Source organism: Cupriavidus sp. 207A1, from assembly GCF_057798955.1.
In genome coordinates this window covers 1-55700 of sequence record NZ_JBYOJO010000021.1, presented here as the reverse complement: position 1 = coordinate 55700, position 55700 = coordinate 1, and the positions used below count along the sequence as shown (strand labels likewise).

The window sequence follows — 55700 nt, the reverse complement described above, 5'->3', positions numbered from 1 at the left end:
GGCTGGCCGCGGCGGGGATCGAGCACGGCCCGCTGTTTCGCCGCATCCGGCGCGGTGGACATGTGGGAGAAGGCTTGTCGGATGCGGCGGTCAGCCGCATCGTCAAGGCCCGTTGCGCGCTGGCTGGGCTGGACGGCGATTATTCCGCGCATTCGCTGCGCTCGGGCTTTGTCACGGAAGCGGCGGCGCAGCAAGTGCCGCTGGCTGAAACCATGGCCATGACCGGCCATGCCAGCGTATCGACGGTGGTCCGCTATTTCCGCGCGGCCGATGCACGTCGCTCGCGCGCGGCCGATCTGCTGGCACCCGATGACAGCGACAGCCCCTGAGCGACTCGCCATGTCCGCCAACCATGCGCCGGGGCCGGCGCAAATACGGGTATTTCGCTAGCCGGCGCCTCTGGCTCGCCCCGCGGGGCCTGCCTATACTGGCAGGCGCGCGGGACAGTGCCGGCACAGGCCGGACGCCGCGCACGGAACATCCGGCAGACAGTCACCGCCGCGCAAGCGCTGGCGGTACAGGCGCGCGACGACGCGCCGCTGCCCGGACCCGATCAAGTGGAAACGCGGAGATGGGCATGCCCAACGAACAATTCCTCGCCACGCAGGAAACGCGCCGCTCGGGGCTGAAGGCCCTGCGCGCGGCCCTGCTGCAGGTTCACAAGGAAGTCATCGGCTATGACCGGGCCCAGTACGAACGCCTGAACGGTCCGATTCCGGCCGGCCTGTTTGTCCAGCTGGTGACTGAAGACAACTACTTCCGCTGGCTCGACCCGCTGTCGCGCCTGATCATCGAGATCGACGAAGAGCTCGAGGCCAAGGAACACCACGACGACACCTGCCGTGCCGTCGGTCGCGCCGCCGAAAAACTCTTCAGCGACGGTGCCGACCCCTCATTCCGCAAACGCTACCAGGAAGCGCTGCAGGATGAGTCAGGCGTCATCGTCGCGCACGGGCGGCTGATGTCCGTCATCGGGCAACTGCGCCAGCTGCCCTAGCGCGCCCGTGCGTCCGGACGCATTGGTCCGGATGCCTTGTTTCTCCGCACTTTACTTGCCTGGCTTCGACTTGCCGGGCCGGTGCGGCACGTCGGTGTCGACCGCGACCGGGTCGCTGGCGGGGAAGGTATCCTTCAGCGCCTCATCGAGTTCGCGATCGATCAGTTCGTCACTGGATGGCTGCTGCGCTGGCTTCGTCGGTTGGGGCTGGTGCTTCTGTGCGGGCTTGCTCATGGCGATATGGCTCCGTTGGCGACCGTGAACCGATGGTAACCCTGGCGGCCCGGCATTGCCATGCGGACGCCCACCGCTCAGTGGCCTCTGCCGCCACCTCCTCTGCCACCCCCGCGCCCGCCGCCATGCCAGCCACCCCGCCCGTGGTGGCCATGGCCATGCCAGTGATGGCCGCGTCCGCCGCCGCCATAGATGAAGGCGAAGCTGCCATAGACCGGCCATGGACGGTAATACGGATAGCCGTATGCCGGATAGGCGGGATAGGCCGGGTAGGTCTGGTAGTACGGCGTCGACACCGAGTAGGCGGGATAGGCCGGATACGGGTCGCCGGCATACGGGTACGCCACGCACCCGGCCAGCGCGGTCGCGACGAGGATCACTCCGATTCCGTATTGCATGATGCTCCTCCCACGGTCGGCGCTCAGCCTGCCAGAGCTGGCAGGCACGCAAGTTAGACCGCGCGGCCGGCCCTGCATTCCGGTGAACCGAACCTGCCCGACGCCCCCCGGCCAAGCCATGGCCGTGCGGGTGCCTATATCGGGACAAAACAAAGACATATTTAAGAAGTGTCCGATATTCAGATGAGAATCAACGGAATACATTGTTCCTGCACCCGACCCTGGGTGCCCGACAGAGCCAGGTTGCCCCCCTTCCTGGCTCCTTACGTTGCCACGATGGTCCCCGCCATCGTGGCATTTTTTTGTGCAGCGATTTATGCCGCAATTTCGGGCTACAGGCCCTTCTCGACCATCTCGAGCACGCGCTGCCCCAGGATCTCCGCCTGCTCGCTGGCGCGGCTGCGCAGCGGGCCGTCGATCAGCAGGATCGCCAGCCCGTGCACGGCCGACCACGCCAGGTATTCGGCGCCCGGGCGGCGCTCGGCGGGCAGCACCCCCGCCTCCACCAGCTGGTCCAGCGCCGCGCCCAGCAGCTGGAAAGGGTTCAGGCCGCTGTTGCCGGCCTTGGCCGGGTCGGCGTCGTCTTCCACTTCATCCGGCACCGAGAACGCCGTGCGGAACAGGCCGGTTTCCGTGAGGGCAAAACGGAGGTAGCCCGTGCCGACCGCGCGCAGGCAGGCGCGCGCATGCGCGGCGGCGCCACGGCCCGGGCGCAGCCCGCCGATTTCGGCTTCCATGGCGATCGCCAGCGCAGACAAGGCCGACGCGCGCACCGCCTGCAGCAGGTCTTGCCGGCTGGCGAAATGGCGGTACGCGGCATTGGGCACCACGCCGGCGCGGCGCGTCGCTTCGCGCAGCACGATGGCGTCGGGGCCGCCCTCGCGTGCCAGGTCGATGCCGGCGTCGAGCAGCGCGCGGCGCAGGTCGCCATGGCGATAGGTCGCCCGTGCGGGCGGTGCGGAGGCTTCCCGGTTCATGCCGGCCTCCCGGAAAACGAATGACAGTTCATGATGTGCAGAGTCTTATAGTGAACAGTGTACACAATCAAACTGTCACAAGCTTGTTGCATCGACGTTGGCAGGGGCCGCGGCTCAGAGAATCGGCGCGAACAGGGAGGCGACGTGCATCGCCACCCGCAGTGGCGCCGGTGCGGCGAGGAACTCGTCCAGCCCGACCCGGCGGGCCTGCGCGAAGTCGGCCTCGAGCATTGCCGCCACCTGCGCCGCAAAGCCCTGGTCGGCCGTCATCACCATCAGTTCGAAATTGAGCCGGAACGAGCGGTTGTCAAGGTTCGCGGTGCCGACGGCGGCGGCCTCGTCGTCGATCAGGATCACCTTCTGGTGCAGGAAGCCAGGCTGGTAGCGATAGATCTTGATGCCAGCGGCAATGGCCTTGTGGGCGTACAGCGTGGAGGCGGCATAGACCACCAGGTGGTCCGGCCGCGCCGGGATCAGGATGCGCACATCCACGCCGCGCAGCACCGCCAGCCGCAGCACTGCGAACACGGCCTCGTCCGGAACGAAATACGGCGACGTGATCCACAGCCGGTGGCGCGCCGACTGGATCGCCTCGACAAAGAACAGCGAGCAGGTTTCCTGCGCATCGGCCGGCCCCGACGGCACCACCTGGCAGGTCATGCTCCCGCCCGCCTCGGGCGGTGGCATCAGCAGATGCGGCACCTCGCGCGCGGCCCAGTACCAGTCTTCGGCAAACGCCATCTGCAAGTCCAGCACGGCGCTGCCGCGCAGCGCGATATGGGTGTCGCGCCAGGGCGCCAGCGGCGGACGCTGGCCCAGGTATTCGACCCCGACATTGTGGCCACCGATGAATGCTTCGCAGCCGTCCACGACCACCAGCTTGCGGTGGTTGCGGAAATTGAGCTGGAACCGGTTGACGAAACCGCGATGCGTGGAGAACGCCCTCGCCTCGACCCCGGCATCGAGCAGCGTGCGCACGTAGCGGCGCGACATGGCGTGGCAGCCGATGCGGTCGAACAGGAAGTACACCTTGACGCCAGCCTGCGCGCGCTCGCACATCAGCGCCTGCAGGCGCCGGCCGAGCGCATCGTCGTGGACGATGAAGAACTGCACGATCAGCACCTGCCGGGCGCGCTCCATCGCCGCGAAGATCGCCTCGAAGGTCTGCTCGCCGTCGATGAGCAGGCGCACATCGTTGTTGGCCAGGCAAGGCATGCCGGTCAGGCGCGGCAGCGCGCGCATGCAGGCCTGCACCGGCGCGTGGACCACGCAGGCGCTGCGCGCCTCGCGCTCGCGCGGGGTCATGCCGTGGCGGATTTCACGCAGCCGGTCGTCGTTGAAGCGGCGCGCGTCGACATAGCCGGCGAAGGTGCTGCGCCCGAAGATCAGGTAAGGCACCAGGGTGAAATACGGCATCATCAGCAGCGAGCCGGCCCAGGCAATCGCCCCCGGCGCGGTGCGCACCGTCATGACGGCATGCAGCGCGGCCACCACGCCTACGACGTGAAAGGCCAGCACGATGATGGCGATGACACTCGGGCTCTGCAGCATCGGTGGCTTGTGTCCGCTGACCGGGTCGCGATGCGCGCTATTTTGGCACAGCACGGTCCCGGATGTAGGCGCCCGGCTGTGCGCCGCCGGCCGGCGCTGCCTTCTTTTTTGGCACGCCGATGGCATCACGGTGCCAGGCCGCCGTCGGGGCAGCATGCCCCTGTTTGTCCACAGGAACTGTGGACAACTTTCCATAGCGCCGTCAGCTGCCGCAGCTCCACCATCGACTGCGCTTCTATCACGGCGAATCACGAATATCGGCAGGTATTTCAGCAATGTCTGATTGTTTTTCAGACCGCACTTTCAATACGCTTTCTGGCTAGGCAACGCGATGCCATCGAGGTGTCGTGGCCAGGGCTGTCCGACCGCGGCCCGGGCGCTCCTTGCCGGCTTTCGCCTGACGGTTCGTATCCTGCCCTGTGGTCCGCCTCCGATGAACATTGCGCTGCTCATGGGCTTTTCGCCCCAACTCCGTACCGTGGCCGAACTGCTGGAGGGCGCCGGCTTTCGTTGCCGCGTGTTCGAGACCGGCCGCGAGCTGATCCACCGCGTCAGCCAGGAGCTGTACGACATGCTGCTGATCGACGATGCCCTGCCCGACCTGCCGGCGCTGGAAGTGGTGCGCGCGGTGCGCAGCGCGCGCTCGCGCGATGTGCCGATCATCCTGCTGGCTGCCGACAACAGCGAAGACAAGCTGGTCGATGCGCTCGACGCGGGCGCCGACGACTACGTTTGCCGCCCGCTCAATGCGCGCGTGCTGATGGCGCGCATCACGGCATTGCGCCGGCGCGTGACCGGCGAGCGCGTGCGCCAGGGCCTGGTGGTGCAGGCCGGCCCCTACCAGCTCAACAGCATGGGGCGCTTCGCCACGCTGCACGGCGAGCGCATCGCCATGACGCCGAAGGAATTCGACCTGGCCATGATGCTGTTCTCGAACGTCGGCCGCGTGCTGGCTGCCGAGCGCATCCAGCAGGCAATCTGGCGGCATGAACTGCCGCCGCTGTCGCGGGCGCTGGCGGGCCTGATCTCGCGGCTGCGCAAGACCCTGCGCATCGGCGTGGCCAACGGCATCGTGATCACGGTGGTCTACGCGCATGGCTACCGGCTTGACGTGCTCGAAGAGAGCATCGCGCCCAGGCTGCCGAAGGCCGGAACCCGGACCACCGTGCCCGGACGCACGGGCAACTGAGCCGCGCTACGCCGGCAGCGTCGCTGACAGCGCCAGGAAGTCGAGCACGGCCATGCCGTCGGCGGAGCGCTTGGCCTCGCGCTTGGCCGCTGCCGCCGCGGCGCCGATCTGCTGGCTGCCCAGGCGCTGCAGGCCGGCGACGCCCTCGCCGCTGACGCATACCACCCCCACCGCCATCGATACCGGAGGAAAGAACACCGGCCGCCCGTGCCGGTCTTCGCCATGCATGCCGCCGGCGGCGCGGTCGGGCGGCGCATACATGGCGCGCGCGGCATCGTTGAAGCGCAGGATCGCGGCCCGCATGCGCTCGGCCCAGTCGGCGCTCTGGTATAGCACCAGGAAATCGTCGCCGCCCACGTGGCCCAGGAAGTCGCGGGCCGGGTCGCAAGCCTCGGCCAGGATCGCGGCCGCGCCCTTGAGCATCTCGTCGCCTTTCCAGTAGCCGTATTTGTCGTTGAACGGCTTGAAGTGGTTCAGGTCGACATAGCAGGCATGGAACTCGCTGGCGGCCTCGATCAGGCGCTCGATATGCTGGTTCAGCGGGATATTGCCCGGCAGGAAGGTCAGCGGATTGGCGTAGCGCGCCGCTTCCATGCGCACCTCGGTGATGGCCCGGATCAGGTCGGCGCCGGTGCCCAGCCCGATATAGCGGCCCTGGTCGGTGATCACGAAACCGTCGGCGAGCGAGCGCGTGTTCTCGCCCGACAGGATCTGCGCCATGTCCTCCAGGCTGGCGCGCTGGTCGAAGCAGGCCGGATCGCGGTTGGCCATGGCGATGCAGGCCTTCTTGCCATAGAGTTCGCGGTGGAACGGCGCCGCGTAGCGGTCGATAAAGGCCTGGCGGCCGATGATGGCCAGCGGCCGCCCCTCGTCATTGACCACCGCCACCGCCTGCAGCTCGGGCTGGTCCTGGAAGGCACGCAGTACCGCATCGTTGCTGGCCGATGGCGATACCGTCGGCGCCGGCCGCAGCAGCCGTCCGGCGGTGATGCCGGACCAGCCCGAGCGCACCATCTGCGGAAACACGGCAATGCGGCGCGACGCCAGCGCCTGCCGTACATGCAGCGCTGCCTGCGCCGCCGGTTGCGCCACCGGCCGTCCCACGTAATAGCCCTGGGCGCCGGTTACGCCCAGGTCGCGCACCACGGCCAGTTCATCTTCGTCTTCAATGCCTTCGGCGATCACGCGCCCGCCAAAGGCACTCATCATGCGCAGCAGCGCGCGCAAAATCTCCAGCCGGCGCGAGCACGACGCGATGCCGCGCACCAGCGACTTGTCGATCTTGACGAAGTGCGGCGACAGGTGGGCAAGCAAGTCCAGGTTGGCGTGCCCGGTGCCGAAATCGTCGAGCGCGTACTGCATGCCGAGTTCGCGCAGCACCGACATGGCCACGCCAAAGCTGGCGGCGTCGCCGATCGGGGTCTGTTCGGTGACCTCGATCACCAGCCGCGACGGTGCGATGCCGGCTTCCAGCAGGGCCGCCATCAGCCGCCCCCGGTCCGCCAGCAGGTGGCGCAAGGTCTGCGGGCTGAAATTGAGGAAGAGCTTGCCGGGCAGCTCGAAGCCGCGCCAGGCGACCAGCGCGGTGCGCGCCGCTTCGACCTCCAGCGCGATGGTGGCGGGAACGCCCTGCGCCAGCCGGAACAGCGCGTCCGGTGCCGCCCACGGCGAGCCCACGGGCCCGCGGATCAGCGCTTCATAGCCGAGGATGGCGCCGCTGTCCGCCTGCACGATGGGCTGGAACACGGCGTGCAGCGGCGGCAGACGCGCCGGCGCAAGCGCGGACCCGCCCGGGACAACGCTGACAGCGTCGGGCGTGGGATCGTGCAGGGACGTGGCGACAGTCAGGCCATTCATAAGAAGCAAGCGGGGGATGGTGCGGCAGCGGTCAGGGCGCAGCGCGGCCCACATTGCATGACATCCACATGACAGCACGATGACAGTCCAAATTGGAAGAATGTCACGTTGACGTCACGTTGATCGACGACGATCCGTGCGCCGCGGCGACTGTCCCGTACAGAGGACGGCACCAGCGGCGAATCGGGTCAAGCCCGGGCTGCGCAGGCTGGTCACGCCGGCGCGCCCGTCTGGAGTCATCTCCGTGTTGCAAGTTTCCAAGACTTCCCTGCCCGGCCAGCGTCGGGCAGTTGCCCACGCGCGCTGGCTGGCGCGACTGGGCCGCCTGCCTCTGGTGGCGCGCCTGTGCGCCGCCTTTGCCCTGGTCTACCTGTTCGGCGCCGCGGTCGGCCTGACCGGCATCGCCAACCTGGTCTCGATCAAGGCGCGCACCGATACCCTGTACCAGCACGACATGCACGGCGCGATCTCGGCGGAGCGCGCGCAATCGGCACTGGCCGGGCTCGGGCGCGCCCAGCTGGCGCTGACCATGGCCACCAGCAGCACCGAGCGCGACGGCGCCGCCGACGAGATCGCGGCGGCGCTGTCGCAGCTCGATGCGGCACTGGCCGGCGTGCAGCGGGCTGCCCCCGCCCAGGCGGCGCCACTGCTGCGCGAACGCCAGCGCGCCAGCGAGCTGGCCCAGGCGTACGTGGCGTTGCTGCGCAAGCAGCCGCTGGATCCGCTGCAGTTCGACAGCGCGGTCTCGGTCGACGGCCATTTCGTCACCGGGCAGCTGCAGCGGCTCAGCAGCCAGGTCGAGGCCGTACGCCGCCAGCAAGAGCAGCAGGCCGCCGCCACCGTTGCCAGCGTCGCCGCCAGCCAGCTGCGCGCGCAGGCCTGGATGGCGACCCTGCTCGGCGCCAGCCTGCTCGCGGCCGTCGCGCTGGCGTGGATTGCCGCGCGCAGCCTGCGCGCCGAACTGGGCGGCGAGCCGCGCGATGCCGCCGACATCGCCCGCCGCATTGCCGCCGGCGACCTGACCGCCCCGATCGCGCTGCGCCCGGCGGACCACAGCAGCATGCTGCACCATGTGGCCAGCATGCGCGACCAGCTGGCCGGCGTGCTGGCGCGGATCCAGGCCAGCGCCCACGAGATCACCGCGGCCAGCCAGCAGATCGCGGCTGGCAACCAGGCCCTGTCGGCACGCACCGAGCAGCAGGCCAGCGCGCTCGACGCCACTACCGACAGCATGCAGGCGCTGGCGGCACACGTCGCCGCCGCGCATGCGCAGGCCACCGAATCGAGCGAGATGGCCAGCGCCGCCCGCGCCGCCACCGACGACGGCGCGGCCGTGGTGCAGCGCATGCGCGGCGCCATGGACGCCCTGCACGGCCATTCGCGCCATATTGCCGAGATTGTCGGCGTGATCGAAAGCATCGCGTTCCAGACCAATATCCTGGCGCTGAACGCCGCCGTGGAAGCGGCGCGTGCGGGCCCGGCGGGCCGCGGCTTTGCGGTGGTGGCGCAGGAAGTGCGCGCGCTGGCACAGCGCAGCGCCGAGGCCGCGCGCGAGATCGGCGGCATTGTCGGCAATGCCACGCACGAGATCCAGCAAGGCGCCAGCCTGAGCGGCAGCGTGGTGGCGGCGATGGAACGCATTGCCGCCACGGTGGGCCACAGCCATGCGCTGGCCGAGGGCTTGCGCGCGCTCGCGGACGAGCAGGCCGACAGCGTGCAGGGCGCCGGGCAGGCGGCGGCGCAACTGCGCCAGACGGCCCGGCAGAATGCTGCGCTGGTCGATGAACTCGCGGGCCAGGCGGCGCGGCTCGACCAGCAGGCCGCGGCGCTGGCCAGCGACGTGGCGCGCTTTCGGTTCCAGCAGCCGTGACCGGGCAATCGCGGCAAAGATGTGTCGGGTCGAAACATTTGTCATGACGACGTAACCGGCATTTACGTCTTCCGCGACGAAGTTACAGATATGTTGCATCTGAACCAGCCCCGGTAACGTGACAGCCCGGTTGCGGCGAGTAACCTTGCTTCACACCAACTGAACTGGCACCCGCACAGGAAACCATGGCTGAACGACTCATCATGCTGGACGTACCCGGCGTCCTGTACTCCGACCGCTCCCGCGCCCGCCTCGGCGGCATTCCGGATTCGGGCACGCCGCGCGACGTCAGGTTCTTCGACCCGGTCGCGCTCGGCTTCGTGCGCAGGCTGTTCGGCGTGGCGGGCGCCCGTGTGGTGGTCTCCGATGCATGGCGCCGGGGCACCCCCGCCGCCATCCTGCAGCAGCTGGACCTGCAGGTCGAAGCCATGACGCCGCCGGTCGCGGGCGGCCACGGTGCCGAGATCGAAGCGTTTTTCGCCCAGGGCGCTCGCCCGGTCCATTACGTGATCCTGTCCTGTGCCCCGGCCGAGTCGATGCCCGAGGCGCTACGCGAGCAGCTGGTCACGGTCGACCCCGCCGTGGGCCTGACCCTGGAAAATTTCCGGCAGGCGCTGGATATCCTGGGCGTCGCCTGTCCGTCGACGGTCATGCCGACGCCCAAGCTCGATGCCGGTCTCAAGGCCAAGCTGGCGCAACTGCAGCAGCTGGCACGGGACAACCCTGCCCGCTTCGGCAGCGCGCTGGCACCGGCGCGCGAAGTGACGGCCGTCCACGCCTGAGCCGACGCTGCCATGCAGTCCCCGCCGGGGCGCCCACGGGCGCCCCGTTTTGCGTCCGGCGATCCGGAATGGACCAAATCAACGGCCCGGCTTCGGCGCTCTGGCGCATACCTGTCGCAGTGATCCCGTATCATGCTCGCTGTCGCCGGCCCCATGCCGGAGCTTTGTGCCAGGACCCGCCATGCCTCACCTCGTCATCGAACTGACCGAAAACACCCGCCTGAACTGCTCGCAGGAAGAACTGCTGGATGAGGCCAATGCCGCCCTGCTGGCTTCCGGCCAGTTCCAGGAGGCGGATATCAAGTCGCGCTGCATCACGCTGTCGACCTACCGCCAGGGCATCGATGCCGTCGAGCGGGCCTTTGTCCATGCGCGCCTGTCGATCCTGGACGGGCGCGATACCGCCGTGCGCCAGGCCCTGGCGCAGGCCGTCTGCGATGTGATTGCCGAAGCCGTGCGCTCGGGCGGCGGCACCGGCCAGAACGTGCAGGTGTCAGTGGAAGTCTGCGAGATGGCGCGCGCCACCTACGCCAAGCAATTGGTGGCCTGATCCGCCGCGCCGTCGGGCAGCCGCCCAATAAAAAACCCGCGGCCATTGCGGCCGCGGGCGGAAGCTTCAGGAAGACTCCGGAAGCTCTGTCATGGGGAGCGCCCCCGCACCCATGACGTAGTGGATTCTAGGTGGCGGACATGGCCACCGATTTGACCTGGATTAAACGCTGCCGGATTGGTGCCGGCACCCATAAAAAAAGGAGCCGGCAAGCGGCTCCTTTTCTTTCTGGACAACTGGCGCAGATCAGGCTGCGGCGTCCTTCAGCTTCTTCAGCGGACGGACCTTGACCTTGACGCTGGCCGGCTTGGCCGGGAACCAGCGCTCTTCACCGGTGAACGGGTCCTTGCCGAAGCGCTTCTTCTTGGCCGGCACTTGCTGCGCCGTGACCTTCAGCAGGCCGGGCAGCGTGAACTCGCCAGCGCCCTTCTTGTTCAGCGCGCCGACGATGGTGTTTTCCAGGTGGGCAAGCACCGTCTTCACGGTCTTGGCTTCCAGTTCCGTCTGGGCTACCAGGTGAGCGACCAGGCTCGACTTGTTGAAGGTGTCCTTCAGCGGGCGCGCAACGGGCGCAGCGGCGGGAGCGGCCTTCTTGGCCGGCGTGGCCTTCTTGGCGGCAGCCTTCACGGGTGCCTTGGTTGCCGCAGCCTTCTTGGCGGCGGGCTTGGTTGCAGTCTTCGCGGTCGGTTTCGCTTTGGTCGCCATATCGATATTCGTAAGTTGAACAGATGGATGCCGGCAGGTGTTATGCATTGCTACTGAGCGTTGCGCAATCGCCTGATCGACGCCCACTGAATCATAGCGGAAAGTGCCGTAAGTCAAGGGGTTTTCATGCATGCGACACGCAAAACCCGCCGAAAACCCCGGGTTTTGTCGCGGCTTTGCCTCAGTGCAAGCGCGAAAGCGGCCTACGTCCCCCCGTTTTGGCGTGCGCGGCCGCGGCGCGTAGCCTCGCACGCAATGCCGCGCGCGCGTCTGCACGCTACCGTTCGCGTTCGCGTGGAGCGTTCCGTTCAGCAGCAGTCCGGCGAAATCCTGCCGTTGTCGCGCACCCTCGAGACCGTCTCGCGCCAGTACACCGGCGACGTCATCGGGGTCGGCATGCCCGCGCCGGAACTGCAGTGCGGCCCGGTGCGGATGAATCCCCGCGCTGGCACGATCGTCTGCGGCTGCCGGCGGGGCAAGCCTGATCAGTGCGAGCGGGCGGCCATGGCATCGCGCGTATCGCGCGCCAGGCCCAGCGCAAAGGCCGTCTCGGCAACCAGGAACAGCGGGCCGATCAGCAGCCCGACCAGGTCGTCGACGAAGGCCGGCTTGCGCCCTTCGTAATAGTGGCCGATGAACTGGATCACCCAACCCACCACGAACAGGCCGACGCCGAGCGCGAGCCACCAGCTCGTCGGCATCGCGGCGATATGCGCGCCAGCGTAGAGGAACACCGCGAGGATCAGCGCCATGGCCACGCCGAAGGCCAGCGACAGGCGCAGGTAAAACAGGCACGACAGGATATACAGCAGCATGGCCGGCGTCAGCACGGCGCTGCCATCGCCCAGTGCCAGCGCCGGCCGCGCCAGCAGCGTGGTCACGGCCAGCACGATCATCGGGATGCCGATGAAATGCGTGAAGACGTTGCGCGGATCGCGATGGTAGGCGGCGTAGTTGGCGAGATGTTCGATCAGGGTTTTCACGGGGCGTCTCCTGGACTGCGCTGTGGTGCGCGCGCGGCGGGCGCGAGGTGGATTTATAGTAATGGGCGCGCACCGGCCGGTCTGTCAGGTTTTTGACATTCCGCCAGGTGCCCGGACATGGAGACCGGCATGCGGCTGGCGCGCCCGCCACACCCCGCTCTGCTCGCCCCAAACGACTTCAAGATGCAGCCTCCAGACACAATGTCGAGTCCGATGTTGCCATGCAGCGACCCGCTCGCCGCGGTGCGCGCGGGCGCGTGGTTCAGCCAGTTGCCGCCGGCGCTGCGGCAGGCGCTGCTGGACGACGGCAGCCTGCGCCGGCTGGTCGCCGGCGAGACCCTGTTTGCGCGCGGCGACCGCTTCGATGGCCTGTATTGTGTCGCCAGCGGCACCATGCAGATCCATGCCAGCGGGGAATCGGGCAAGGCCGCGGTGCTGGGCCTGCTCGAACCCGGCACCTGGTTCGGCGAGATCTGCCTGTTCGATGGCCTGCCGCGCACCCACGACGCGCGCGCGGCCTCCGTCGCCACGCTGTGGCATGTGCCGCGCGCCGCCCTGGCGCAGCGTCTGGCGCAGCAGCCGGCATGGTGGCAGGCATTCGGGCAACTGCTGGCGGCCAAGACCCGCGAGGCCTTCCACTACGTCGAGGAAGCGCAGCTGCTGCCGCCGCCGGCACGCGTCGCGCGCCGGCTGGCGGCAATCGCGCATGGCTACGGCAACCTGCCGGACGGCAGTGCCACGCGGCGCGTGCGCATTGCGCAAGAACAGCTGGCGCAGATGCTGGGCCTGTCGCGCCAGACCGTGAACCACGCGCTGCGCGAACTGGAGGCGCACGGCCTGCTGCGCCTTCAATATGGCGGCATCGAACTGCTCGACCTGCCCGCGCTGGAAACGCTCAACTGACCGCACCGTACCGGAGCCCCATACACCATGACTATCCTGGACGCCGCCCAACTGGACGCCTGGCTGGCGCGCCTCGGCATCGCCGCGCCACCCTCGCCGACGCTGCAAGCGCTGGACGCGGTGCTGGCCGCGCACCTGGCCAGCATTCCGTTCGAGAACGTCGACCCGCTGCTGCGCCGCCCGGTGCGCATCGACCTCGACGCCGTATTCGACAAGCTGGTCACGCGCCGGCGCGGCGGCTACTGCTTTGAACTCAATACGCTGCTCAGCGCCGGGCTGGGTGCGCTGGGCTACGAGGTCACGCCGCTGGCCGCGCGCGTGCGCTGGGGCGTGCCGGACGACGTGCCGACCATGACCTCGCACATGCTGCTGCGGGTGGAGGTAGCCCATCGCAGCTATCTGGTCGATGTGGGCTTCGGCGGCCCCACGCCGTTCCGTGCGATGCCGCTGTCCGAACCGGCCGACGATGGCTTTCCCTACCGGCTTGCGCCCTCGCCGGCGCAAGCCGGCACCAGCGCATTCCACAGCTACGACCTGCAGGCACGCGGCGATGCGGGCTGGATCCCGGTCTACCGGTTCGACCTGACGCCGCAGGCGCCGATCGATTTCGAGGCACGCAACTGGTATGTCTCGACGCACCCGGACAGCGTCTTCCTGCAGCGCCTGATGGCCGCGCGCACCGATGGCGGCACGCGCGTGACGCTGGCCAACGGCGAACTGGCCGAGCGCGCCCCGGACGGCAGCGTGCGCCGCGTTCACCTGCAGCATGCCGACGCCGTGGTGCAAACCCTGTCCGAGCGCTTCGGCATCGTGCTGGACGACGCGCTGCGCCAGGGCCTGATGGCGGCGCTGCCTGGCTTGCTGGCGCCTGCGACGGCATCCGCCGGGGGCTGAATCGCGGCGGCTGCGCACTGCAGCATCGGGCTCCATGCACCGCGCGCATTGCCGGCAGAAAGAATGCTGATAAGGCCTGTAACCGCCACCCGGCGCTGTGGACGCGGCCATGGCCGCGCCACATAATGTCCCGGCGATGCTGCCTGCGGGCGCGTCCGCAGGACCACAGCGCGGCACCCCGCCGCCAGCACAAGCCGGCCAGCATTGCTGACGCCGGCGCAGCCATACAGGAGACTCCATGTCATTGTTCGATCTGACGGGCAAGGTTGCCATCGTCACGGGCTCTTCGCGCGGCATCGGCCGCGCCATCGCCGAGCAGATGGCCGTACAGGGCGCCAAGGTCGTGATTTCCTCGCGCAAGGCCGAGGCCTGCCAGGAAGTGGTGGATGCCATCAACGCCCGCCATGGCGCCGGCACCGCGATCGCAGTCCCGGCCAACATCTCTTCGAAGGACGACCTGCAGCGCCTGGTCGACGAGACCAACCGCGCCTTCGGCAAGATCGACGTGCTGGTCTGCAATGCCGCCTCCAACCCGTACTACGGGCCGATGAGCGGCGTCTCCGACGACCAGTTCCGCAAGGTGCTGGACAACAACGTCATCTCCAACCACTGGCTGATCCAGATGGTGGCGCCGCAGATGATCGACCGCAAGGATGGCTCGATCATCATCGTGTCGTCGATCGGTGGCCTGCGCGGCTCGCCCACCATCGGGGTCTACAACATTTCCAAGGCCGCCGACTTCCAGCTGGCGCGTAACCTCGCGGTCGAGTTCGGGCCGCACAACGTGCGCGTGAACTGCATCGCGCCGGGGCTGATCAAGACCGACTTCGCGCGCGCGCTGTGGGAAGATCCCGAGCGCTACAAGCAGTCCACCCAGGGCGCCCCGCTGCGCCGCATCGGCGAGCCCATCGAGATCGCCGGCGCGGCCGTGTTCCTGGCCTCCGCGGCCAGCACCTTCATGACCGGCCAGGCCATGGTGGTGGACGGCGGCGTGACCATCTGAGCCTCAGACACGAGCGTTGCCAGGCGGCCGGCGCTGATTGCGCTGGCCGCTTTCCTGCATTTCCCCCAACCTGCAGTGCAGTTCCGGGAGGCAGTCCATGTCGAGCAATCCGCAGTCGGCCGGCACCTGGCCGGTCATGTCGCTGGCCGAGGCTCACGCCCGCCTGACCGCGCCGGGCGCGCCATTCGAAACCGAAACCCGCGTGATCCGCGGCATCCCCACCACGGTCTGGAAGAACGCGCCGCCCACGCTGCGCGAGCTGCTGCTGGCCACGCGCGCGTTTGCCGAACGCACCTTCGTGGTGTACGAGGACGAGCGCGTCTCCTACGATGCGTTCCTGCGCGCCGCCATCGCCATGGCCCACACGCTGGTGCGCGACGGCGTGCGCAAGGGCGACCGCGTGGCGCTGGCCATGCGCAACCTGCCCGAATGGCCGGTGGCGTTCTACGGCGCGCTGCTGACCGGCGCCATCGTGACCCCGCTCAATGCGTGGTGGACCGGCCAGGAGCTGGAATATGGCCTGGCCGATTCCGGCAGCCGCGTTGCCATCGTCGATGCCGAGCGGCTCGACCGTATCCTCGAACACCTGCCGGGCTGCCCGGCGCTGGAACGCATCTACGTCTCGCGCGCGGGGGCTGCGCCGGCCGAGCCGCGCGTGACGGCGCTGGAAAGCGTGATCGGCCCTTCGGCGAACTGGGCGACTCTGCCGGAGCAGACGCCGCCCGCGGTCGACATCGACCCCGACGACGACGCCACCATCTTCTACACCTCGGGCACCACCGGCAAGCCGAAGGGCGCGCTCGGCACGCATCGCAATTCCACCTCGGTGGCGGTGGCCGGCGGCTTCAGTCCGCTGCGCAACCTGCTGCGCCGCGGCGAGCCGATCCCGGCGCCGGATCCGGCCGCGCCGCAAAAGTCGATGCTGCTGGCGGTGCCGTTCTTCCACGTCACCGGCTGCATGGCGGTGCTCAACGGCGCCATCGCCACCGGCGGCAAGATCGTGCTGCTGCACCGCTGGGACGCGCTGCGCGGCATGGAACTGATCGAGCGCGAGCGCTGCACCGCGGCCGGCGGCGTCCCCACTATCGCCTGGCAGATCCTCGAGCATCCCGAGCGCGGCCGCTTCGACCTGTCGTCGCTGGAGAACATCAACTACGGCGGCGCGCCCGCTTCGCCCGAGCTGGTCCGGCGTATCCGCGAGGTCTTCCCCATGGCCGCGCCGGGCATAGGCTGGGGCATGACAGAAACCTCGTCGACCTTCACCAGCCACAGTGCCGAAGAGTACGTGATGCGCCCGGACAGCAGCGGCCCGGCGTTGCCGATCGGCGAGATGAAGGTGGTGGACGGCCGCGGCCAGGCGCTGCCGCCCGGCGAAACCGGCGAGCTGATGGCGCGCGGTGCCAATGTCGTGCGAGGCTACTGGAACAAGCCCGAGGCCACCGCCCAGACCTTTGTCGATGGCTGGCTGCGCACCGGCGACATTGCCCGGCTGGATGATGAGGGCTACGTCTACATCGTCGACCGGATGAAGGACATGCTGATCCGCGGCGGCGAGAACATCTACTGCATCGAAGTGGAAAGCGCGCTGTACGAGCATCCCGCGGTGATGGATGCGTCGGTGGTCGGGCTGCCGCACCGGACCCTGGGCGAGGAGCCGGCCGCCGTGGTCAGCCTGAAACCGGGCATGCAGGCGAGCGAAGCCGAGCTGCAGGATTTCGTGCGCGCGCGGCTGGCAGCGTTCAAAGTGCCGGTGCGTATCCTGATTTACCACGAGATGCTGCCACGCAATGCCAATGGCAAGATCATGAAATCGAACCTGCGCAAGCTGTTCGACGCCGCCGCTTAAGCCAGGGCAGCGCGACCGCATCGATCCGATTCCTCACCAGGAAAAACAAATTGACGGACCAAGCCAAGCCGGATTCCTCCCTCTTCCACCCCATGCGGATGCTGGGCGCGGCAGCGCTCGCCGCGCTGCTGGCCGGCTGCGCCGCCGGTGGCACCAACCTGGCCGCCGTGCCGGAGCTGCGGCCCGGCGTTCCGGCCGGCTACCTCGCCGCCGATGCGCGTCCCGACAGCCTGAAGCTGCTGCCCGCGCCGCCGGCGCAGGGTTCGGCCGCGCTGGCGCTGGACGAGGACGCCGCGCGCCAGGCCGGTCCGCTGCGCGGTTCGCCACGCTGGCAACTGGCGTCCGACGATGCCGTGCTGACGTTCCCGCAGGCCGCCAGCACCTTTTCATGCGCGCTGGGCGTGCCCGTCGGCGAGAAGGACACGCCTTACCTGAACATGCTGCTGCGCCGCAGCCTGGTCGATGCCGGCCTGTCCACGTACAAGGCCAAGGATCATTACAAGCGCACCCGCCCGTTCGTGGCCACCAAGACCCCGATGTGCACGCAGGCCGAAGCCGCCAAGCTGGAGAAGGATGGTTCCTACCCGTCCGGCCACAGCGCCATCGGCTGGGCCTGGGCGCTGATCCTGACCGAGATCGAGCCGGCGCGCGCCAATGAGCTGCTGGCGCGCGGCCAGGCCTTCGGGCAAAGCCGCGTGGTCTGCAACGTGCACTGGCAGAGCGATGTCAACGCTGGCCGCACCATGGCGGCGGCCACGGTGGCACGGCTGCATGCCGATCCCACCTTCCGTGCCGACCTCGAACGGGCACGCAGTGAGGTGGCTGCCGCACGCGCCGCGGGTGCGCGGCCATCGCGCGATTGCCAGGCGGAGACCGCGGCGCTGGCCCGTTGATGACGGGCCAGCGCCGGTGCGCTTATTTCACCGGAATCACCGTGCCGGCCGGAACCGGCACGGCGGTCACGCTGTTCTGCGGGCTGCCGCTGACGATGCGGTCCGAATACGTCAGGTAGACCAGCGTATTGCGCTTGCGGTCGACCGCGCGCACCACGTGCAGCGCCTTGAACAGGATCGACATGCGCTCGGAGAACACATTGTCCTGCTGCTTGATCGGCGCCTTGAAGCCGATCGGCCCCACCTGCCGGCAGGCGATCGAGGCCTCGGGCGGGTCTTCGGCCATGCCGAGCTGGCCCTTGATGCCGCCGGTGCGGGCGCGCGACACGTAGCAGGTGACGCCGTCCACCTGCGGGTCGTCATAGGCTTCGATCACGACCTTGTCGGAGCCGGTCATGCGGAAATTGGTGCTGACGCTGCCGATCTCCTCGGCACTGGCCCCCGTGGCGGCGCTGGCGCAGGCGGCGACAAGCAGGAGGCGAACGAGTGGATGTTGGGACTTCATGGCTGTATCGCGCATCGGCACTCAGTTCACCGACGACTTGATGTCGCCGTGGCGCTTTTCCATTTCCTGGCGCAGCGCGCGACGCTGCTGCGCGGCGGCAAAGCGCTGGCGCTCGACCTCGTCGCGCGGCTCCAGCGGCGGCACCTCGGCGGGGGTGCCGTTGTCGTCCACTGCCACCATGGTGAAATAGCAGCTGTTGGTATGGCGCACCAGCTTGCTGCGGATGTTCTCGGTCACCACCTTGATGCCGATCTCCATCGAGCTGCGGCCGGTGTAGTTGACCGATGCCAGGAAGGTCACCAGCTCGCCCACGTGGATGGGCTGGCGGAACACCACCTGGTCCACCGACAGCGTGACCACGTAGCGGCCGGCGTAGCGGCTGGCGCAGGCATACGCCACCATGTCCAGGTACTTGAGGATGGTGCCGCCGTGGACGTTGCCGGAGAAGTTGGCCATGTCCGGCGTCATCAGCACGGTCATGGAAAGCTGGTGGGACAGGTCATTCATGATGCGGGTTACGAAGATTGCGGGGGCGGGATTGCCGGCTGCGGGCGCCGGCAGTTTAACCCGGATCGCCGCGCCGTTGCCCGCGGCATGGTGCCGAGTGCCGGCCGCTGCCCCGCCAGGCCCGGCGCACAAAAAAAGCGGCCTGCCAGGCCGCTTCTTTCGCTATGGACGCAAACTGCTTACTTTTTCTTGTTCACGGCGTCCTTGAAACCCTGGCCTGCCGAGAACTTGACCGTCTTGGCGGCCGGAATCTTGATGGTTTCGCCGGTGCGCGGATTGCGGCCGGTACGGGCAGCGCGCTTGCCGGCGCTGAAGCTGCCAAAACCCACCAGCGTTACAGAATCGCCCTTTGCCACTGCCTTCTTGATACTGTCCAGCGCTGCGTTGAGCGCACGCTCGGCGGCGGCATTGCTCAATTCTGCTTCCGCGGCGATGGCCGATACCAGTTCACCTTTATTCATGGCTGATTTCCCTTGTTGGTCGTCGTCACCGATGTGCATGCCTCGCGGCAGGCCATCGATCGGCGCAGTCTAATCTGCCCTTCGCGCGTTGAGCAATCCCCAGTGGCACCAATGCGACAAAAAAACCCGCAAATCCTTGCTTGAGGCCGGTTAGCGGGCAATTTCCACTGCTGTTCGCGCTTGCCCGGCACCGGTTTTTGCCGGGCCCGGGCGGCCGCCTGGAATTGCACCCCCAAAACTACCCAGCATAGGACAGATTCCCCCAAATGGGGCGACGCACCACAACGGGTCGCGCGTTGCCCCCTTGGCCGCTCCATTCTGGCGCAGCCCGGTCCAGCCACTGGCAACAGGCCGGCGCCGCCTTGCCCACGGGATGGACCGCGTGCGGCATGCCGGTGCGGTTTCTTACCCTGCACGGTGCAAGCGGCACCAGGATGCAGCCATCTCTGGAACGCTTTTTGCGTACTGGTGCGCCCATTTTGAGCATGAGGTCACTATGGACAACTGGAAGACCGGCACCGACGCGCTCTTCATCCTGCTTGGCGCCATCATGGTGCTGGCCATGCACGCCGGCTTTGCGTTCCTCGAACTGGGCACGGTACGCAAGAAAAACCAGGTCAATGCGCTGGTGAAGATCCTGGTGGATTTCGCGGTTTCCACCATCGCCTATTTCTTTATCGGCTACACCATTGCCTACGGGGTGCAGTTCTTTTCCGGCGCCGAAACCCTGGCCCAGAAAAATGGCTACGAACTGGTCAAGTTCTTTTTCCTGGCGACCTTTGCCGCCGCGATTCCGGCGATTATCTCCGGCGGCATTGCCGAACGCTCGCGTTTCAATCCGCAGCTGGTCGCCACTTTCGTACTGGTGGGTTTTGTCTACCCGTTTTTCGAGGGCATGGTGTGGAACCAGCGCTACGGCGTGCAGGACTGGATCGCGCGCGTGGCCGGCGCGCCCTTCCACGACTTTGCCGGTTCGGTGGTGGTGCATGCGCTGGGCGGCTGGATTGCGCTGCCGGCGGTGCTGCTGCTTGGCGCGCGTCGCGGCCGCTACCAGAAGGATGGCCGCATCAGCGCACATCCGCCCTCGAACATCCCGTTCCTGGCGCTGGGCGCCTGGATTCTTGCGGTGGGCTGGTTCGGCTTCAACGTGATGAGCGCGCAGACTGTCGACAAGGTCAGCGGCCTGGTTGCGATCAACTCGCTGATGGCCATGGCCGGTGGCACGCTGGCCGCCTGGCTGGCCGGACGCAACGATCCGGGCTTCGTCTACAACGGGCCGCTGGCCGGCCTGGTGGCGGTCTGCGCGGGCTCGGACCTGATGCATCCGCTGGGCGCGCTGGTCACCGGTGCCGTGGCAGGCGCGCTGTTCGTCTATATGTTCACGCTGGCGCAAAACAGATGGCATATCGACGATGTGCTGGGCGTGTGGCCGCTGCACGGGCTGTGCGGCGCCTGGGGCGGCATCGCCGCGGGCATCTTCGGCGCGAAGGCGCTGGGCGGCCTTGGCGGGGTGGCGCTCGGCGCGCAGTTGCTCGGCACCTTGCTTGGCATCGTGGTGGCGCTGGCCGGCGGCACGCTGGTCTATGGCACGCTGAAGCGGCTGGTGGGCATCCGTCTCGACGCCGAGGGCGAGTTCAACGGCGCCGACCTGACGCTGCACCGGATTTCCGCCACCCCCGAGCGCGAAACCAACTGGTAATACCCGCCAGCGCCTTTCCGATATAAACAGACGAGCCGCGCAACGCGCCTTGTCTTAACAATTATTTGCTTGCACTTCCGCGCACGGCCTCTCAATAATTGCCGTGCCCGGGAATTGCGCGCAACGCGCAGGGGCTCGCACGCCGCAGCCGGCTGGTTTGGGGGATGTTGGGCCGGCGGCTGGCCGGTTACACCAACACCAAAGGAATACGCCGATGGACGCCTCTACCTTCGACAACCTCAAGACCCTGGTGGTCTCCTACGCCACCGAATTCGGCGTCAAGATCCTGGCGGCCCTCGCCTTCTGGGTCATTGGCCGCTGGCTGATCCACTTTGTCGTGCGCCTGGTGCAGAACGCGCTCGGCAAGCAGAAGGTCGATCCGACGCTGCTGCGCTATGTCGGTTCCATCGTCACCGTGACGCTGAACGTGGTGCTGGTGATCGGCATCCTCGGCTACTTCGGCATCCAGACCACCACCTTTGCCGCGCTGATCGCGGCCGCCGGCGTGGCCATCGGCATGGCCTGGTCGGGGCTGATGGCAAACTTCGCCGCCGGCGCCTTCCTGGTGGTACTGAGGCCGTTCAAGGTGGGCGACTTCGTCACCATTGGCGGCGTGACCGGAACCGTGCGCGAAATCGGCCTGTTCGCCACCACGCTGGACACGCCGGACAATGTCCAGACCGTGATCGGCAACAACAAGATCTTCAGCGACACCATCCAGAACTTCACCGCCAATGCGTTCCGGCGCGTGGAGCTGAAAGCGCAGCTGGCAGGCAGCACCGACGTGGCCGAGGCGGTGGCGCTGCTGAAGACCCGCATCGCCGAGATCCCCAACGTGCTGGCCGAACCGCCGGTCGACGTCGAAATTCTCGAGTTCACGCTGGTCGGCCCGGTGCTGGCGGTGCGGCCCTATTGCCATAACGACCATTACTGGCAAGTCTATTTCGACACCAACCGCGTCATCCGCGAATGCTTCGGCCAGGCCGGCTACGCCGCGCCGATGCCGGCGCACATGGTGGTGGTGCAACAGGCCGGGGTGCCGCACGCCGCCGCGGAGCAAGCCGCGGCACAGCAAGCGGCCTGAACCGACACGGCCGCGGATTCAGCGGGTGCCCGGGCGCGCGCGTGCGCCCGAGCGCCCGTAATGGCGCATCAGCACCGCACCGGCGCCGCAGGCCGCCATCACCACGCCCAGCGGCAGCGCGCTGCCGTCGCGCCACACGCTGACCGCGGCGCCGCCGAGCGTGCCGAGCGAAAACTGCAGCGTGCCCATCAGCGCCGAAGCCGTGCCGGCGCGGTGCCCCTGGTGCGCCAGCGCCAGCGCCGAAGCGTTGGGCGAGACGCAGCCCAGCGCACCGATAAACACGAAGAACCCGCCCAGCAGCACCGGCAGCACCGCCATCCCCGCCAGCGCGGCCAGCGCCAGCACCAGCCCCGCAGCCAGCGCCGCCAGCAGCGTGGCCCCCAGCACCTGGTCGAGCGAACGCCCGCGCACCAGCCGGGCATTGAGCTGCGACATCGTGATCAGCCCGAGCGCATTGGCGCCGAACACAAAGCCGTAGTGCGATGGCGCGATGCCGTGCAGTTCGATCAGCACGAAGGGCGAGCCCGAGATATACGCAAACATGCCCGCCGAGCCGAAGCCGGCCGACAGCGAATAACCCAGGAATTCCCGATCGCGCAGCAGTTCCGCGTAGCTGCGGGAGACGGTGCCGAGCCGCAGCGGCGCTACATGGCCGCGGTCCAGCGATTCCTCCATGCGCAGGTGGACCAGCAGCAGGATCAGCAGGCCGGCCCCCGCCAGCACCCAGAAGATGGCGCGCCAGCCCGATACGGTCAGCACCGCGCCGCCGACGATTGGCGCCAGGATCGGCGCCACCCCCATCACCAGCATCAGCGAGGAAAACGCCCGCGCCGATTCATGCGCCTCGAGCCGGTCGCGGATCACCGCACGGGCCATGACCATGCCGGCGCAGCCCCCAAGCGCCTGCAGGAAGCGCCATAGCATCAGCGCTTCCACGTTGCGCGCCAGCGCGCAGCCCACCGCGGCGATGATGTAAAGACATAGCCCGACATAGAGCGGCGGCTTGCGCCCGAAGCGGTCGCTGAAGGGACCATAGAAGGCCTGTCCGAGCGCCAGCCCGACCAGGAAGGTGCCGAGCGTCAGCTGGACCTGCCCGATGTCGACGCCCAGGTCGCCCGCCAGTGTCGGGAAACTCGGCAGGTACATGTCGATCGACAGCGGCGCGATCGCCATCAGCGAGCCGCAGATCAGCAGCCAGGCAGGGAAACGCGGCGTCGGCGCGGCGCTTTGGGAAGGAGGCATGGAGGACAGTATCCGAGGGCGATGGCGCTGCCGTGCGCGGCCGTGCGGCACGGGCAGCCCCGTGGAAAGACGCAATTGTTGCACAACATAACCAATGCAGCCGCCCAGGCGGCGACGTTGGCATGCGTCCGGTTGGCGCAGAAAAACCGCCCTGCCAGATCGCATCGCCGGAGTCGGGTTCGGCAAAGCTGGCAAACCTGGCAGGATTGGTGAATAGTGGTGACAGGCCCTGGTGTTCATGGGCATTGCATGGCGGCATCGCTACGACGCTGGCGGGGCGCGACTTTCATGCGCGCCGGGGTGGAGGGTACAATGCCAGCCTGTCGGCGTAAGACTCGCCGTCGGCCTCGCAGAGAGGGACGACAGTACAGGTCCCCGCAACATTAGCCTGCATGAGAATACGACAAACGCCGCTTTCCGCTTCGCTAGGCACCGCCGCTTTCGTGGTCGTGCTGCTGCTGCCGCTGCCCCAGACGGCCCAGGCGGCGCCGGCGCAGTTGCGCAATGCCAGCGTCCCGCTGCTGGTGCCCGCGGCCGACGAAGCCGATCCCGTGGCGCGCATGCTCAAGGGCGCGGCCACCGGGCAGAACACCGGCGCCGCCGGCGTGCCCGAACTGCTGCGCAACGCCACCCGCCCCGACAACGTGCTGGCGCGCGCCTGCCGCCAGCTCAACGATGCCCTGCCGATCGAGATCGACGGCGAGACCCGCCTGCGCCGTTGCCAGTCGGTTCCGGGCAAACACGTATTGTTCCAGCTGGAACTGACCAACTACCGTGGGCCGATGCTGGACCTGGCCAGCTTCGAGGTCAACTACGCCGCGCCGCTGCAGCGCAATATCTGCGCCAACCGCGATGTCGAGATCCTGACCAAGCTGGGCGTCAGCATGTTGTTCCGCTACATGACCCGCAAGGACCGCGGCGAGCGCCGCATCGGCGACGTCTATATCAACGGCCCGATCTGCAGCGCAGCGCTGCGCTGACAGCAACCTGCCGCAAGCAAAAAAAAACGGCCCGCATCAGCGGGCCGTTTTTTTTCAGGCAACTCGCTTCATGCCGCGCGCGGGCGCAGCGGCACCACGTTGGCGGCGCGCCGCACCAGCATGCGCGTGTCCTTCCAGCCGGCGTCGGCCAGCGGCGAGCCCCACACCAGTTCATGCAGGCGCGCCAGCGCGAACGGGTTGCCCAGCAGCACGTGCTTCTGCGCCGGCGTGAGCGCGCGCGGCCCGTGCGTCAGCGCATGCTCGACCAGGCTCTCGTGGCGCTTGCGGGCCGATTCCGGCTGCACCACGCGCGGCGTCGCGGTGGCGCACATCAGCGCGTTGGTGACCGGATCCACCACGGCGTCGACGAAGTTGGGCGTTTCGGCGGCATTTTCGACATGCTGCTGGGTTTCGACGATCTCGCGCGGCACCAGCGTTTCCTCCGGGATCATGAACAGCCCCGCGTTGCGCGAAGCGCGGCCCAGCGAGACCCGCGACAGCATTACCGACAGCGGGATCGACAGCGCCAGCGAGCCGACGATCGGCAACAGCCACAGCACATAAGACGGGTTCAGCCAGTACACCAGCCCGCCCCACGCCAGTCCCAGCGCGGTATGCCAGCCGTGGCGGCGGAACGCTTCGCCCCAGGTAGTCTCGGCGTCCTCGCGCGGCGGCGATTTCCACGAGATGCCCCAGCCGCTGTACGCCGCGACCACGAACTTGGTGTGGAACAGCATGCGCGTAGGCGCCAGCAGCGCGGACAGCAGCACCTCGATCAGCATGCTGGCAAACAGCTGCACTGCGCCGCCGTAGCGCCGCGCCTGCTTCATCAGCAGCGCCACGCTGGCGAGCTTGGGCAGGAACAGCAGCGTGGCCGTGGCCGAGAACAGCGCCAGCGCCTTTTCCGGATGCCACTCGGGCCAGGTCGGGAACAGCTGGTACTGCTGCGTGAAGTATTCCGGCGGCACCAGCGCGTGCTTGGCCAGCATCGCCGTCGACAGCAGCAGGAACAGCAGCCACAGCGGCGCCGACAGGTACGCCATGATCCCGGTCAGGAACACCGCGCGGTGCACCACGTGGAAGCCCTGCTTGAGCCACAGCCGGAAGTTCATCAGGTTGCCCTGGCACCAGCGGCGGTCGCGCTTGACCTCGTCGAGCAGGTTGGGCGGCAGCTCTTCGTACGAGCCCTCGAGGTCGTAGGCAATCCACACGCCCCAGCCGGCACGGCGCATCAGCGCGGCCTCGACAAAGTCGTGCGACAGGATCTCGCCCGACAGCGGGCCGCGGCCCGGCAACGGCGCCAGCGCGCAGTGTTCGATGAACGGCTTGACGCGGATGATGGCGTTGTGGCCCCAGTAGTGCGATTCGCCCAGCTGCCAGTAGTGCAGACCGGCGGTGAACAGCGGCCCGTACACACGGGTGGCGAACTGCTGCACGCGCGCATACAGCGTCTCGCGGCCCACCGCCAGCGGCGCGGTCTGGATGATGCCGGCACCCGGGTTGGCTTCCATCAGCCGCACCAGCGTGGCCAGGCAGTCGCCGCTCATCACGCTGTCGGCGTCGAGCACCACCATGTAGCGGTACTTGCTGCCCCAGCGGCGGCAGAAATCGGCCACGTTGCCGGTCTTGCGTTTCACGCGGTGGCGGCGCCAGCGATAGAAGATGCGGCCGAAGCCGCCGACCGCGCGGCACAGTTCCATCCAGGCATCGTGCTCGGCGGTGCGCAGGTCCGGATTGCCGCTGTCCGACAGCACGATGAAATCGAAGTTGGCCAGGTGCGGCGTGCGCGACAGCGATTCATAGGTGGCGCGCAAGCCCGCGAAGACGCGCGTCACGTCTTCATTGCAGATCGGCATGATGATCGCGGTGCGGGCCTCGGGCGCGATCGGCGCGTCGGGCCGGTCCGGCACCGCCGAGCGCGAGATCAGATGCTTGTCGCCGCCCTTGGCCAGCACCAGGAAGCCCATCATCGCGGTCCAGAAACCGGCGGACACCCATGAGAACAGGATGGCGAACAGCACCAGGATGGCAATCTCGAGCGGATCGGCACCGTGGTACGGCAGCACGTTGGTCATGAAGTACGTGGCCAGCACGGTCTGGAGCGCGACCAGTGCCAGCAGCACCCAGCGCCGGTGCGAGCCGGCGGGGTGCCATTTGCCTTCGGCGTCGGGCCCGTCGTGCAGGGTGTCCCAGGTTTCGGGCACCGGCGGGCGGCCCAGCATGCGGCGCCACGTGTTGCGCAGCCAGCCGGTGACGATATGCGGCGGCCACTGGCGCGGCACCATCGAGCTGCGCTCGGGCGCGGGGCCGGTGTCGGCCTTCACGGTGCCGTCTTCGCGCCGGCGCAGCAGCGGCGCGCCGCCGACCTGCGGATTGCCGTAGGCCATGGCGAAACGCCGCTGCACCGAGGCGTAGGCGCTGCTGCCGTGCGCCGGCGGCGCTTCCTTGCCGGCCAGGCGCGACTGCAGGCGCGTGATCGCTTCCTGCGCGTCGCGGCCATCGGCCGTGACCGGGATCACCGGCGTCACCGAAGCCAGCGGCGTGGCGGGTGCCGCCGCGGCGGCCATGCCGGCGCTGTCGGCCAGCAGTTCGCTGCGCACTTCAGGCGATACGGGCAGGCGGTCGAGATAGCGCTCGCATGCCGCCGCCTGGGCCGGTCGCTGCTTTAGGCGGGGGGTAAGATGTAGCTCCACGTCTCGGACAGGGTTGTATTGCCGTTGCGAAGATAGCCGCGCAACTCTACCGGCTTGGTTTCGTCCTTGCGGCGCATCAGCATGGTCATGCGCCAGCCGCCGGTCGCGTCATTGCGCTGCACCGACGTCTTCAACAGCTCGCCGTTGGCATCGGCCGAAACCACCGGGTCGATGCGAACGTCCGCCGGCAGCCTGCGGAAGGCCGGGCCTTCGAAGTCCACCACCAGCGAAAAGCTCGTGTCCTCCTTGCTGCGGGTCTGGCCCTGGCCCAGGCGGGTCTGGGTCACCCACGACAGCGGCGGCTCTTGCTCGCCGTCCTTCTGCCACAGCAGGCGGTATTCATAGTCGAAAGCCTGCTTCGGCTTGGGCGGGTTGTCGGGCACCCAGTACGCGACGATGTTGTCGTTGGTTTCGTCCGGCGTCGGAATCTGCACCAGCTCGACCCGGCCCGAGCCCCAGTTGCCGCGCGGCTGCACCCAGCCGCTGGGCCGGCGCTCATACCACGCGCCGATCTCCTGGTAGCTGTTGAAGCTGCGGTCGCGCTGCATCAGCCCGAATCCCTGCGGATTGGTCGCCGCGAACGACGTTACCAGCAGCCGCTTGGGATTGACCAGCGGACGCCAGACCCATTCGCCGGTGCCGAGGTGAATCGACAGGCCGTCCGAGTCATGCACCTCCGGGCGGAAATCCTGCGCCGGCGCCGGCTGGTTCTCGCCGAACAGGTACATGCTGGTCAGCGGCGCCAGGCCAAGCTTGGTCACGTTCTCGCGCAGGTAGAGGCGCGACTTGACCTCCATCGCGGTCTCCGCGCCGGGCTTGATGGTGAAGCGGTACGCCCCGCTCATGCGGCGCGAATCCATCAGCGCATAGATGGTGATTTCCTTGGCATTGGCGCCCGGGCGCTCGATCCAGTATTCGACGAAGCGCGGGAACTCCTCGCCCGAGTTGAGCGCGGTATCCACCGCCAGGCCGCGCGCCGAGAGCCCGTACCACTGATCCTTGCCGAGCGCGCGGAAGTAGCTGGCGCCGAGGAACGACGCCAGCTCGTCCTTGCGCTTGCCCTGGTTCAGCGGATACAGGATGCGGAAACCGGCATAGCCCAGCCCTTTCAGCTTGGCGGCATCGACCTTGTGCGGGCCGTAGTTGAACGCGGAGGGGTCGAAGCGGAATTCGCGCACGCTGTTGCCCACCACTTCATGGATGCGCACGGGCTGGTCGAACACCATGCCCTCGTGGAAGAACGACAGCTCGAACGGCGAACGCGAGCCGCGCCAGGCGAAGCGCTCGGGCTTGTACTCGATCTCGCGGTAGCGCTCGTAGGTCAGCTCGCGCAACTCGCGCGGCAGGTTCTGGGCCGGCGCCTTGTAAGGCGACGCCGCCAGCTGGCGCGCGCGCGAGGCGACGGTGTCGAAGTCGAACGCATGGGCCGCCATCGCACACAGTGCCAGCGCACCGCCGCCGAGCCAGGCCGCGATCCGCGCTCCAGCGCGCGCGGCGCGGCGGCGCGCCCCCGGCCCGGCAGCGGGCAAGGTAAACGGTACGGCTATTCGTGGCGTGGCGATCTGTGACATGTATGCCAGGGTGAGCGGTTGAATCGGAGTGGCCGGCATCGGCGGCCCGAACGATGAAGGACACGGCAAGAGATGAGCCCGGCGCCGAGTGGCGAGGCCCTGACGCGGGGCAGGTTGCCCGCGGGGCACCGTGTCCGGGTTGTTGCGATGCGCAATAAACCATAGCAATTCGAGACGCGAAAGTCACGTTTCGATCACGCAAGGTTTGAAACAAAATGTTGGCCACGTAGCCCGAAAGCCGCTCCACGCATGGCTTTGCGGGCGATCAGGTCACATCGCCGCGAGCCTCGGCACGGTCAGCCTCGATCGGCCGCCCCGGTCGCGCACCGATGCGGGCCGGAACGCGCCCGGCCCGTTTAATACACTGTTACTTTTTGGCGCCTTCGCTGTAGGGATCGAACTTGCCGCTCTTGGCGCCTTCGGAATAGGGATCGAACTTGCCGCTGTTCATGCCGCCCTGGCTGAACGAGTCGAACGATTTCTGCGCGCCACCCTGGATCGGCTCCATCTGGTCGGGCCTGGCGCCTGGGTTCAGCGCGGTCACGTTGTCGCTTTTTGCGCCGTCGGTGTACGGGCTGAACTTGTCCTGCTTCGCCCCGTCGGTGTAGGGATTGAACTTGTCCTGCTTGGCACCGTCGGTGTACGGACTGAACTGGTCGGCCTTGCCCGCGGTCTGGGCGTGCACCGTGCCGAAGGCGCAGGCGACGGCCAGGCCGATTGTGAGATAGCGCAGCGTCATGGGATCTCCTTTCGCAGGAATGGACGTCCGTCGTGCAGCGGCACGATGGGACAGAAATCAACGCTAGGTCAGGGGCACGCAGGTGTCAACCGCGGCCCGGTGGCCGCAGTGGCCAGACACGTCGGCAACCGTCGTCCCCCGCACCGCATTGCGCTTACAATGCCACTCGAACGCCACCATGTAGCTACAAGGAACCGTCATGCTGACTCGGCAAACCTCACCCTCCGGCAGCCTCGCCCGCCCCGCCCTGCGTGCCGCAATCGCAGGCGCGCTGGGGGCCGTGCTGCTCTGCGCCGCGCCCGCGCAGGCGTACTTCGACAACTACCTGAGCGGCACCATCATCGGCACGCTCAACGACAAGGAAGGCGCGTCGCTGGCCAAGTCGGTGCGTACCGCGCTGAACGATACGGCCGATGGCCAGTCGGTGGCATGGACCTATCCGGCAGCGGGACGGCGCCAGCAGATCGACGGCACCATCAGCCCGGTCGAGAGCAAGACCGACAAGGGCCAGCCCTGCCGGCGCCTGAAGTCAGAGCTCAAGCGCGGCAGTGCCGAAGAGCACTGGAGCGGCTGGTTCTGCAAGCAATCCAACGGGCAATGGAAGTCGCGCCACGTGGGCGATTAAGCTGGCGGGCAGCAGGCAGTGCCGCGCGGCCGCGGTTTAGCGGCACAGCTTGCGCAGCAACTCCCCGGCGATGGTGCCGGGGCCGGCCACCTGTAAGGTGCCGGACTGCGGCGCGCGGATGGTATAGAGCGATTCGCCGCGCGCAAAGCGCTTGCTGTAAAGGGTCTGCTCGACCACGGCAAACATCGACGTGGCACAGTTCAGCACCATGCGCTTGAGCGAGGAACGGATCGGTTCGCCGCTCGCGGTGCGGATCACGCCTGACGGCGAATTGCGCATCACCACCACGCCCACCTGCGTACCCTGGCGGCGCACCGCCGACTGATCGAAATAAGAAATCACGCCATTGGCGCCCATCAGCGGCAGCCAGCGCTGCGGGTCCGGCGCGCCGGGATCGGGCGCGGCCACCAGGCGGCAGCCTTCCCTTGGTGTGGAGCGGAACACGGTGCCGGAGCCAGGAACCTGGCACTCGTAAAGGCCGGCGGCAGCCGGCCGGGATGCAGAGGCCGGCGCCACGTCGATGGCCGGCACAGCGCCGTCATCGGCGTGCGCCTGCGGCAGGGCCAGGCCGAACACGCAGCCGGCCAGCGCGGCTGCGTGTCGAAACATGCGGAACATCATGGAATTACCCTCATGTAGACGGGAAAAAGCGATCCGCATTGTCGCACACGATGCATGCATTGCGGCGCGCGGGCACGCCCCGATCCATGCATCGCGACGGCCTTCAGCCGTGCAGGCGTCGCCAGGCGACCAGGTCCTCGATGGTCAGCACCGGCAAGCGGTACATCCCGGCAAAGGCCAGCGCTTGCGCGCGCCGCGCCATGGTGCCATCCGGATTCATCAGCTCGCACAGCACCGCCGCGGGAGACAGCCCCGCCATGCGCGCCAGGTCGACTGAACCTTCGGTATGGCCGCGGCGCTCGAGTACGCCGCCGTCGCGCGCCACCAGCGGGAACACATGGCCGGGGCTGACCACGGCATCGGCGCCGGCGTCCTCGGCAATCGCCGCGCGGATGGTAGTGATCCGGTCAGCCGCGCTGACCCCGGTGCTGACGCCCTCGCGGGCCTCGATCGAGACGGTGAAGGCGGTGCCGTACTGGCTGCGGTTGTGCTCGACCATCGGCCGCAGGCCCAGGCTGCGCACCTTGTCCGTCGGCAGGCACAGGCACACGATGCCGCTGCATTCGCGAATCATCATGGCCATGTTGGCCTGGGTCAGGCGCTCGGCGGCAAGGATCAGGTCGGCCTCGTTCTCGCGGTCGTCGTCATCGAGCAGCACTACGGGCCGGCCCTCGCGCATGGCCTCGAGGGCCTGTTCGATGCGCAACTCCAGCGCGCGCGGGTGGGCGCCAGCCATCGTATCGACAGTGGCACTGGGGTTGGCATCCGCGGACACCGCGGGGGCAATGGCTTCGGTGGAAAAGCTAGACATGAAACGCTCCTGGCTCAGCATCAATGGGCGTTCCAGGGGAAGGTTCAACGGAACTGCAAGGCCCGCGCGCCATGCCGAGTGCACGCGCACGAACCGCCGCGCCCTGCGCGCGCAAGGCTCGGCAAACCACGGGCCAGGCAAGCGCCAGGCCACGCGGGCAAGCTCCGTCCATCTTCTTTCATCCGGACTATGACCGTCGGCCCTGGCTTCTCACCAGGTCTGCTGACCTCGCACGGGAATGCGAGCGCTCGCGGGCTCGCCGGACACGCGCTGCGCGTCGCGGCATACCGCCGGTGGGGACTTTCACCCCGCCCTGAAGACGTAACGTAAACCGGGCCGGCCAGACGGCCGGCACCGGCCCGCGCATGTTAGCACGATTGTTCTTTGTCACTGCGCGCCGCGCGCCAAGACCGTATCCTGCTGCGGTCCGCGTCGTGGCACCGGTCACGTTCGGCCTCGGCAACGTGCCTTCTCATGTACTACAAATAGGGTAAGGAGGCAGTGCCTGAGGGCTGCAAGCGCCGGTTTTTCCATGGCTTGCCTGACAACAACGCAGCATCTTTTCAGCGTGCTTCCCATGCGCCGACCCGACCAAGAAGCCAGACAAGACAGCCATGCGAGTTGCATCCCCCTCCTTCCAACTTTCTCCGCGCGGCAGTGGCGGCGGCCGCGCCGCGCCGCCATGGCGGCGCTGCTTGCGCTGGCCGGGTGCCTGAGCACAGCCGCGCGCGCGGCGCCTGCTATCCAGCTTGGCTACGGCTTCGACGACAGCCATCACGTGCAAAAGGCGGAGATCGCCATGCTGTGGGATTCGGGCCTGGCGTGGGGCAACCCGCAGGGCTGGCAGGTCGACCTGCAATGGGAGGTCAATGTTGCGCGCTGGCTCAGCGACAGCAACAACAATCCTAACGATCTGTGGGAGTTCGGCGCGTCGCCGGTGGTGCGGATCGCATGGTGGCGCCACAGCTGGGTGCCGTTCATGGAGCTGTCGGTGGGCGCGCGGCTGCTGAGCGGCACCCGCACCTCCGACGATCACGTCATCTCCAGCGCGTTCCAGTTCTCGGAATACGCCGGCCTTGGCGTGATGCTCGGCAAGGACCGCAACTTTGCCGCGGGCTACCGCATCCAGCATCTGTCCAATGGCGGCATCAAGGAGCCCAACCCTGGCACCACCTTCCACGTCATCTACCTGCGCTACCGCTTCTGACAGGCCCATCGTGCGCCGCGCCCTGCGTCTCAAACAGGACCCGCGTGGCGTCGTCGGCCGGGAAGAAGCATTCGATGCGCAGTTCCTGCAGCGTGACGTCCTGCGGAATGCCGAGCGTGGTCAGCGTCGAGAACAGCGACGCGCGGAACGCCCCCGCGTGCAGCACCACCGGCAACAACGGCGGCGGCGGGCCGTCGCTGCCGTCATCCTCGGGCAGCAGCACGCCGCCCGGGCCGACCATGTCCGGATGCCAGTCGGCGATGCGCGCGAACAGCGCGCGCGCGGTCTGGTCGTGCGCCTGCACCTGCAGCTCCTGCCAGACGCGCCGCAAGAGGTAACGGCCCACCTGCCGCGCATTCTCTATGACCGGCCACAGGCCGTCCGGATCGAACACCGTCAGCATCAGGTTGATCCGGTGCGGATCGTCGGCCAGCGATGCCGGCGGGCGGCCGCCGAGCAAGGTGTCGAACATGCGGCGGTAGGCGGGATTGGCATCGACCAGGTTCCAGAAGCGGTCCAGCACCACGGCCGGGTACGGCTCCTGCTTGGCCAGGATCAGGGCGATGGCCTGCTGCACCATTTGCAACGGCGGCGCGGTCAGCGCGTGTTCGCTGTAAGCCGGGGCGAAGCCGCTGGCGAGCAGCAGCCGGTTGCGCTGGCGCAGCGGCACGCCGAGGCGCTCGGCCAGCGCCAGCACCATCTCGCGGCTGGGTCGGGCGCGCCCGGACTCGAGGAAGGAGATGTGGCGCTGCGAGACCCCGGCGGCCAGCGACAATGCCAGCTGGCTGTAGCCGCGCTTGCCGCGCCAGTAACGCAACAGTCCGGGGAAGTCGAGAGTGGCCTCGGAGGCAGGGGTGAGCGTTTCCATGCGGGCTATTACAGCATGGCGGCGGCCTCGGCGCGAATACCTGGCAGGTAATCGCAGCCATCCATTGAGGTAGCCGATGGCCGGAAACGCGCCACCGTTTGCGGCGGGCGCATCACAGTGGCGATGTCGTGTAACAGGCGAATGGTATGCTTGATCTTTTCAGACACCCGGCGCGCAGAGGGCGCGCACCCTGATGGAAATTGCCATATTACTGGCGCTGATTCTGCTGAACGGCCTGTTTGCGATGTCCGAGATTGCACTCGTTACAGCCCGCAAGGCACGCCTGCAACGCCAGATCGAGAACGGCGACCGCGGCGCCATTGCCGCGGCCAAGCTGGGCGAGGACCCGACCCGCTTCCTCTCGACCGTGCAGATCGGCATCACCTCGATCGGCGTGCTCAACGGCGTGGTCGGCGAATCGACGCTGGCGCAGCCGCTGGGCGTGTGGCTGCAGGGTTTCGGCATCTCGCAAAGCACCGCCGGCTATGTAGCCACCGCGATCGTGGTGGCCGGCCTGACCTATTTTTCCATCGTGCTGGGCGAACTGGTGCCCAAGCGCCTGGGCCAGATGGCGCCCGAGACCATCGCGCGCCTGGTGGCGCGGCCGATCGGCTGGCTGGCGGTGGCCTCGACCCCCTTCGTCAAGCTGCTGTCGAGCTCCACGCGGCTGGTGTTGCGACTGCTCGGCACCCAGGTGGACCGCGGCCCCGGCGTGACCGAGGAAGAAATCCACGCCCTGCTGGTGGAAGGCTCCGAAGCCGGCGTGATCGAGCAGCATGAGCACACCATGGTGCGCAATGTGTTCAGGCTGGATGACCGCCAGCTGGCGTCATTGATGGTGCCACGCGGCGACGTGGTCTACCTCGATGTCGAAGCCTCGATGGACGAAAACCTGCGCCGCATCGAAGAATCCGACCACTCGCGCTTCCCCGTGGTGCGTGGCGGCATGCACGACATCATCGGCGTGGTCAGCGCGCGCCAGTTGCTGGCGCGCCGGCTGCGCGGCGAGGAAGCGGACCTGCAGGCGGCGGTGCAGCCTGCGGTGTTCGTACCCGAAAGCGTGACCGGGATGGAGCTGCTGGAAAACTTCCGCGCCTCGGGCGGGCAGATCGCCTTTGTCATCGACGAATACGGCGAGGTGCTGGGCCTGGTGACGCTGCAGGATCTGATCGAGGCCATCACCGGCGAATTCAAGGCCGAGGCCGCCGGCGAGCAATGGGCGGTCCAGCGCGACGACGGCTCGTGGCTGCTCGATGGCCTGATCCCGATCCCGGAACTGAAAGACCGCATCGGCCTGCGCCAGGTGCCCGAAGAAGAAAAGGAGCGCTACCACACGCTGTCCGGCATGCTGCTGTTGCTGCTGGGGCGCCTGCCCCAGATTGCCGACACGGTGCAATGGGGCGACTGGCGCTTCGAGATCGTAGACATGGACGGCAAGCGCATCGACAAGGTGCTGGCCGAGCGCCTGCCGCCCCAGGACGGGCCCGACGAAGAAACCACCGGCTGAGTAGCGGAGGCCGGCATCACCGTTACGCCGCGGCGTCAATCGCATCGTCCCTGGATGGATGGCGCCGCATTGATCCAAATCAAATGCAGTTGCGGCCAAATCACTTTGGCGCAATCGGCAACGCCCCTCCCCCTTCCCTTCGCTTATGATCGGGCTTCGCGGCCCCAGCCGGCCGCGGCACGCATGGCTGCACCCTGGCGACGACTGCGACCGCAGCGTGCCGGCGGCCTGCCGAAGAACCATTTCAGACACGGGGAGACGCGAGCGCCGCCAGCCATTGTCCGGCGGCCCGCAAGATCATGCATGGATCCTGATGCCGACGACCTCGTCGAAAGCGCTGCCAGCGGCGGCGGGGGCGCTATGCAACCGTCCGCGCTGGAAGGCGCGCTGAGCGCGCGCCGCGCGCAGGCCGGTCCGCCGGCGGCGATCCTGGCCATCCGCCTGGACCGCTTTGCCAACGCTTGTGAAACCCTCGGGACTGGCCGCTGCGCCAGGCTGCGCGGCATCGTGCAGGCGCGCATTGCCTGCCTGCTGCCGCCGGGCGCGTTCATGCACTGGATGGCCGCGGCCGACCTGGTGGTCATCACCGCGCTGCCCGCGGGCGTGCCCGATCCTGGCCAGGTCGCCAGCCGCGTGGCCGACGACCTGTCCCGGGCCTTTACACTGGACGGCTTCGAGCTGCACCTGTCATGCAGCATCGGCGTGGCCAACGACCATGCCGACATTCCGGCCGAGCGCAGCCTGCAGCAGGCATTCGACGCCATGCTGCGGGTCAACCGCCAGGGCGGCGCCGGGCTGGCGCGCGCAGACAAGCCGCTGTCCCCGCCCGCTGCCCCATTGCTGGCGGCGCTGCCCGACGCACTCCAGCGCGGCGAGTTGAGCCTGCAACTGCAACCGCGCGCCGACCTTGCCGGCGCCGCCGTCAGCGGCTACACGGTGCGGCTGCGCTGGCAGCATCCGGTGCTCGGCCGCGTGGCGCCGCAGGACTTCCTGCCCGGCGTCGAAGCACTCGGGCTGGTGGGCCGCATCGGCAACTGGCTGCTGGAGAGCGTGCTGCCGCTGATCCGTGCCGCCGAGACCATTGCCCCGCTGCAGTTCACCCTGCTGGCCTCGAGCGCCCAACTGCATCGCCCGCAGATGGTCGAAGCCCTGGCGCAGGCGCTCGATGCGGGCGGCATCACGCCAGAGCACTTGTGCATCGAACTGCCGGCCAGCACCGTGCCGACCGACGCCGAACTGATCGATCGCTTTGCCGCGCTGCGCCGGCGCGGGCTGCAGCTGGCCCTGGGCGATTTCGACGACAGCCCGGCCTGCCGCGAGGCGCTGGCGGCGCTGCATCCGGACGCCGTCACGCTGGACGCAAGGGGCCTCGGCCATGCGCGCGAGGCCCGTGACAGCCTGCGCGAGGCCTGCCGCGCGGCGCGGCGCGCCGGCGCGTCGGTCTGCGCCAAGGGCATCGAAACCCGCCAGCAGCTGGAAGCGGTGCGCGCCTGGGGCTGCCACAGCGTGCAGGGCTACCTGCTGGCGCAGCCGTTTCCGGCCGTCTGGCTCATGCAGACCCATGCGGCGATCCAGCAGCGTGCCCGCGCCTTGCTGGCGCCGCCGGCCTGACCAGCAGCCCCGTGCGTGGGGTTGCACGATTTACAAATTGCGACATACCGGCTATCAAAGCCGCGCGCAGCAGCGGTAAAATCTGCGTCAATCCCAAAACTCGGAGAATCGCTCGATTCTCGACCCTATCGAAAGGAGCCCGGCGTGAAGAAAGGTTGGATCTGGTGCGTTTTGTTTGCCACTCTGTTGGCCGGTTGCAACACGATGGCGGGGCTCGGCCAGGACATTCAGCGTGGCGGCCAGAAGCTGGAAAGCTCGGCAGACCGCCACAAGTAAGCCGGCCAGGCTGCATCGACAGCAAAACGGCACGCCCGATGGCGTGCCGTTTTGCTTTGCAGTTTTGCTTTGCAGCGCGCCGCTCAGGGCTTGCCGCGCAGTGCCCTGGCCTGCTCGGCCAGCCCACGGATACGGCTCCAGTCGCCACCGGCGACGGCATCCTTGGGCACCACCCACGACCCGCCCACGCACACCACATTGGGCAGCGCCAGGTACGACGGCGCCAGCGCGGCATCGATGCCGCCGGTCGGGCAGAAGCGCAGCTGCGGCAGCGGCCCGCCCAGCGACTTCAGCATCGGCACCCCGCCCGCGGCCTGCGCCGGGAAGAACTTGAGGAAGGTGAAGCCGGCTTCCAGCGCCGCCATGGCCTCGCTGGCGGTGGCAACGCCCGGCAGCAGCGAGATCCCCGCGCCTTGCGCGCCCGCGGCAAGCGTCGGCGTCAGGCCGGGCGAGACCGCAAACTGGGCGCCCGCATCGCGCACCGCGTGCAGTTGCTCCACGCTCAGCACCGTGCCGGCACCGACGCAGGCTTGCGGCAGCGCCGCCGCAACGGCACGGATCGCCTCCAGGGCCACCGGGGTGCGCAGCGTGATTTCCAGCAGCGGCAAGCCACCGGTCACCAGCGCCTCGCTGACATGCAGGGCCTCGTCGACCGAGTGGAATTCCAGCACCGGGATCACCGGCACATCGGCAAGGCGTTGAAGCAGCGGGGAAGTCTGGTCTGACATGTCGGTCTCGCGGTATGGGGGTTCAGGAAAACATCAGGGTCGGGCAGCGGCTCAGGCGATCACCGATACCGACTGCGCCAGCCGCGCCAGCACGGTCTGCGCATCGGGAATCGGCGCCACCGCGCCATAGCCGGTGGTCGACAGCGCTGCCGCCACGTTGGCATAGCGCGCGGCCTCGAACGGATCGGCGCCCGCCGCCAGCCGCGCGACGAAGCTGCCGCCGAAGCAGTCGCCCGCGCCGGTGGCATCGACCGGCTTGACCGGATAGGCCGGCACCAGGCTGCGGGACTCGGGCGTGGCGATGTACGAGCCCTCTTCCCCCAGCTTCAGCGCGACCAGGCCGATGCCGCAGCCGAGCAGGTAGTCGGCGATGGCATCGCGGTCGTCCAGCCCGGTCAGCACCGTGATGTCGTCCCAGCTGGGCAGGCATACGTCGGTCATCCGGAACGCTTCGCGCATGATGCCGCGCGCACGCGCCAGCGACCACAGGCGCAGCCGCAGGTTGGTGTCCAGCGTGACCCTGGTGCCGGCCTTGCGCGCGTGCTCCATCGCCTCCAGGCCGGCATCGCACGCGCTGGTGCTGATGGCGAGGCTGATGCCCGACAGGTGCAGGTAGCGCGCCGACGCGATCGCGCCGAGCGGCAGCTGTTCATGCTGGTAGCGGCTGGCAGCGGAACCTTCGCGCAGGTAGTCGAAGCGGTGGCCGTGGCTGTCATGCGAGACAAAGTAGACGCCGGTGGGAGCGCTGGCGTCGACATGCACATGCCGCGTGTCGACCCGTTCGTGCGTCCACAGTGCGCGCAGGCGCTCGCCGAAGGTATCCGCACCGACCGCGCAGATATAGCCGGTGCTCGCGCCCTGGCGCGCCGCGGCAATGCAGAAGTTGGAGGTATCGCCGCCAAAGCCTTGCAGGTAGCGCGAGGGATCGTCCGGCTGCTGGTTGAACTCAACCAGCGGCTCGCCATAGGCCAGGATGTCGATGCTCATGGGGCTGCTTGCCTCAGAAGAAAGTTTGCACGATGTCGATCACGCGCAGGTCGCGATCCAGCACCGGGATATGGCGCCACTTGTCGAAGGTCAGGCACGGGTGCGAGATATCGAAGGCGATCATGTCGCCGACCCTGATGTCGTCGCCCGGCCGGACCTGCAGGTAGGCGTGCTGGTCCATCATGCCCGTGACCTCCCAATGCGCGGGCACGTCCACCGGCGCTTCTTCACCGGGACGGTAGCGGCGCGCGGGGATCGGCATGCCGGCGTCGAAGGCGGCATCGCGCTTGCCCATGCCGATGATGACGCGGTCGGGTTCCGGAATCGACTGGACGTAGGCCCACAGCTGCAGCGCCGGCAGCAAACCCTCGCGCATTTTCTGCGCGACCGGGTTGCTCGCCAGGATGCGCTGCTGCGCGGCGCGGTAGATGCCCACATCGTGCGTCAGGTAGCAGCCGGGACGCAACACGATGTCGATCGGCGCGCCGATGTCGGTGCGCGCGAATTCCTCGGCCACCACGTCGTACCAGGCCGAGCCCGCGCCCGACATCACCACCGGGCTGCGGCCGAAGCGGCCTTGCGCGGCGAGCTGCTTCGTCACCGCGACGGTGCGCTGCAGGAACTTGCGGATATCGGCTTCTTCCTTGAGCACGCCCTCGTAGATTTCCACGCCGGCCAGCGACAGCGCGCCGGGCCAGCGCCCAAGCGCGTCGAGCACGGCCTGCTGCTGCGCGTCGTCGCGCACGCCGGTGCGCCCGCCTTCGACGCCCAGCTCGAGCAGCACCTGCAGCGTCTGTCCGCGCTGACTGAAGAACTTGCCAAGCTGGTCGGCCAGCTCGGCCGAATCCACCAGCGCGAAGAATTCAAAGTCGGGATCGCGCAGCAGGTCCGCGATGATTTCCATATTGCGGCGGCCGACCAGCTGGTTGGCCATCAGCACGCGCTTGACGCCGTGCGCATGCGCGGCCGCGGTCTGGTGCGCGGTGGCCAGGGTGATGCCCCAAGCGCCGGCGCCGAGCTGCCGGGCAAACAGCTTGGGCGCCATGGTGGTCTTGCCATGCGGCGCCAGCTGCACGCCGTACTCGTTCATGAAGCGGCGCATCCACTCCAGGTTGTGCGCGAGCCGGTCTTCATAGAGCACTGCGGCCGGCAGGCTCAGTTCTTCCTGCAACAGGTTCCAGCCGGTCCGGCCGGCCGCATCCGGGGCGATCGGTCCCTCCATCCGGCCCAGCGCCTTGTTGAGCGGATCGATCACGCCAGCCTGATACTTTATTTCACGCATGCCTGTCATCACCCTGAAAAAATCTGATTGACGTAATGATAGCCCTGAAAATAAGATATTTCATCCCTGTTATAAAGTAACACACGGCGCCGCGGCAGCAACCGTGAGCTATGAGCAAAGGCGCTCACCATCGGGTGCCAGTCACTGTTATAGCCCCTGCCCGCCCCGACCGCAGATTTCGTCACATTACGGCCCAATCCCGCTTCGCCGCTTCGCCACCTCGCCCCCATCACCGACCATGACCGCGCCCTTCGACATCCTGACCCGCATCGCCGAGCGCGGCCCCGCGCTGCGGCTGGCCGAGCAGAAGGTGGCGCAGGTGGTGCTGGAAGACCTGGCCGGCGCGGCGGCGGCGAGCATCAATGAGCTCGCCCGCCAGGCCGGCGTCAGCGAAGCCAGCGTGACGCGCTTTGCCAAGGCGATCGGCTGCCGCGACGTGCGCGACCTGAAGCTGCGCCTGGCCCAGGCCGCGGCGGTGGGCGCGCGCTTCCTGCAGCCCGGCAACGCGCCCGCCGCTGAAGCCGCGCCAGCCACGCTTGCCGACAGCATCCACGCCGGCATCCTCACCGCGCTGGAAGCCAACCGCGGGCTGCTGGACACCCAGCGCATCGAGCAGGCCGCGCGCCTGTTGCTGGGCGCACGCATGGTCTACGCTTTTGGCATGGGCGGCGGCTCGTCGTTCCTGGCCGACGAAGCGCGCCACCGCCTGGCGCGCCTGGGCCTGCCGGTGGCCAGCTACCAGGATGCCCTGCTGCAAAAGATGGTGGCGGCCACGCTGGGCCGCGACGACGTGGTGCTGGCCTTCTCGGCCAGCGGCCGCGTGCCGGAGATGCTGGCCAGCTGCGATATCGCGCGCGAGTACGGCGCCCGCCTGGTGGCCGTGACCGCGCTGGGATCGCCGCTGGCCGCGCGCGCCGACGTGCTGCTGCCGGTGCGCACGCTGGAAACGGATTTCATTTTCAAGCCATCGGCCTCGCGCTACGCCATGCTGATGGTGCTGGACGTGCTGGCCACGCAGTGCGCACTGTTGCAGCCGGACCAGAGCAAGGAGCGCCTGCGCCGGCTCAAGTACGTGCTCGACAGCCACCGCGGCGACAGCGGCCCCGGAAAGGGCCCCGACAGCCGCCAGCCGCTGGGAGACTGACCATGCCACACCTGTTCGATACCCTGATCCGCTGCGTTACGCTGATCGACGGCTCCGGCGCGGCCGCGCGCCTGGCCGACGTGGCCTTGCGCGATGGCCGCATCGCCCGCATCGATGCCCCCGGTGCGATCGACCCCGATGCGGCCGCGCACGTAGTCGAAGGCGATGGCCTGGTGCTCGCACCCGGCTTTATCGACGTGCATACGCATGACGACACCAACGTGGTGCGCCAGCCGGAGATGACGCCCAAGCTGTCGCAGGGCGTGACCACGGTGGTGGTCGGCAATTGCGGCATCAGCGCCGCGCCGGTCACGCTGGCAGGCGATCCGCCGGACCCGATGAACCTGCTCGGCCACGCCGATGCCTTCCGCTATCCGGACTTCAAGGCCTATGCCGATGCGGTCGAGGCCGCGCAGCCCGCGGTCAATGTCGCCGCGCTGGTCGGCCATACCGCGCTGCGCAGCAACCATATGGACCGCTTCGACCGCGCCGCCACGCCACAGGAAATCGAGGTGATGCGCGCGCAGCTGGAAGAAGCGCTGCAGCACGGCGCGCTGGGCCTGTCGACCGGCCTGGCCTATGCCAACGCCTTCAGCGCGCCGACCGAGGAAGTGCTGGCGCTGGCCGAACCGCTGGCCAAGGCCGGCGCGCTCTACGCCACGCACTTGCGCAGCGAATTCGCCGAGATCCTCGATGCCATGGACGAGGCCTTCCGCATCGGCCGCCATGCGCGCGTACCGGTTGTGATCTCGCACCTGAAGTGCGCCGGCGTGGCCAACTGGGGCCGCAGCACCGAAGTGCTGGACGCCCTCGACGGCGCGCAGCGCTGGCAGCCGGTCGGCTGCGATTGCTATCCCTACACCGCGAGTTCGTCCACGCTGGACCTGAAGCAGGTTACCGGCGACTTCGACATCATGGTGACCTGGTCCGAAGGCGCGCCGGAGATGGGCGGCCGCCTGCTCGCCGACATCGCCGCCGAATGGCAGGTCGACCTGCACGAAGCCGCGCGCAGGCTGATGCCCGCCGGCGCGGTCTACCACTGCATGGAAGACGCCGACGTCGACCGCATCCTGAGCCATCCGGCCACGGTGGTCGGTTCGGACGGCCTGCCCAACGACCCGTTGCCGCACCCGCGCCTGTGGGGCGCGTTCCCGCGCGTGCTGGGCCACTATGCGCGCGACCGCGAACTGTTTCCGCTGACCGTGGCCGTCAACAAGATGACCGGCATGTCGGCCGAGCGCTTCGGCCTGCACCAGCGCGGCTTCGTGCGCGAAGGCTACTGGGCCGACCTGGTGCTGTTCGACGCCGCCACCATCCGCGACGCCGCCAGCTTTACCGATCCCATGCAACCGGCCGAGGGCATTGCCTCGGTCTGGGTCAACGGCGAGCTGTCATGGCAGCAACGCCAGAGCACCGGCGTGCGCGCCGGCCGGTTCCTGCCCCGCGGTGCGGACTGACCCGCACGCACCGCCGCTTCCCTCCCCTATCCAACTCATTCCAGGAGTACCCATGGACATCAAACGATTCGGCGTCGAAGGCGGCACCGGTACCGGCGGCCAGCACATGCCCTTTGCCCGCGCGGTAGCGGCCGATGGCTGGCTCTACGTCTCCGGCCAGGTGCCGATGGTCAACGGCGAGGTCATCGACGGCGGCATCGTGCCCCAGACCCACCAGGCCATCAAGAACGTGCTGGCGATTCTTGCCGAGGCCGGTTACGGCCCCGAGCATGTCGTGCGCTGCGGCGTGTGGCTGGACGACACGCGCGACTTCGCCTCGTTCAACAAGATCTTCAAGGAATACTTCGGCGCCAACCCGCCCGCGCGCGCCTGCGTGCAGTCGAGCATGGTGGTCGACTGCAAGGTCGAGGTCGACTGCATCGCCTACAAGAAGCCGGCAGCCTGAGCCGGCTGCCTGCCTGATTCACTGCTTCCCCACTGTTTGCTCCCCTCTCCCGCGCGCGGGAGAGGGGCCGGGAGAGAGGGCCGGCGCCACCACAAGGTGAGTCGCCAAATTGCTTGCCACGCATGTCCTCTCCCCCACCGACTCTCCCGCACTGGGAGAGAAACAAGAAAGCCAAACCTCTGCTGCCGCCACAAGCGGCTCTTTTCCACGCAAGGAGACAATATGGGTGCCGTCACCGGAACCACGCTCTTGGTGTATGCGCTGATCGCAGTGATCGCACTGGTGGTGCTGATCGCGCGCTACAAGCTCAACCCGTTCATTACCCTGGTGGTCGTCTCGGTGCTGCTCGGCTTTGCCGTGGGCATGCCGATGAGCGAGATCGTCAAGTCCTTCGAAGCCGGTGTCGGCGGCACCCTCGGCCATATCGCGCTGGTGGTAGGCCTGGGCACCATGCTGGGCAAGATGATGGCCGAGTCCGGCGGCGCCGAGCGCATCGCCAACACGCTGATCGATTTCTTCGGGGCGAAGAACGTGCATTGGGCCATGGCCACCATCGCGTTTATCGTCGGCCTGCCGGTGTTCTTCGAAGTGGGTTTCGTGCTGCTGGTGCCGATCGCCTTCAACGTCGCCAAGCGCACCGGCACGTCGATGGTGCTGGTCGGCATCCCGATGGTGGCAGGACTGTCGGTGGTGCACGGCCTGATCCCGCCGCACCCCGCCGCGCTGCTGGCGGTGACCGCATACGGCGCAGATATCGGCAAGACCATCATGTACGCGCTGATCGTGGGCATTCCCACCGCCGCGCTGGCAGGCCCGCTGTTCGCCCGGTTGATGGACCGCTATGTCAAGCTGCCCGAATACAACCCGTTGGCCGAGCAGTTCACCGAAGAGGATGAGCGCGTCAAGGAATCGCACGAGCTGCCGGGCTTCGGCATCACGGTGTTCACCATCCTGTTGCCGGTGGTGCTGATGCTGATCGGCAGCTGGGCCGACCTGTTCACCGCGCCCAAGACCTTCGCCAACGATTTCCTGAAGCTGATCGGCAACTCGGTGATGGCGCTGCTGATCGCCGCGCTGGTGAGCTTCTACACCTTCGGCAAGGCGCGCGGCTTCAATCGCGAGACCATCCTCAAGTTCACCAACGAGTGCGTGGCGCCCACCGCCATCATCACGCTGGTGGTCGGTGCCGGCGGCGGCTTCGGCCGCATCCTGCGCGACTCGGGCATCTCCACCGCCATCGTCGACGTCGCCACCGGCGCCAATGTCTCGGTGCTGGTGCTGGGCTGGCTGGTCGCGGTGATGATCCGCATCGCCACCGGCTCGGCAACGGTTGCCATGACCACCGCAGCGGGCATCGTCGCGCCGATTGCCGCCAGCGTGCCCGGCACCCGCCCGGAACTGCTGGTGCTGACCACCGGCGCCGGCTCGCTGATCCTGTCGCACGTGAACGACGGCGGCTTCTGGCTGGTCAAGGAGTACTTCAACATGACCGTGGCCCAGACCTTCAAGACCTGGTCGGTCTGCGAAACCATCATCTCGGTGGTCGCGCTGCTGCTGACGCTGGGCCTTGCCACGCTGATCTGACGACGGACCGTGACCGGGGCCGCGCCGCGGCGGCTCCGGCACCAGGCCTGCCCGGCCCGGAATGCGACATCTCTCATCGACGCCCTGGTATTGGCAGCCAATACTGCAAGCGTGTCGGCAGCATCCGGTCCGCAAGCGATTGCGGCCTTGCCCTGATTCCGTTTTTGATGCATATTGTCATCAAACCTGATTCAAGGAGCCTGCGATGCGCACGACAGTCACGATCGATGACGCTCTGTATGAACAAGCACTGGAGATGGCGGACCCCGGCATGGACAAGGCAGACCTGTTTCGCGAGGCAATCAAGACATTCGTTCGGGTGCAGGCCGCCAAGCGCCTCGCGGCCCTCGGCGGCGCAGCGCCCGGCATGCAAGACGTACCGCGCCGCAATCCCGAACCCGACGTCAAATGAACGTGCTCGTCGACACCTCGGTGTGGGTGGGCCATTTCCGGCAGCGCAATGACGCCCTGATCCGCCTGATGGAAGCGGACCAGGTGCTGACCCATCCCCTGGTCGTGGCTGAACTGGCCTGCGGCACGCCACCGGCGCCGCGGGCGCAGACGCTCGGCGACATCGGGTTGCTGCAGGCCGCCAGGCAGGCAACGCTGGGAGAAGTCATCTCGCTGGTGGAGCGCGAGCAACTGTATGGGCTGGGCTGCGGCCTGGTGGATGTCACCTTGCTGGCTTCGACCCTGATCACCCCCGGTGCCCGCCTCTGGACGCTGGACCAGCGCCTTAGCGCCTTGTCCGTCCGGTTTGGCGTGGGATATCGTCCTCGCCTGCACTAGGGTTCCGTCGCGCACGCAACGGTTTACACGGCCGGGCTCAACGCCTAAGGTCAACCAGTCAGTGACTCGCCGGGAAACCCTCCCATGTCGATCGATCGTCGCTCATTCCTCGGCCTGGCCGCCGGACTGGCCGCCACCGGGATCGTGCCAGCGCCGCCGGCCCATGCCGTCACCGTTGCCGCGCCCCTGCGCCGCACCATTCCCGGCACCACCGAAGCCCTGCCCGTGATCGGCATGGGCACCGCCGACACCTTCGACGTCGGCTCCGGCCCCGACGAACGCAAGCCGCTGGCGGAGGTCATGGGGCTGTTGCTGCAGACCGAAGGCTCGGTGGTCGATACCGCGCCCAGCTACGGCAGCGCCGAAGCCGTGACCGGCGATTTGCTGCGCGCGGCCAATGCGCGCAACCGGGTCTTCCTCGCCACCAAGATCTCGGCCCGTTCCGGCACGCCGGCGCAGGCGCAATGGGAACGGTCGCTGGCCGACCTGCACGTCGACAAGGTCGACCTGCTGCAGATACACAACCTGATCGACTGGCAGGGCAATCTGCGCTGGCTGCGCCAGCTGAAGGAACAGGGTCGCATCCGCTACCTGGGCATCACCCATTACCGCGACGACGCCCACGAGGCGCTGGAAAGAATCGTGCGCGCCGAGCGCGTGGATTTCGTCCAGATCAACTACTCCGTGGGCGAGCGCAATGCCGAGCGCACGCTGCTGCCGCTGTGCGAGGCGCGCGGCGTGGCGGTGCTGGTCAACCGGCCGTTCCAGGACGGGCGCCTGTTCCGCGTGGTCAAGGACCGCGCGCTGCCGCCATGGGCCGGCGACATTGACTGCGGCTCATGGGGCCAGCTGTTCCTGAAGTTCGTCGTCAGCCATCCGGCCGTGACCGCCGCGATCCCGGCCACCTCCAAGCCACGCAACATGGCCGACAACCTCGGCGCAGCGCTCGGCCGCATGCCCGATCCCGGCCAGCGCGAGCGCATCGCGGCGCTGCTGCGCTGAGCCGCCCCGCCGTGGACAAGCCCGCGCGCGACGCATCCACCCGTGGCCCGGCCCGCCTGTGGCGCGGCTTTGGCGTGCGCAGCGGCGAAGCCGGCGCCGTGGTGGCCGGCTTCCTGTTCTTCTTCTGCCTGTTCGCCAGCTACTTCATGCTGCGCCCGGTGCGCGAAACCATGGGCATTGCCGGCGGCGTGAAAAACCTGCAATGGCTGTTCACCGCCACCTTTGTCGTGATGCTGGCGGCGATCCCGCTCTACGGCGCGGTCTGCGCCTGGCTGCCGCGGCGCCGCTTCGTGCCATGGGTCTATGCCTTCTTCATTGCCAACCTGCTGGCCTTTGCGATGGCCACGCGCGTCCTGCCCGACAACGTCTGGCTGGCGCGCGTGTTCTACGTGTGGCTATCCGTGTTCAACCTGTTCGTGGTGTCGGTGGCCTGGAGCCTGATGGCCGATGTGTTCCGGCCCGAGCAGGCGCGCCGCCTGTTCGCGCTGCTGGCCGCCGGCGCCAGCGCGGGCGGACTGGCCGGGCCGGTGCTGGGCGGCTGGCTGGTGCCCCACATCGGCCTGACCGGCCTGATGCTGCTGTCGGCCGCCCTGCTGGCCGCCACCTTGCCGGGGGTGGGCTGGCTGTTCGGCTGGCGTCGCCGTGCCGGCGCCGGCGTGGAGCCGCCGGACCAGGCTGTTGCCAGCGCGGCGCAGGATCCGGCCAATCCGATCGGCGGCGGGCTGCTGGCCGGGCTGTCGCTGCTGCTGCGCTCGCGCTACCTGCTCGGCATCGGCCTGTTCGTGATCCTGCTGGCCACCGCCAGCACCTTCCTCTACTTCGAGCAGGCCCGGCTCGTCGCCGAGGCTTTCCCCGAGCGCACCCGCCAGACCCAGGTGTTCAGCGCGCTGGATGCCGTGGTGCAGGCGCTGACCATCCTGGTACAGCTGTTCTTCACCGGCCGCATGGCGCGCCGCTATGGCGTCACCGTGCTGCTGACCGCGGTGCCGCTGGCCGTTGCCGCTGGCTTCGTCGTGCTGGCGCTGCTGCCCACCTTCGGCGTGCTGGCCGGCGTCATGATCCTGCGGCGCGTCGGTGAATACGCGCTGCTGCGCCCGGGCCGCGAGATGCTGTTCACCGTGGTCGATGCCGAAACCAAGTACAAGGCCAAGAACGTGATCGACACCGCCGTCTACCGCGCGGGCGATGCGGTCAGCGCCTGGGTCAAGACCGCGATCGATGCCCTGTCCGGCCATCCGGCGACGGTGGCCTTGGCGGGCGCGTTGCTCGCGGTAGGCTGGGCGGGCCTCGGCTGGTGGCTGGGGCGACGGCATGCGGGCCAGCTTGAGCCGGCAGATGCCAGCCGTGGCCATGCGGCGCGCAATGTGCCGGCACGCTAGCCTCGCCATCAAGGGTTTTCCCGGTTGACGCTCCCCCCTGCGAAGTCATACATTGGCCTCGCAGATCCAGATAGAGACCATCTGTAAGATGGTCTCTTCGCGCCTTGCGGTTGCCGCGGCCTCTTACAGAACAAGTAAAAGGAGACCGCCGTGCAAACCTCTGCGATCAAGCTTCGTGGCATCGATGATGTCATTGCCTACATCGATTCCTGCCCCGGGATACGCGGCAGGGCCGGTGTCATCTGGTGGCTCGCGCTGGGCGGGCTGTTCCTCGACGCGTTTTCCAATTCAGCGCTGAGCGCAGGCCTCGGGCCGATGACGCGCGACCTCCAGCTCGCGCCCGCCAGCGTCGCGCTGCTGACGTCGTTTGCGTCGTGGGTGGCCATTGCCTTCAATCCGATCGGCGGCTGGATGGCCGACCGCTGGGGCCGTGTCCGTCCGCTGATCCTGGCCAAGATCCTCGCGGTGGCCGGCGCGCTGCTGGTGGTGTTTGCGCCCGGATTCGAGGTGATCCTGGCCGGGCGCTTCTTTGTCGGCGCGGCCTATGGCATCGACTTTGCCATCGCCATGGCCGTACTGGCGGAGTTCACCCCGGTAAAGCTCAAGAGCCGGCTGAACACATGGCAGGGCATGTGGTACACGGCCGTCTGCGCCAACCTGCTGCTGGCGCTGCTGTTCCACTCGTGGGACGTCGGCGATGCGATCTGGCGTTACTCGGTCGCCGCCACAGCGGTGTTCGGCGTGGCCATCCTGCTGCTGCAGGCCCTGTTCCTGGTCGAAAGCCCGACCTGGCTGGCGCGCAAGGAGCAGCTCGAGGCCGCCGCCAGCGCCATGACGCGCATCTACGGGCGCGCCTTCGTTGCCGCGCCGCCGGCGGAGCGGATCCGCGTTCTCAACCAGGCGCGCCGCGGCTTGGCCAACGTGCTGCTGATCTTCCGCGGCACCTATCTGCCGCGCACCGTTCTCGCGGCCACCGTGCAGATCGGGCAGTCGATCCAGTATTTCGCGATCGGCTGGTACCTGCCGCTGATCAGCGCCGCGCTGTTCGGCAAGGACTTCGTCTACGCGACCATCGGCGCGCTGGTGTTCAACCTATGCGGCATTGTCGGCGGCTTCCTGTCGCCGCTGGTCGGCCGCACGCTGGGGCTGCGCCGCGCCTCGGCATTCGGCTTCGCGGCGGTGTTCGCCATGCTGCTGATCCTGGGGCTGTTCAACGGCAAGATGCCGATGTGGATGGCCGTGGTGGTGCCGTCGCTGTTCATCCTGTTCCACTCTGCCGGGCCCGGCGCCAATGGCAAGAGCCTGTCGTCGCTGTCATTCCGCAGCGAACTGCGCGCGGGCGCCAACGGCATCATCGGCGCGCTCGGCGCCATCGGCGCGGCGCTGGGCCTGCTGGTGTTCCCGCTATTCCGCGCGCAGTACGGGCTGGAGACCACCTTCCAGATCCTGTCGGTGGTGCCGCTGCTGGCCAGCCTGGTCTGCTTTTCGATCCGATGGGACCCGACCCGTACCACGATCCATCCCGACAACGAAGCGGATGCGCCGCAGTTCAAGGGCGATATCGCCGACGCGTCGGCCCTGATGCATCCCGTCATCGAAAAGGCCCGGCCATGACCCAGCGCAGCGACGTCATCCTTGCGATCGATGAAGGCACCTCGGGCACGCGGGCCGCGGTAGTGTCCGCCGACGGTCATGTGCAATGCCTCCACTACGCCACGCTCGAGATCCACAGTCCGTGCCCCGGCGTGGTGGAGCAGGACGCCAACGCCTTGCTCGAGCGCACCCTGGCAGTTTGCCGAGCCACGCTGTCGCAGGCGGCCGGCGAAAACCTGAACGTCGTCGCCCTCGCCGTTGCCACCCAGCGCGCCACCGCGGTGCTGTGGGATACCGGCACCGGGCGCGCGCTGGTACCGGCGATGGTGTGGCAGGACACGCGCTATGCGGCGGAACTCAACCAACTTGCGCCGGCATGGGACCCGATCCTGCGCCAGACCGTCGGTCGCCCGAGCGGCGTTCGCTCGCCATACCTGTGGGCCGCACGGCACCTGCGCGACACACCTGCGGTAGCTGAAGCCTTCCGTGCGCGCAGGCTCGCCTTCGGCACCATTGACACCTGGCTGCTTTGGCACCTGTCGACAGCGCACGAATGCCTGACCACGCCGACCAATGCCACGTCCTGCAACGCCTACGTGCTGACGGAACACCGCTACCAGCTCGACTGGATCGACGCGCTCGGCTTCCCGCGCGAACTGCTGCCGGAACTGCGCCAGGACGCGGACGATTTCGGTCGCACCCGGCCCGGGGTGCTCGGCATCGACGTGCCGGTCCTGGCTTGTGCCGGCGACCAGCTCGCCGGCGCCATCGGCCTGGGATGCCTCGATCCCGGGCAGGCGATGTGCCTGCATGGCACCGGCAGCTTCGTCGACCTGATGGTCGGCCCGCAACTGCCCGCACGCACCGGCCTGTCGGACGGCACCCTGACCATGACGGCGCGCCGGCAACAGGGCATATCGCATTTCTCGGTCGAGACCTTCGTCGCGACCACCGGCTCGGCACTCGACTGGGTCTGCGGCAAGCTGGGCTGGTTCGACAACGCCAGGCAGATCAGCGCGCTCGCCGGCACGGTGGCGTCGGCGCGGGGCGTGACCTTTATCCCGGCGCTGACCGGCCTGCGCGTGCCGCGCATGCAGCCGGAGGCGCGCGCGGCGCTGAGCGGCATCTCGATGGCAACGACGCGCGCCGAGATGGCCTTTGCCATCTTGGAAGGCATTGCGCAGTCCGTCGCCTCATGCATCGACGCCAACCAGGACATTGCCGGCGTGCCGGTATCGGCGCTGGTAGTTGGCGGCGGCTTGTCGGGCAGCGATGCGCTGCTGCAGATGCAGGCCGACCTCAGCGGCATTCCCGTCCACCGCATGAAAGAGACTGACCGCGCCAGCCTGCGCGGCATCGCCTACCTTGCCGGTGCTTCCGGCCTGTTGTGGGACTCGATGCAGCAGGCGTGCGCGACCACCACGCCCGAGGCGGTATTCGAGCCGGCAATCAGCGCCGATCAGCGTGCCCAGCGGCGCGCGCACTGGCAGGCGCGCGTGGCCTCCGAACTCGACCATGCCGATGCGCTCGCGGCCAAGCCGGCCGGGATGCCCATCCAGACCCATTAACCAGGAGCAACCACAGACATGGTGATTTTTCCCTCCCGCAGCGCGAACCGCGAGCGTGCCGCCATGACCGGCACGGAGCCGTTGCGGCTGGTACGCGCAGACCTGCTCGACCGCCTGGGCACGGATGCATTCGACATCCTGGTGGTCGGGGGCGGCGTTACCGGCGCCTACGCCGCGCTCGATGCAAGCCTGCGCGGTTATCGCGTGGCGCTGGTCGAAAAAGACGACTTCGCCGCGGGAACCTCTTCCAAGTCGTCGAAGATGGTGCACGGCGGCCTGCGCTATATCGAACAGGGCAACCTTGGCCTGGTCCGCCATTCGCTGCTGGAGCGCCAGCGCCTGCGCCGCAACGCGCGCCACCTGGTGCAACGGCTGCCCTTCCTGTTCCCGGTGATGGAGCGCAACGGCGTCTTCGACAAGCGCCTCGCCAAGGCCTTCGAGAGCCTGCTATGGACCTACGACCTGGCCGGCGGATGGCGCGAGGGCATCCTGCACCAGAAGCTGACCAAGGCGGAGGTGCTGTCGCACTGCCCGACCTTCAACGAGGAACACCTGACCGGCGGCTACCTGTACTTCGACGCGCGCGTCGACGATGCGCGCCTGACCCTGAACCTGGCGCGTACCGCGGCATTCCACGGCGCGGCCGTGCTCAACCATGCCACCGTCACCGCGATCACCCGCAACGGAAACGGCAAGGTGGATGGCGCCATCGTCCACGCCGGCGAGCGCGAGATCCGCGTACGCGCGGGCGCGGTCATCATGGCCACCGGGGTCTGGCTGCGCGACTGGAGCGGCCGCAGTCCGGGCGAAGCCAGGCCATTGCAGATACGCCCCGCCAAGGGCGTCCACGTCGCCATCCCGTGGCTGAAGATCCGCAACGACTGCACCGTGACGATCCCGGTACCGGGCCGCAGCCGCCGCGCCACCATCACGCGCTGGGGCAATGTGTCCTACCTCGGCACCACCGACGAAGACTATGACGGCGACCTCGACAACGTGCTGTGCACGCGTCGGGAACTGGATTTCCTGCTCGAGGGCGCGCGCTCCGCGCTGAAGGTCGACCTCTCGCCGCAGGACGTGGTGGGCAGCATCGCCGGTTGCCGTCCGCTGGTGGCGCCACCCGGCGGCAAGACCCTGGAAATCCGGCGCGACCATGAGATCCATACCGCGCACGACGGGCTCGTGACCATTGTCGGCGGCAAGCTCACCACCTCGCGCCACATGGCCGAGCAAACCATCGACGCCGCGCAGCAGGTGATCGGCAAGCGCGGCAAGTGCCGGACCCGCTCTGCCTATCTGCTCGGCGCGGCCGGCTACGACCCGCAGGCGATCGTCGCCTCCGGCGGCATGGCCGCGCACCTGGGCGAGCGCTATGGCACCGAAGCCCGCTTCGTCAGCGACATCCTGCAGGCCGATCCCGCCCTCGCCAGGCCGATCGTCGAGGGCCTGCCCTATACCGAAGCCGAGATCGTCTATGCCGCGCGCCATGAACTGGCCGGCACGGTCGACGACGTCCTGTCACGACGCATCCGCGCGCGCCTGATGGCGCGCGATGCCTCCGCCCGCGCCGCGGCACGGGTGGGCCAGATCCTTCAGGCCGAACTGGGCCTGTCCGAAGCCGCCGTGGCGCAGCAGGTCAGCCAATACCTCGCCGCCGTCGCGCACGAAAAATCCGTCCTCATGGGAGACTTAGCATGATCAGCAAGGAAGCCATCAAACGCGGCTACAACCGCGGCCACTACGTCATCGGCGCCCATACCCCGCCCGGTTACGCGGCGAATATCCGCGACACACCGGATGCACCCGGCCTGCAGCGCGATGCGGTCGCGGTCAGTGCCGCAGATCTCGCGGCCCTGCGTGCGGTTGCCGACGAAGTGCTGACAGCAACCGCCGACGTGGTGGCATGGACCCGCGACTGGTGGGCCGGCTCCATGATTACAGAGACCGCCGGCAAGCCCGCCACGCCGCGCGCCGTCATCGTGCGCGTGTCCTCCGTCGAACAGGTGCAGGCCGTCATGCGCATCGCCAGCGCCGGCGCCATTCCGGTCACCGTGTCGGCCGGGCGCAGCAACGTGACCGGAGCGGCCTTGCCCGTGCGCGGCGGCATCGTGCTCGACGTGTGCGCGCTCAACCGCCTGGTCGGGATCGACAAGGAGAGCCAGATCGTCGAGGTCGAAGCCGGCATGTTCGGCGACATCTTCGAGCAGACCGTGCAGCGCGAATTCGGCATGACCATGGGCCACTGGCCCTCTTCGTATGCGATCAGCACGGTTGGCGGATGGGTGGCCTGCCGCGGCGCCGGGCAGCTGTCCACGCGCTACGGCAAGATTGAAGACATGGTGTTCGGCATGGACGTGGTGCTGGCCGACGGCAGCCTGGTCACCGTGGGCGGCTACTCGCGCGCGGCCGTGGGCCCGGACCTGCAGCAACTGTTCATCGGCTCCGAGGGCATGCTGGGCGTGATCGTGCGCGTGCGCCTGAAGCTGCATCGCCTGCCCGACTACGGGCGCGCCATCGCCTATGGCTTCAGCAGCTTCGCGATCGGCCTGGATGCCTGCCGCGAGATCATGCAGCATGGCGCCAACCCGGCGGCGCTGCGCCTCTATGACGCGCTGGAAAGCGGGGTCCAGTTCGGCCTGCCCGACACCAATGTGCTGCTGGTGGCCGACGAAGGCGCGCGCGAGATAGTCGATGCCGTGATGACCATCAGCGAGCGCGTGTGCCGGGAACGCGGCCAGGAACTCGACAGCGCCGCCATCTTCGAGCGCTGGCTCGACACGCGCTACCTGACCGGCAAGAGCGCCGAAGGCTTCAAGCGCAGCCCCGGCTTTGTCGCCGACACGCTGGAAATGTGCGGACCCTGGCGCGACCTGGCCGCAATCTATGCCGACGTGGTCAAGGCGATCAACGCCGTGCCGGGCACCCTCGCGGGCTCCGCGCACCAGTCGCATGCCTATGTCGACGGTGCCTGCCTGTACTTTTCCTTGCGCGGCGAGGTGGCGGTGGAGGACCGCCAGCAATGGTACCGCCAGGCGTGGGATGCGGCCAATGCGGTGCTGATCCAATACAATGCGGCACTGAGCCACCACCACGGCATCGGGCTGCTGCGCGCACCCTACATGGCGTCGTCGCTGGACACGGCGCTCCCGCTGCTGGCGGCGGTCAAGCAGGCACTTGACCCGCAGCATCTCCTGAACCCCGGCAAGCTGGGTCTCGGCGACCGGCTCGCCAATGAAGCGAAGTAATCCGCAATGGACAGGTCCCTCGGTGCGCGCCTGACGCGGCATCCCGTCATCGGCACGCTCTACGGTGTCGACCAGATCGACGCCATCCTCGAAAGCGTCGCCGAAGTCTGCATCGTCGCCAACGTCGAATTGCGCAAGCTGCAGCGCGTGATCGCGACGCTGGCCGGCGCCGGCAAGTATGTCATCGTCAATATCGACAGCTGCGAGGGCCTGTCGCAGGACAAGGGCGGCGTCGAATACCTGGCCGACATCGGGGTGACCAGCCTGGTCTCTACACGCGTGGCCACCATCCAGCGCGCCAATCGCGCCGGCATGGTGACGATGCAGAAGGTCTTCGTCACCGACCGTTCCACCTGGCCGCGCAGCGTCAAGGCGCTCGAGCAGAGCGACCCGAACCTGGTGCAGCTGATGCCGGCGCCGATGCTGTCGCACCTGCCGGAAGCGGACCGCAAGGCGCTGCCGCCGATCGTGACCTCGGGCTTTGTCTGCAACCGCGACGATATCCGCGACGCGCTGGCACATGGCGCCGTCGCGGTGTCGACCAGTGACCGCAAGCTGTGGAGCCTGGACGCGAAGGCACTCAAGCCGTGACATCCCCGTCGCAGGTCCCGGCCCCGGCGGGCTTCGCTGACCGCTGATCGGCCAAAGCTGCCCTGCCACCGCTGGAAGATCGTATAGTCATGTCCTCGGCCAGGGCTTGCCTGCCTGCGCTGCATTCGATGCCGCGCCGCCCCGCAAGCCGCCCCATATTCCTGATCCCGGAGGACCCCATGAAAACCAAAGCCGCCATCGCCTGGAAAGCCGGCGCCCCGCTGACCATCGAAGACGTCGACCTCGACGGCCCGCGCGCCGGCGAAGTGCTGGTGGAAGTGAAGGCCACCGGCATCTGCCACACCGACTACTACACGCTGTCCGGCGCGGACCCGGAAGGCATCTTCCCGGCGATCCTGGGCCATGAGGGTGCCGGCATCGTCACCGATGTCGGCCCGGGCGTGACCTCGCTCAGGCCGGGCGACCACGTGATTCCGCTGTACACGCCGGAATGCCGACAGTGCAAGTTCTGCCTGTCGCGCAAGACCAACCTGTGCCAGGCCATCCGCGCGACGCAAGGCAAGGGCCTGATGCCGGACGGCACCTCGCGCTTCTCGATCGACGGCAAGCCCATCTTCCACTACATGGGCACCTCGACCTTCGCCAACCACATCGTGGTGCCGGAGATCGCGCTGGCGAAGATCCGCCCGGATGCGCCCTTTGACAAGGTCTGCTACATCGGCTGCGGCGTCACCACCGGCGTGGGCGCGGTGCTGTTCACCGCCAAGGTCGAGGCCGGCGCCAACGTGGTCGTGTTCGGCCTGGGCGGCATCGGGCTTAACGTGATCCAGGCGGCGAAGATGGTGGGCGCCGACAAGATCATCGGCGTCGACCTGAACCCGGCGCGCGAGGCGATGGCGCGCAAGTTCGGCATGACGCATTTCATCAACCCCAAGGATGTCGACAGCGTGGTCGACCACATCATCCAGCTCACCGACGGCGGCGCGGACTACTCGTTCGAATGCATCGGCAACACGCAGGTCATGCGCCAGGCGCTGGAGTGCTGCCACAAGGGCTGGGGCAAGTCGATCATCATCGGCGTGGCCGAGGCCGGCGCGGAAATCTCGACGCGTCCGTTCCAGCTGGTGACCGGGCGCGAGTGGAAAGGCTCCGCCTTCGGCGGCGCGCGCGGCCGCACCGACGTGCCGAAGATCGTCGACTGGTACATGGAAGGCAAGCTCAATATCGACGACCTGATCACGCACACGCTGCCGCTGGAGCGCATCAACGAAGGCTTCGACCTGATGAAGCGCGGCGAGTCGATCCG

The 55700-nt window shown here is 68.0% G+C and carries 53 protein-coding genes and 1 riboswitch (1 of these 54 running past the window's edge); of the genes, 33 read left to right on the top strand and 20 right to left on the bottom strand.

Annotated elements, in window-relative coordinates:
• Together AC3FMM_RS28640 and AC3FMM_RS28635 are read left to right on the top strand one after the other, a co-directional pair.
• Positions 1 to 329 carry the 3' end of a site-specific integrase gene (locus tag AC3FMM_RS28640; RefSeq protein ID WP_115713321.1) on the top strand. The gene continues 793 nt to the left of window position 1, outside the view, so the window shows 329 of its 1122 coding nt (coding positions 794-1122); its start codon lies off the left edge, out of view; the stop codon is at positions 327 to 329.
• A 242-nt stretch (positions 330 to 571) separates the two neighbouring features.
• The gene (locus AC3FMM_RS28635) at positions 572 to 997 is read left to right on the top strand and encodes a hypothetical protein (RefSeq protein ID WP_115683013.1); all 426 of its coding nucleotides are present in this window, start codon (positions 572 to 574) and stop codon (positions 995 to 997) included.
• Between the two features lie 51 nt (positions 998 to 1048).
• Here AC3FMM_RS28635 and AC3FMM_RS28630 read toward each other — a convergent pair whose 3' ends face one another.
• The 4 genes from AC3FMM_RS28630 to cls all read right to left on the bottom strand — a co-directional run bounded on the left by AC3FMM_RS28630 (position 1049) and on the right by cls (position 4157).
• Complete coding sequence (locus AC3FMM_RS28630; protein ID WP_414249375.1) at positions 1049 to 1231, bottom strand: hypothetical protein; 183 nt, start codon at positions 1229 to 1231, stop codon at positions 1049 to 1051.
• 77 nt (positions 1232 to 1308) lie between these two features.
• Entirely contained in the window at positions 1309 to 1629 is a 321-nt protein-coding gene (locus AC3FMM_RS28625; protein WP_414249374.1) for a hypothetical protein, read from the bottom strand.
• A gap of 332 nt (positions 1630 to 1961) precedes the next feature.
• Complete coding sequence (locus AC3FMM_RS28620; protein ID WP_115683015.1) at positions 1962 to 2606, bottom strand: TetR/AcrR family transcriptional regulator; 645 nt, start codon at positions 2604 to 2606, stop codon at positions 1962 to 1964.
• A 114-nt stretch (positions 2607 to 2720) separates the two neighbouring features.
• Positions 2721 to 4157: a cardiolipin synthase gene (cls, locus tag AC3FMM_RS28615; protein WP_116314375.1), complete on the bottom strand. Its 1437-nt coding sequence runs from the start codon at positions 4155 to 4157 to the stop codon at positions 2721 to 2723.
• A 433-nt stretch (positions 4158 to 4590) separates the two neighbouring features.
• Here cls and AC3FMM_RS28610 point away from each other — a divergent pair, with 433 nt between their 5' ends.
• Positions 4591 to 5346, top strand: a complete 756-nt coding sequence (locus AC3FMM_RS28610) for a response regulator transcription factor (protein ID WP_488687800.1) — start codon at positions 4591 to 4593, stop codon at positions 5344 to 5346.
• A gap of 6 nt (positions 5347 to 5352) precedes the next feature.
• Here AC3FMM_RS28610 and AC3FMM_RS28605 read toward each other — a convergent pair whose 3' ends face one another.
• On the bottom strand, positions 5353 to 7203 hold the full coding sequence (locus AC3FMM_RS28605) for an EAL domain-containing protein (protein ID WP_488687799.1): 1851 nt from the start codon (positions 7201 to 7203) through the stop codon (positions 5353 to 5355).
• Between the two features lie 244 nt (positions 7204 to 7447).
• On the opposite strand from AC3FMM_RS28605, the gene AC3FMM_RS28600 reads away from it, so the two are divergent.
• The 3 genes from AC3FMM_RS28600 (at position 7448) to AC3FMM_RS28590 (ending at position 10405) form a co-directional block, all read left to right on the top strand.
• Positions 7448 to 9073: a methyl-accepting chemotaxis protein gene (locus AC3FMM_RS28600; protein ID WP_473703935.1), complete on the top strand. Its 1626-nt coding sequence runs from the start codon at positions 7448 to 7450 to the stop codon at positions 9071 to 9073.
• 185 nt (positions 9074 to 9258) lie between these two features.
• Positions 9259 to 9855, top strand: coding sequence for an HAD domain-containing protein (locus AC3FMM_RS28595; RefSeq protein ID WP_115713327.1), 597 nt, complete (start codon positions 9259 to 9261; stop codon positions 9853 to 9855).
• Positions 9856 to 10036: 181 nt separating this feature from the next.
• Positions 10037 to 10405: a 5-carboxymethyl-2-hydroxymuconate Delta-isomerase gene (locus AC3FMM_RS28590; RefSeq protein ID WP_026163988.1), complete on the top strand. Its 369-nt coding sequence runs from the start codon at positions 10037 to 10039 to the stop codon at positions 10403 to 10405.
• 246 nt (positions 10406 to 10651) lie between these two features.
• Here AC3FMM_RS28590 and AC3FMM_RS28585 read toward each other — a convergent pair whose 3' ends face one another.
• A complete protein-coding gene (locus tag AC3FMM_RS28585) occupies positions 10652 to 11110 on the bottom strand; it encodes an HU family DNA-binding protein (RefSeq protein ID WP_026163989.1) in 459 nt (152 codons plus the stop codon).
• 485 nt (positions 11111 to 11595) lie between these two features.
• Positions 11596 to 12093, bottom strand: coding sequence for an Mpo1 family 2-hydroxy fatty acid dioxygenase (locus AC3FMM_RS28580; protein ID WP_115683021.1), 498 nt, complete (start codon positions 12091 to 12093; stop codon positions 11596 to 11598).
• A gap of 201 nt (positions 12094 to 12294) precedes the next feature.
• Here AC3FMM_RS28580 and AC3FMM_RS28575 point away from each other — a divergent pair, with 201 nt between their 5' ends.
• The 5 genes from AC3FMM_RS28575 (at position 12295) to AC3FMM_RS28555 (ending at position 17632) form a co-directional block, all read left to right on the top strand.
• Positions 12295 to 12996, top strand: coding sequence for a Crp/Fnr family transcriptional regulator (locus tag AC3FMM_RS28575; RefSeq protein ID WP_439897370.1), 702 nt, complete (start codon positions 12295 to 12297; stop codon positions 12994 to 12996).
• A 27-nt stretch (positions 12997 to 13023) separates the two neighbouring features.
• Entirely contained in the window at positions 13024 to 13890 is an 867-nt protein-coding gene (locus AC3FMM_RS28570) for an arylamine N-acetyltransferase family protein (protein ID WP_488687798.1), read from the top strand.
• Between the two features lie 238 nt (positions 13891 to 14128).
• On the top strand, positions 14129 to 14893 hold the full coding sequence (locus AC3FMM_RS28565; protein WP_018004600.1) for an SDR family oxidoreductase: 765 nt from the start codon (positions 14129 to 14131) through the stop codon (positions 14891 to 14893).
• A 97-nt stretch (positions 14894 to 14990) separates the two neighbouring features.
• Entirely contained in the window at positions 14991 to 16739 is a 1749-nt protein-coding gene (locus tag AC3FMM_RS28560; protein ID WP_488687797.1) for a class I adenylate-forming enzyme family protein, read from the top strand.
• A 50-nt stretch (positions 16740 to 16789) separates the two neighbouring features.
• Complete coding sequence (locus AC3FMM_RS28555; RefSeq protein WP_368666737.1) at positions 16790 to 17632, top strand: acid phosphatase; 843 nt, start codon at positions 16790 to 16792, stop codon at positions 17630 to 17632.
• Between the two features lie 22 nt (positions 17633 to 17654).
• On the opposite strand, the gene AC3FMM_RS28550 is transcribed toward AC3FMM_RS28555, so the two are convergent.
• The 3 genes from AC3FMM_RS28550 to AC3FMM_RS28540 form a co-directional block, all read right to left on the bottom strand.
• Positions 17655 to 18137: a CreA family protein gene (locus tag AC3FMM_RS28550; protein ID WP_116314785.1), complete on the bottom strand. Its 483-nt coding sequence runs from the start codon at positions 18135 to 18137 to the stop codon at positions 17655 to 17657.
• Positions 18138 to 18158: 21 nt separating this feature from the next.
• Positions 18159 to 18644, bottom strand: a complete 486-nt coding sequence (locus tag AC3FMM_RS28545; RefSeq protein ID WP_012355963.1) for an acyl-CoA thioesterase — start codon at positions 18642 to 18644, stop codon at positions 18159 to 18161.
• 179 nt (positions 18645 to 18823) lie between these two features.
• Positions 18824 to 19105, bottom strand: coding sequence for an HU family DNA-binding protein (locus tag AC3FMM_RS28540; protein ID WP_010814166.1), 282 nt, complete (start codon positions 19103 to 19105; stop codon positions 18824 to 18826).
• Positions 19106 to 19601: 496 nt separating this feature from the next.
• Here AC3FMM_RS28540 and AC3FMM_RS28535 point away from each other — a divergent pair, with 496 nt between their 5' ends.
• Positions 19602 to 20804 carry an ammonium transporter gene (locus tag AC3FMM_RS28535; RefSeq protein WP_115683027.1) on the top strand — a complete coding sequence of 401 codons (1203 nt, stop codon included), beginning with the start codon at positions 19602 to 19604 and terminating at the stop codon, positions 20802 to 20804.
• A gap of 214 nt (positions 20805 to 21018) precedes the next feature.
• Positions 21019 to 21888 (top strand): mechanosensitive ion channel family protein, encoded by an 870-nt coding sequence (locus AC3FMM_RS28530; protein ID WP_062803164.1) that lies wholly within the window; start codon positions 21019 to 21021, stop codon positions 21886 to 21888.
• 18 nt (positions 21889 to 21906) lie between these two features.
• Here the strand turns inward: AC3FMM_RS28530 and AC3FMM_RS28525 are convergent, their stop codons facing one another.
• Positions 21907 to 23130, bottom strand: coding sequence for a Bcr/CflA family multidrug efflux MFS transporter (locus tag AC3FMM_RS28525; RefSeq protein WP_116314366.1), 1224 nt, complete (start codon positions 23128 to 23130; stop codon positions 21907 to 21909).
• A 392-nt stretch (positions 23131 to 23522) separates the two neighbouring features.
• Here AC3FMM_RS28525 and AC3FMM_RS28520 point away from each other — a divergent pair, with 392 nt between their 5' ends.
• Entirely contained in the window at positions 23523 to 24110 is a 588-nt protein-coding gene (locus AC3FMM_RS28520) for a hypothetical protein (RefSeq protein ID WP_115713334.1), read from the top strand.
• Positions 24111 to 24178: 68 nt separating this feature from the next.
• Here AC3FMM_RS28520 and mdoH read toward each other — a convergent pair whose 3' ends face one another.
• From mdoH to AC3FMM_RS28505, 3 genes are all read right to left on the bottom strand, one after another.
• The gene (mdoH, locus tag AC3FMM_RS28515; RefSeq protein WP_115683030.1) at positions 24179 to 26803 is read right to left on the bottom strand and encodes a glucans biosynthesis glucosyltransferase MdoH; all 2625 of its coding nucleotides are present in this window, start codon (positions 26801 to 26803) and stop codon (positions 24179 to 24181) included.
• A complete protein-coding gene (locus AC3FMM_RS28510) occupies positions 26776 to 28374 on the bottom strand; it encodes a glucan biosynthesis protein G (protein WP_488687796.1) in 1599 nt (532 codons plus the stop codon). Before AC3FMM_RS28510 ends, mdoH begins: the two co-directional genes overlap by 28 nt.
• A gap of 367 nt (positions 28375 to 28741) precedes the next feature.
• Positions 28742 to 29113 carry a hypothetical protein gene (locus AC3FMM_RS28505; RefSeq protein WP_115700380.1) on the bottom strand — a complete coding sequence of 124 codons (372 nt, stop codon included), beginning with the start codon at positions 29111 to 29113 and terminating at the stop codon, positions 28742 to 28744.
• A 199-nt stretch (positions 29114 to 29312) separates the two neighbouring features.
• On the opposite strand from AC3FMM_RS28505, the gene AC3FMM_RS28500 reads away from it, so the two are divergent.
• The gene (locus AC3FMM_RS28500) at positions 29313 to 29738 is read left to right on the top strand and encodes an RT0821/Lpp0805 family surface protein (protein ID WP_115713338.1); all 426 of its coding nucleotides are present in this window, start codon (positions 29313 to 29315) and stop codon (positions 29736 to 29738) included.
• Between the two features lie 36 nt (positions 29739 to 29774).
• Here AC3FMM_RS28500 and AC3FMM_RS28495 read toward each other — a convergent pair whose 3' ends face one another.
• Entirely contained in the window at positions 29775 to 30359 is a 585-nt protein-coding gene (locus AC3FMM_RS28495; protein WP_488687795.1) for a surface-adhesin E family protein, read from the bottom strand.
• A 103-nt stretch (positions 30360 to 30462) separates the two neighbouring features.
• Complete coding sequence (ribB, locus tag AC3FMM_RS28490; protein WP_147309756.1) at positions 30463 to 31170, bottom strand: 3,4-dihydroxy-2-butanone-4-phosphate synthase; 708 nt, start codon at positions 31168 to 31170, stop codon at positions 30463 to 30465.
• Between the two features lie 166 nt (positions 31171 to 31336).
• Positions 31337 to 31495: riboswitch (FMN riboswitch) on the bottom strand.
• A 357-nt stretch (positions 31496 to 31852) separates the two neighbouring features.
• Here ribB and AC3FMM_RS28485 point away from each other — a divergent pair.
• Positions 31853 to 32377, top strand: coding sequence for an acyloxyacyl hydrolase (locus AC3FMM_RS28485; RefSeq protein WP_116314362.1), 525 nt, complete (start codon positions 31853 to 31855; stop codon positions 32375 to 32377).
• On the opposite strand, the gene AC3FMM_RS28480 is transcribed toward AC3FMM_RS28485, so the two are convergent.
• Positions 32352 to 33245 carry a helix-turn-helix domain-containing protein gene (locus tag AC3FMM_RS28480; RefSeq protein ID WP_116314361.1) on the bottom strand — a complete coding sequence of 298 codons (894 nt, stop codon included), beginning with the start codon at positions 33243 to 33245 and terminating at the stop codon, positions 32352 to 32354. The two genes, AC3FMM_RS28485 and AC3FMM_RS28480, sit on opposite strands and share 26 nt — an antisense overlap.
• A 193-nt stretch (positions 33246 to 33438) precedes the next feature.
• On the opposite strand from AC3FMM_RS28480, the gene AC3FMM_RS28475 reads away from it, so the two are divergent.
• The 3 genes from AC3FMM_RS28475 to AC3FMM_RS28465 all read left to right on the top strand — a co-directional run bounded on the left by AC3FMM_RS28475 (position 33439) and on the right by AC3FMM_RS28465 (position 36639).
• On the top strand, positions 33439 to 34752 hold the full coding sequence (locus AC3FMM_RS28475; RefSeq protein ID WP_488687794.1) for a hemolysin family protein: 1314 nt from the start codon (positions 33439 to 33441) through the stop codon (positions 34750 to 34752).
• Positions 34753 to 35055: 303 nt separating this feature from the next.
• Positions 35056 to 36363, top strand: a complete 1308-nt coding sequence (locus tag AC3FMM_RS28470) for an EAL domain-containing protein (protein ID WP_488687793.1) — start codon at positions 35056 to 35058, stop codon at positions 36361 to 36363.
• A gap of 144 nt (positions 36364 to 36507) precedes the next feature.
• Positions 36508 to 36639 carry an entericidin A/B family lipoprotein gene (locus AC3FMM_RS28465; protein WP_010814145.1) on the top strand — a complete coding sequence of 44 codons (132 nt, stop codon included), beginning with the start codon at positions 36508 to 36510 and terminating at the stop codon, positions 36637 to 36639.
• A gap of 83 nt (positions 36640 to 36722) precedes the next feature.
• Here AC3FMM_RS28465 and AC3FMM_RS28460 read toward each other — a convergent pair whose 3' ends face one another.
• Genes AC3FMM_RS28460 through AC3FMM_RS28450 form a run of 3 tightly spaced genes read right to left on the bottom strand, consistent with a single transcriptional unit; the run spans position 36723 to position 39636 of the window.
• Positions 36723 to 37367 carry a bifunctional 4-hydroxy-2-oxoglutarate aldolase/2-dehydro-3-deoxy-phosphogluconate aldolase gene (locus AC3FMM_RS28460; RefSeq protein WP_116314358.1) on the bottom strand — a complete coding sequence of 215 codons (645 nt, stop codon included), beginning with the start codon at positions 37365 to 37367 and terminating at the stop codon, positions 36723 to 36725.
• Between the two features lie 51 nt (positions 37368 to 37418).
• The gene (locus tag AC3FMM_RS28455) at positions 37419 to 38354 is read right to left on the bottom strand and encodes a sugar kinase (protein WP_116314357.1); all 936 of its coding nucleotides are present in this window, start codon (positions 38352 to 38354) and stop codon (positions 37419 to 37421) included.
• 13 nt (positions 38355 to 38367) lie between these two features.
• Positions 38368 to 39636 (bottom strand): amino acid deaminase, encoded by a 1269-nt coding sequence (locus AC3FMM_RS28450; RefSeq protein WP_488687792.1) that lies wholly within the window; start codon positions 39634 to 39636, stop codon positions 38368 to 38370.
• A gap of 238 nt (positions 39637 to 39874) precedes the next feature.
• On the opposite strand from AC3FMM_RS28450, the gene AC3FMM_RS28445 reads away from it, so the two are divergent.
• The 14 genes from AC3FMM_RS28445 to AC3FMM_RS28380 all read left to right on the top strand — a co-directional run.
• Positions 39875 to 40780, top strand: a complete 906-nt coding sequence (locus AC3FMM_RS28445) for a MurR/RpiR family transcriptional regulator (RefSeq protein WP_488687791.1) — start codon at positions 39875 to 39877, stop codon at positions 40778 to 40780.
• Positions 40781 to 40782: 2 nt separating this feature from the next.
• Complete coding sequence (locus AC3FMM_RS28440) at positions 40783 to 42237, top strand: N-acyl-D-amino-acid deacylase family protein (protein ID WP_488687790.1); 1455 nt, start codon at positions 40783 to 40785, stop codon at positions 42235 to 42237.
• A gap of 52 nt (positions 42238 to 42289) precedes the next feature.
• Positions 42290 to 42682, top strand: a complete 393-nt coding sequence (locus AC3FMM_RS28435) for a RidA family protein (protein WP_012355941.1) — start codon at positions 42290 to 42292, stop codon at positions 42680 to 42682.
• 222 nt (positions 42683 to 42904) lie between these two features.
• Positions 42905 to 44266 carry a GntP family permease gene (locus tag AC3FMM_RS28430; protein WP_115713349.1) on the top strand — a complete coding sequence of 454 codons (1362 nt, stop codon included), beginning with the start codon at positions 42905 to 42907 and terminating at the stop codon, positions 44264 to 44266.
• A gap of 205 nt (positions 44267 to 44471) precedes the next feature.
• A complete protein-coding gene (locus AC3FMM_RS28425; protein WP_012355939.1) occupies positions 44472 to 44678 on the top strand; it encodes a type II toxin-antitoxin system VapB family antitoxin in 207 nt (68 codons plus the stop codon).
• A complete protein-coding gene (locus AC3FMM_RS28420; protein WP_025581516.1) occupies positions 44675 to 45055 on the top strand; it encodes a type II toxin-antitoxin system VapC family toxin in 381 nt (126 codons plus the stop codon). The genes AC3FMM_RS28425 and AC3FMM_RS28420 overlap by 4 nt, the downstream gene beginning before the upstream one ends.
• Positions 45056 to 45139: 84 nt before the next feature.
• A complete protein-coding gene (locus tag AC3FMM_RS28415) occupies positions 45140 to 46057 on the top strand; it encodes an aldo/keto reductase (protein WP_488687789.1) in 918 nt (305 codons plus the stop codon).
• A gap of 11 nt (positions 46058 to 46068) precedes the next feature.
• Positions 46069 to 47436 (top strand): NTP/NDP exchange transporter, encoded by a 1368-nt coding sequence (locus AC3FMM_RS28410; protein ID WP_116314352.1) that lies wholly within the window; start codon positions 46069 to 46071, stop codon positions 47434 to 47436.
• Positions 47437 to 47586: 150 nt separating this feature from the next.
• Positions 47587 to 49050, top strand: a complete 1464-nt coding sequence (locus AC3FMM_RS28405) for an MFS transporter (RefSeq protein ID WP_488687788.1) — start codon at positions 47587 to 47589, stop codon at positions 49048 to 49050.
• Complete coding sequence (locus AC3FMM_RS28400; protein WP_488687787.1) at positions 49047 to 50597, top strand: FGGY family carbohydrate kinase; 1551 nt, start codon at positions 49047 to 49049, stop codon at positions 50595 to 50597. The genes AC3FMM_RS28405 and AC3FMM_RS28400 overlap by 4 nt, the downstream gene beginning before the upstream one ends.
• A gap of 18 nt (positions 50598 to 50615) precedes the next feature.
• Entirely contained in the window at positions 50616 to 52295 is a 1680-nt protein-coding gene (locus tag AC3FMM_RS28395; RefSeq protein ID WP_488687786.1) for a glycerol-3-phosphate dehydrogenase/oxidase, read from the top strand.
• Positions 52292 to 53842, top strand: a complete 1551-nt coding sequence (locus AC3FMM_RS28390) for an FAD-binding oxidoreductase (RefSeq protein WP_488687785.1) — start codon at positions 52292 to 52294, stop codon at positions 53840 to 53842. Before AC3FMM_RS28395 ends, AC3FMM_RS28390 begins: the two co-directional genes overlap by 4 nt.
• Before the next feature lie 6 nt (positions 53843 to 53848).
• Complete coding sequence (locus AC3FMM_RS28385; RefSeq protein WP_488687784.1) at positions 53849 to 54433, top strand: glycerol-3-phosphate responsive antiterminator; 585 nt, start codon at positions 53849 to 53851, stop codon at positions 54431 to 54433.
• Between the two features lie 179 nt (positions 54434 to 54612).
• Positions 54613 to 55700: S-(hydroxymethyl)glutathione dehydrogenase/class III alcohol dehydrogenase (locus AC3FMM_RS28380; protein WP_488687783.1), on the top strand; the 1088-nt coding region annotated here is incomplete at its 3' end.

Excerpts from the sequence above, each read along its gene's own strand:
- AC3FMM_RS28635 (WP_115683013.1), top strand. The coding sequence starts at position 572 with ATGGGCATGCCCAACGAACAATTCCTCGCCACGCAGGAAACGCGCCGC.
- AC3FMM_RS28525 (WP_116314366.1), bottom strand. The coding sequence starts at position 23,130 with ATGCCTCCTTCCCAAAGCGCCGCGCCGACGCCGCGTTTCCCTGCCTGG.
- AC3FMM_RS28585 (WP_026163989.1), bottom strand. The coding sequence starts at position 11,110 with ATGGCGACCAAAGCGAAACCGACCGCGAAGACTGCAACCAAGCCCGCC.
- AC3FMM_RS28500 (WP_115713338.1), top strand. The coding sequence starts at position 29,313 with ATGCTGACTCGGCAAACCTCACCCTCCGGCAGCCTCGCCCGCCCCGCC.
- AC3FMM_RS28440 (WP_488687790.1), top strand. The coding sequence starts at position 40,783 with ATGCCACACCTGTTCGATACCCTGATCCGCTGCGTTACGCTGATCGAC.
- AC3FMM_RS28480 (WP_116314361.1), bottom strand. The coding sequence starts at position 33,245 with ATGGAAACGCTCACCCCTGCCTCCGAGGCCACTCTCGACTTCCCCGGA.
- AC3FMM_RS28595 (WP_115713327.1), top strand. The coding sequence starts at position 9,259 with ATGGCTGAACGACTCATCATGCTGGACGTACCCGGCGTCCTGTACTCC.
- AC3FMM_RS28570 (WP_488687798.1), top strand. The coding sequence starts at position 13,024 with ATGACTATCCTGGACGCCGCCCAACTGGACGCCTGGCTGGCGCGCCTC.
- AC3FMM_RS28565 (WP_018004600.1), top strand. The coding sequence starts at position 14,129 with ATGTCATTGTTCGATCTGACGGGCAAGGTTGCCATCGTCACGGGCTCT.
- AC3FMM_RS28505 (WP_115700380.1), bottom strand. The coding sequence starts at position 29,113 with ATGACGCTGCGCTATCTCACAATCGGCCTGGCCGTCGCCTGCGCCTTC.
- AC3FMM_RS28485 (WP_116314362.1), top strand. The coding sequence starts at position 31,853 with ATGGCGGCGCTGCTTGCGCTGGCCGGGTGCCTGAGCACAGCCGCGCGC.
- AC3FMM_RS28435 (WP_012355941.1), top strand. The coding sequence starts at position 42,290 with ATGGACATCAAACGATTCGGCGTCGAAGGCGGCACCGGTACCGGCGGC.
- AC3FMM_RS28450 (WP_488687792.1), bottom strand. The coding sequence starts at position 39,636 with ATGCGTGAAATAAAGTATCAGGCTGGCGTGATCGATCCGCTCAACAAG.
- AC3FMM_RS28560 (WP_488687797.1), top strand. The coding sequence starts at position 14,991 with ATGTCGAGCAATCCGCAGTCGGCCGGCACCTGGCCGGTCATGTCGCTG.
- AC3FMM_RS28535 (WP_115683027.1), top strand. The coding sequence starts at position 19,602 with ATGGACAACTGGAAGACCGGCACCGACGCGCTCTTCATCCTGCTTGGC.
- AC3FMM_RS28390 (WP_488687785.1), top strand. The coding sequence starts at position 52,292 with ATGATCAGCAAGGAAGCCATCAAACGCGGCTACAACCGCGGCCACTAC.
- AC3FMM_RS28460 (WP_116314358.1), bottom strand. The coding sequence starts at position 37,367 with ATGTCAGACCAGACTTCCCCGCTGCTTCAACGCCTTGCCGATGTGCCG.
- AC3FMM_RS28385 (WP_488687784.1), top strand. The coding sequence starts at position 53,849 with ATGGACAGGTCCCTCGGTGCGCGCCTGACGCGGCATCCCGTCATCGGC.
- AC3FMM_RS28420 (WP_025581516.1), top strand. The coding sequence starts at position 44,675 with ATGAACGTGCTCGTCGACACCTCGGTGTGGGTGGGCCATTTCCGGCAG.
- AC3FMM_RS28430 (WP_115713349.1), top strand. The coding sequence starts at position 42,905 with ATGGGTGCCGTCACCGGAACCACGCTCTTGGTGTATGCGCTGATCGCA.
- AC3FMM_RS28520 (WP_115713334.1), top strand. The coding sequence starts at position 23,523 with ATGAGAATACGACAAACGCCGCTTTCCGCTTCGCTAGGCACCGCCGCT.
- AC3FMM_RS28530 (WP_062803164.1), top strand. The coding sequence starts at position 21,019 with ATGGACGCCTCTACCTTCGACAACCTCAAGACCCTGGTGGTCTCCTAC.
- AC3FMM_RS28550 (WP_116314785.1), bottom strand. The coding sequence starts at position 18,137 with ATGAAGTCCCAACATCCACTCGTTCGCCTCCTGCTTGTCGCCGCCTGC.
- AC3FMM_RS28540 (WP_010814166.1), bottom strand. The coding sequence starts at position 19,105 with ATGAATAAAGGTGAACTGGTATCGGCCATCGCCGCGGAAGCAGAATTG.
- AC3FMM_RS28610 (WP_488687800.1), top strand. The coding sequence starts at position 4,591 with ATGAACATTGCGCTGCTCATGGGCTTTTCGCCCCAACTCCGTACCGTG.
- AC3FMM_RS28470 (WP_488687793.1), top strand. The coding sequence starts at position 35,056 with ATGGATCCTGATGCCGACGACCTCGTCGAAAGCGCTGCCAGCGGCGGC.
- ribB (WP_147309756.1), bottom strand. The coding sequence starts at position 31,170 with ATGTCTAGCTTTTCCACCGAAGCCATTGCCCCCGCGGTGTCCGCGGAT.
- AC3FMM_RS28455 (WP_116314357.1), bottom strand. The coding sequence starts at position 38,354 with ATGAGCATCGACATCCTGGCCTATGGCGAGCCGCTGGTTGAGTTCAAC.
- AC3FMM_RS28425 (WP_012355939.1), top strand. The coding sequence starts at position 44,472 with ATGCGCACGACAGTCACGATCGATGACGCTCTGTATGAACAAGCACTG.
- AC3FMM_RS28475 (WP_488687794.1), top strand. The coding sequence starts at position 33,439 with ATGGAAATTGCCATATTACTGGCGCTGATTCTGCTGAACGGCCTGTTT.
- AC3FMM_RS28545 (WP_012355963.1), bottom strand. The coding sequence starts at position 18,644 with ATGAATGACCTGTCCCACCAGCTTTCCATGACCGTGCTGATGACGCCG.
- AC3FMM_RS28575 (WP_439897370.1), top strand. The coding sequence starts at position 12,295 with ATGTCGAGTCCGATGTTGCCATGCAGCGACCCGCTCGCCGCGGTGCGC.
- AC3FMM_RS28445 (WP_488687791.1), top strand. The coding sequence starts at position 39,875 with ATGACCGCGCCCTTCGACATCCTGACCCGCATCGCCGAGCGCGGCCCC.
- AC3FMM_RS28495 (WP_488687795.1), bottom strand. The coding sequence starts at position 30,359 with ATGATGTTCCGCATGTTTCGACACGCAGCCGCGCTGGCCGGCTGCGTG.
- AC3FMM_RS28620 (WP_115683015.1), bottom strand. The coding sequence starts at position 2,606 with ATGAACCGGGAAGCCTCCGCACCGCCCGCACGGGCGACCTATCGCCAT.
- AC3FMM_RS28590 (WP_026163988.1), top strand. The coding sequence starts at position 10,037 with ATGCCTCACCTCGTCATCGAACTGACCGAAAACACCCGCCTGAACTGC.
- AC3FMM_RS28415 (WP_488687789.1), top strand. The coding sequence starts at position 45,140 with ATGTCGATCGATCGTCGCTCATTCCTCGGCCTGGCCGCCGGACTGGCC.
- AC3FMM_RS28630 (WP_414249375.1), bottom strand. The coding sequence starts at position 1,231 with ATGAGCAAGCCCGCACAGAAGCACCAGCCCCAACCGACGAAGCCAGCG.
- AC3FMM_RS28510 (WP_488687796.1), bottom strand. The coding sequence starts at position 28,374 with ATGTCACAGATCGCCACGCCACGAATAGCCGTACCGTTTACCTTGCCC.
- AC3FMM_RS28400 (WP_488687787.1), top strand. The coding sequence starts at position 49,047 with ATGACCCAGCGCAGCGACGTCATCCTTGCGATCGATGAAGGCACCTCG.
- AC3FMM_RS28625 (WP_414249374.1), bottom strand. The coding sequence starts at position 1,629 with ATGCAATACGGAATCGGAGTGATCCTCGTCGCGACCGCGCTGGCCGGG.
- cls (WP_116314375.1), bottom strand. The coding sequence starts at position 4,157 with ATGCTGCAGAGCCCGAGTGTCATCGCCATCATCGTGCTGGCCTTTCAC.
- AC3FMM_RS28395 (WP_488687786.1), top strand. The coding sequence starts at position 50,616 with ATGGTGATTTTTCCCTCCCGCAGCGCGAACCGCGAGCGTGCCGCCATG.
- AC3FMM_RS28605 (WP_488687799.1), bottom strand. The coding sequence starts at position 7,203 with ATGAATGGCCTGACTGTCGCCACGTCCCTGCACGATCCCACGCCCGAC.